The 57,437-nt window shown below is 73.7% G+C and carries 48 protein-coding genes and 1 pseudogene (1 of these 49 running past the window's edge); 23 read left to right on the forward strand and 26 right to left on the reverse strand.

Annotated elements, in window-relative coordinates; translation table 11 throughout:
- The 4 genes from FHS22_RS34205 to FHS22_RS34220 form a co-directional block, all read right to left on the reverse strand.
- Window positions 1-1,536 (reverse strand): PAS domain-containing protein (locus FHS22_RS34205; RefSeq protein WP_184948346.1); only part of this gene is annotated, 1,536 nt, incomplete at its 3' end.
- 87 nt (window positions 1,537-1,623) lie between these two features.
- A complete protein-coding gene (locus tag FHS22_RS34210) occupies window positions 1,624-2,430 on the reverse strand; it encodes a serine/threonine-protein kinase (protein WP_260408573.1) in 807 nt (268 codons plus the stop codon).
- Window positions 2,431-2,693: 263 nt separating this feature from the next.
- Window positions 2,694-3,488 carry a serine/threonine-protein kinase gene (locus tag FHS22_RS34215; RefSeq protein WP_184948348.1) on the reverse strand — a complete coding sequence of 265 codons (795 nt, stop codon included), beginning with the start codon at window positions 3,486-3,488 and terminating at the stop codon, window positions 2,694-2,696.
- A 98-nt stretch (window positions 3,489-3,586) separates the two neighbouring features.
- The gene (locus FHS22_RS34220; protein ID WP_184948349.1) at window positions 3,587-3,991 is read right to left on the reverse strand and encodes a hypothetical protein; all 405 of its coding nucleotides are present in this window, start codon (window positions 3,989-3,991) and stop codon (window positions 3,587-3,589) included.
- Between the two features lie 214 nt (window positions 3,992-4,205).
- Here FHS22_RS34220 and FHS22_RS34225 point away from each other — a divergent pair, with 214 nt between their 5' ends.
- Window positions 4,206-4,415 (forward strand): ubiquitin-like protein Pup, encoded by a 210-nt coding sequence (locus FHS22_RS34225; RefSeq protein ID WP_184948350.1) that lies wholly within the window; start codon window positions 4,206-4,208, stop codon window positions 4,413-4,415.
- A gap of 377 nt (window positions 4,416-4,792) precedes the next feature.
- On the opposite strand, the gene FHS22_RS39465 is transcribed toward FHS22_RS34225, so the two are convergent.
- The 7 genes from FHS22_RS39465 to FHS22_RS34260 all read right to left on the reverse strand — a co-directional run bounded on the left by FHS22_RS39465 (window position 4,793) and on the right by FHS22_RS34260 (window position 14,421).
- Window positions 4,793-7,636, reverse strand: coding sequence for a glycoside hydrolase family 38 N-terminal domain-containing protein (locus FHS22_RS39465; protein ID WP_338048076.1), 2,844 nt, complete (start codon window positions 7,634-7,636; stop codon window positions 4,793-4,795).
- Window positions 7,626-8,723 (reverse strand): Gfo/Idh/MocA family protein, encoded by a 1,098-nt coding sequence (locus FHS22_RS34235; RefSeq protein WP_338048077.1) that lies wholly within the window; start codon window positions 8,721-8,723, stop codon window positions 7,626-7,628. The genes FHS22_RS39465 and FHS22_RS34235 overlap by 11 nt, the downstream gene beginning before the upstream one ends.
- Complete coding sequence (locus FHS22_RS34240) at window positions 8,714-9,934, reverse strand: CehA/McbA family metallohydrolase (protein ID WP_184948351.1); 1,221 nt, start codon at window positions 9,932-9,934, stop codon at window positions 8,714-8,716. The genes FHS22_RS34235 and FHS22_RS34240 overlap by 10 nt, the downstream gene beginning before the upstream one ends.
- 64 nt (window positions 9,935-9,998) lie before the next feature.
- Entirely contained in the window at window positions 9,999-11,093 is a 1,095-nt protein-coding gene (locus FHS22_RS34245; protein ID WP_184948352.1) for an ABC transporter ATP-binding protein, read from the reverse strand.
- Window positions 11,090-11,914, reverse strand: a complete 825-nt coding sequence (locus FHS22_RS34250; RefSeq protein ID WP_338048078.1) for a carbohydrate ABC transporter permease — start codon at window positions 11,912-11,914, stop codon at window positions 11,090-11,092. Before FHS22_RS34250 ends, FHS22_RS34245 begins: the two co-directional genes overlap by 4 nt.
- Window positions 11,911-12,960, reverse strand: a complete 1,050-nt coding sequence (locus tag FHS22_RS34255) for a carbohydrate ABC transporter permease (RefSeq protein ID WP_184948353.1) — start codon at window positions 12,958-12,960, stop codon at window positions 11,911-11,913. The genes FHS22_RS34250 and FHS22_RS34255 overlap by 4 nt, the downstream gene beginning before the upstream one ends.
- A 66-nt stretch (window positions 12,961-13,026) precedes the next feature.
- Window positions 13,027-14,421: an extracellular solute-binding protein gene (locus tag FHS22_RS34260; RefSeq protein WP_338048079.1), complete on the reverse strand. Its 1,395-nt coding sequence runs from the start codon at window positions 14,419-14,421 to the stop codon at window positions 13,027-13,029.
- A 186-nt stretch (window positions 14,422-14,607) separates the two neighbouring features.
- On the opposite strand from FHS22_RS34260, the gene prcB reads away from it, so the two are divergent.
- From prcB to FHS22_RS38680, 7 genes and pseudogenes are all read left to right on the forward strand, one after another.
- Complete coding sequence (gene prcB, locus FHS22_RS34265) at window positions 14,608-15,456, forward strand: proteasome subunit beta (protein ID WP_338048080.1); 849 nt, start codon at window positions 14,608-14,610, stop codon at window positions 15,454-15,456.
- Window positions 15,457-15,483: 27 nt separating this feature from the next.
- Window positions 15,484-16,320, forward strand: coding sequence for a proteasome subunit alpha (gene prcA, locus FHS22_RS34270; protein ID WP_221474482.1), 837 nt, complete (start codon window positions 15,484-15,486; stop codon window positions 16,318-16,320).
- Between the two features lie 371 nt (window positions 16,321-16,691).
- Complete coding sequence (gene pafA, locus FHS22_RS34275; protein WP_184948355.1) at window positions 16,692-18,050, forward strand: Pup--protein ligase; 1,359 nt, start codon at window positions 16,692-16,694, stop codon at window positions 18,048-18,050.
- 161 nt (window positions 18,051-18,211) lie between these two features.
- Entirely contained in the window at window positions 18,212-19,168 is a 957-nt protein-coding gene (locus tag FHS22_RS34280) for an FKBP-type peptidyl-prolyl cis-trans isomerase (RefSeq protein WP_184948356.1), read from the forward strand.
- Window positions 19,169-19,425: 257 nt separating this feature from the next.
- Window positions 19,426-20,439, forward strand: coding sequence for an FKBP-type peptidyl-prolyl cis-trans isomerase (locus FHS22_RS34285; protein WP_184948357.1), 1,014 nt, complete (start codon window positions 19,426-19,428; stop codon window positions 20,437-20,439).
- Window positions 20,440-20,489: 50 nt separating this feature from the next.
- The gene (locus FHS22_RS34290; protein WP_184948358.1) at window positions 20,490-21,131 is read left to right on the forward strand and encodes a helix-turn-helix transcriptional regulator; all 642 of its coding nucleotides are present in this window, start codon (window positions 20,490-20,492) and stop codon (window positions 21,129-21,131) included.
- 32 nt (window positions 21,132-21,163) lie between these two features.
- Window positions 21,164-21,523, forward strand: a pseudogene (locus FHS22_RS38680) (DUF3291 domain-containing protein); the annotation flags it as partial.
- A gap of 62 nt (window positions 21,524-21,585) precedes the next feature.
- On the opposite strand, the gene FHS22_RS34295 reads toward FHS22_RS38680, so the two are convergent.
- Complete coding sequence (locus tag FHS22_RS34295; RefSeq protein WP_184948359.1) at window positions 21,586-22,737, reverse strand: DUF3866 family protein; 1,152 nt, start codon at window positions 22,735-22,737, stop codon at window positions 21,586-21,588.
- A gap of 41 nt (window positions 22,738-22,778) precedes the next feature.
- Here FHS22_RS34295 and FHS22_RS34300 point away from each other — a divergent pair, with 41 nt between their 5' ends.
- The 6 genes from FHS22_RS34300 (at window position 22,779) to FHS22_RS34325 (ending at window position 30,009) form a co-directional block, all read left to right on the forward strand.
- Entirely contained in the window at window positions 22,779-23,738 is a 960-nt protein-coding gene (locus FHS22_RS34300) for a helix-turn-helix transcriptional regulator (RefSeq protein ID WP_184948360.1), read from the forward strand.
- Between the two features lie 117 nt (window positions 23,739-23,855).
- Complete coding sequence (locus FHS22_RS34305) at window positions 23,856-24,812, forward strand: helix-turn-helix transcriptional regulator (protein ID WP_184948361.1); 957 nt, start codon at window positions 23,856-23,858, stop codon at window positions 24,810-24,812.
- A 208-nt stretch (window positions 24,813-25,020) separates the two neighbouring features.
- A complete protein-coding gene (gene tatA / locus FHS22_RS34310; RefSeq protein WP_184948362.1) occupies window positions 25,021-25,344 on the forward strand; it encodes a Sec-independent protein translocase subunit TatA in 324 nt (107 codons plus the stop codon).
- A gap of 49 nt (window positions 25,345-25,393) precedes the next feature.
- Complete coding sequence (gene tatC / locus FHS22_RS34315; protein WP_184948363.1) at window positions 25,394-26,326, forward strand: twin-arginine translocase subunit TatC; 933 nt, start codon at window positions 25,394-25,396, stop codon at window positions 26,324-26,326.
- A gap of 17 nt (window positions 26,327-26,343) precedes the next feature.
- Window positions 26,344-27,219: a diacylglycerol kinase gene (locus FHS22_RS34320; RefSeq protein WP_184948364.1), complete on the forward strand. Its 876-nt coding sequence runs from the start codon at window positions 26,344-26,346 to the stop codon at window positions 27,217-27,219.
- 60 nt (window positions 27,220-27,279) lie between these two features.
- A complete protein-coding gene (locus tag FHS22_RS34325; protein ID WP_184948365.1) occupies window positions 27,280-30,009 on the forward strand; it encodes a DEAD/DEAH box helicase in 2,730 nt (909 codons plus the stop codon).
- 472 nt (window positions 30,010-30,481) lie between these two features.
- Here the strand turns inward: FHS22_RS34325 and FHS22_RS34330 are convergent, their stop codons facing one another.
- Window positions 30,482-31,441, reverse strand: a complete 960-nt coding sequence (locus FHS22_RS34330; RefSeq protein WP_184948366.1) for a LysR family transcriptional regulator — start codon at window positions 31,439-31,441, stop codon at window positions 30,482-30,484.
- A gap of 72 nt (window positions 31,442-31,513) precedes the next feature.
- Between FHS22_RS34330 and FHS22_RS34335 the strand changes: the two genes are divergently transcribed.
- On the forward strand, window positions 31,514-31,903 hold the full coding sequence (locus tag FHS22_RS34335) for a RidA family protein (protein WP_184948367.1): 390 nt from the start codon (window positions 31,514-31,516) through the stop codon (window positions 31,901-31,903).
- A gap of 65 nt (window positions 31,904-31,968) precedes the next feature.
- Here the strand turns inward: FHS22_RS34335 and FHS22_RS34340 are convergent, their stop codons facing one another.
- Both FHS22_RS34340 and FHS22_RS34345 read right to left on the reverse strand, forming a co-directional pair.
- Window positions 31,969-33,081 carry an ABC transporter substrate-binding protein gene (locus tag FHS22_RS34340; protein ID WP_184948368.1) on the reverse strand — a complete coding sequence of 371 codons (1,113 nt, stop codon included), beginning with the start codon at window positions 33,079-33,081 and terminating at the stop codon, window positions 31,969-31,971.
- Window positions 33,082-33,196: 115 nt separating this feature from the next.
- Entirely contained in the window at window positions 33,197-34,093 is an 897-nt protein-coding gene (locus FHS22_RS34345) for a LysR family transcriptional regulator (RefSeq protein WP_184948369.1), read from the reverse strand.
- Between the two features lie 62 nt (window positions 34,094-34,155).
- On the opposite strand from FHS22_RS34345, the gene FHS22_RS34350 reads away from it, so the two are divergent.
- Window positions 34,156-35,136, forward strand: coding sequence for an aldo/keto reductase (locus tag FHS22_RS34350; RefSeq protein ID WP_221474483.1), 981 nt, complete (start codon window positions 34,156-34,158; stop codon window positions 35,134-35,136).
- Between the two features lie 94 nt (window positions 35,137-35,230).
- On the opposite strand, the gene FHS22_RS34355 is transcribed toward FHS22_RS34350, so the two are convergent.
- The gene (locus FHS22_RS34355) at window positions 35,231-36,658 is read right to left on the reverse strand and encodes an RNB domain-containing ribonuclease (RefSeq protein ID WP_338048081.1); all 1,428 of its coding nucleotides are present in this window, start codon (window positions 36,656-36,658) and stop codon (window positions 35,231-35,233) included.
- Between the two features lie 105 nt (window positions 36,659-36,763).
- On the opposite strand from FHS22_RS34355, the gene FHS22_RS34360 reads away from it, so the two are divergent.
- Window positions 36,764-37,732 (forward strand): S41 family peptidase, encoded by a 969-nt coding sequence (locus FHS22_RS34360; RefSeq protein ID WP_184948371.1) that lies wholly within the window; start codon window positions 36,764-36,766, stop codon window positions 37,730-37,732.
- A 56-nt stretch (window positions 37,733-37,788) separates the two neighbouring features.
- Here FHS22_RS34360 and FHS22_RS34365 read toward each other — a convergent pair whose 3' ends face one another.
- On the reverse strand, window positions 37,789-38,709 hold the full coding sequence (locus tag FHS22_RS34365) for a 5'-3' exonuclease (RefSeq protein WP_184948372.1): 921 nt from the start codon (window positions 38,707-38,709) through the stop codon (window positions 37,789-37,791).
- 130 nt (window positions 38,710-38,839) lie between these two features.
- Entirely contained in the window at window positions 38,840-39,727 is an 888-nt protein-coding gene (locus tag FHS22_RS38685; RefSeq protein ID WP_184948373.1) for a PP2C family protein-serine/threonine phosphatase, read from the reverse strand.
- A gap of 350 nt (window positions 39,728-40,077) precedes the next feature.
- On the opposite strand from FHS22_RS38685, the gene FHS22_RS34375 reads away from it, so the two are divergent.
- Both FHS22_RS34375 and FHS22_RS34380 read left to right on the forward strand, forming a co-directional pair.
- Window positions 40,078-41,193 carry a M24 family metallopeptidase gene (locus FHS22_RS34375; RefSeq protein ID WP_184948374.1) on the forward strand — a complete coding sequence of 372 codons (1,116 nt, stop codon included), beginning with the start codon at window positions 40,078-40,080 and terminating at the stop codon, window positions 41,191-41,193.
- Between the two features lie 163 nt (window positions 41,194-41,356).
- Window positions 41,357-42,520 (forward strand): acyl-CoA dehydrogenase family protein, encoded by a 1,164-nt coding sequence (locus FHS22_RS34380; RefSeq protein WP_184948375.1) that lies wholly within the window; start codon window positions 41,357-41,359, stop codon window positions 42,518-42,520.
- 27 nt (window positions 42,521-42,547) lie between these two features.
- On the opposite strand, the gene FHS22_RS34385 is transcribed toward FHS22_RS34380, so the two are convergent.
- The 3 genes from FHS22_RS34385 to FHS22_RS34395 all read right to left on the reverse strand — a co-directional run bounded on the left by FHS22_RS34385 (window position 42,548) and on the right by FHS22_RS34395 (window position 48,281).
- The gene (locus FHS22_RS34385; protein ID WP_184948376.1) at window positions 42,548-46,945 is read right to left on the reverse strand and encodes a caspase, EACC1-associated type; all 4,398 of its coding nucleotides are present in this window, start codon (window positions 46,943-46,945) and stop codon (window positions 42,548-42,550) included.
- Window positions 46,935-47,285 (reverse strand): effector-associated constant component EACC1, encoded by a 351-nt coding sequence (locus FHS22_RS34390; protein WP_184948377.1) that lies wholly within the window; start codon window positions 47,283-47,285, stop codon window positions 46,935-46,937. Before FHS22_RS34390 ends, FHS22_RS34385 begins: the two co-directional genes overlap by 11 nt.
- A gap of 195 nt (window positions 47,286-47,480) precedes the next feature.
- Window positions 47,481-48,281 (reverse strand): glutamate racemase, encoded by an 801-nt coding sequence (locus FHS22_RS34395; protein ID WP_184948378.1) that lies wholly within the window; start codon window positions 48,279-48,281, stop codon window positions 47,481-47,483.
- A 103-nt stretch (window positions 48,282-48,384) separates the two neighbouring features.
- On the opposite strand from FHS22_RS34395, the gene FHS22_RS34400 reads away from it, so the two are divergent.
- Window positions 48,385-48,834, forward strand: coding sequence for a nucleotide triphosphate diphosphatase NUDT15 (locus tag FHS22_RS34400; protein ID WP_184948379.1), 450 nt, complete (start codon window positions 48,385-48,387; stop codon window positions 48,832-48,834).
- 89 nt (window positions 48,835-48,923) lie between these two features.
- On the opposite strand, the gene FHS22_RS38690 is transcribed toward FHS22_RS34400, so the two are convergent.
- A complete protein-coding gene (locus FHS22_RS38690; protein ID WP_338048082.1) occupies window positions 48,924-49,241 on the reverse strand; it encodes an STAS domain-containing protein in 318 nt (105 codons plus the stop codon).
- A gap of 210 nt (window positions 49,242-49,451) precedes the next feature.
- On the opposite strand from FHS22_RS38690, the gene FHS22_RS39470 reads away from it, so the two are divergent.
- The gene (locus tag FHS22_RS39470) at window positions 49,452-49,922 is read left to right on the forward strand and encodes an Lrp/AsnC family transcriptional regulator (protein ID WP_184948381.1); all 471 of its coding nucleotides are present in this window, start codon (window positions 49,452-49,454) and stop codon (window positions 49,920-49,922) included.
- An 83-nt stretch (window positions 49,923-50,005) separates the two neighbouring features.
- Here the strand turns inward: FHS22_RS39470 and FHS22_RS34415 are convergent, their stop codons facing one another.
- From FHS22_RS34415 to FHS22_RS34430, 4 genes are all read right to left on the reverse strand, one after another.
- Entirely contained in the window at window positions 50,006-50,248 is a 243-nt protein-coding gene (locus FHS22_RS34415; protein ID WP_184948382.1) for a hypothetical protein, read from the reverse strand.
- Window positions 50,249-50,503: 255 nt separating this feature from the next.
- On the reverse strand, window positions 50,504-51,475 hold the full coding sequence (locus FHS22_RS34420; protein WP_184948383.1) for an N-acetylglucosamine kinase: 972 nt from the start codon (window positions 51,473-51,475) through the stop codon (window positions 50,504-50,506).
- The gene (locus FHS22_RS34425; RefSeq protein WP_184948384.1) at window positions 51,472-52,731 is read right to left on the reverse strand and encodes a 6-phospho-beta-glucosidase; all 1,260 of its coding nucleotides are present in this window, start codon (window positions 52,729-52,731) and stop codon (window positions 51,472-51,474) included. Before FHS22_RS34425 ends, FHS22_RS34420 begins: the two co-directional genes overlap by 4 nt.
- Before the next feature lie 69 nt (window positions 52,732-52,800).
- Window positions 52,801-54,030 (reverse strand): ROK family transcriptional regulator, encoded by a 1,230-nt coding sequence (locus FHS22_RS34430; RefSeq protein ID WP_184948385.1) that lies wholly within the window; start codon window positions 54,028-54,030, stop codon window positions 52,801-52,803.
- Between the two features lie 334 nt (window positions 54,031-54,364).
- On the opposite strand from FHS22_RS34430, the gene FHS22_RS34435 reads away from it, so the two are divergent.
- Both FHS22_RS34435 and lnt read left to right on the forward strand, forming a co-directional pair.
- Complete coding sequence (locus tag FHS22_RS34435; protein ID WP_338048083.1) at window positions 54,365-56,572, forward strand: HelD family protein; 2,208 nt, start codon at window positions 54,365-54,367, stop codon at window positions 56,570-56,572.
- Window positions 56,573-57,060: 488 nt separating this feature from the next.
- Window positions 57,061-57,437, forward strand: partial view of an apolipoprotein N-acyltransferase gene (gene lnt / locus FHS22_RS34440; RefSeq protein ID WP_338048084.1) — the start only. It continues 1,318 nt past the right edge of the window; only the first 377 of its 1,695 coding nucleotides appear in the window; the start codon lies at window positions 57,061-57,063; the stop codon falls past the right edge of the window.

Below are 57,437 nucleotides of genomic sequence, written 5' to 3' on the forward strand. Positions count from 1 at the left end.
GATCAGGGCGAGGGCGACCCCGCGGCCGGCGGTCTCGGTCAGGGCGCCCTCGGCCCGTTCGGTGAACAGGGCCCGGTTGGCCAGCCGGGTCAGCGCGTCGTGCGTCGCCTCATGGGCCAGCTGGTCCTGGAAGCGCCGGGTCTCGGTGATGTCACGCGTGTTGCTCACGATGCCGCGCACGCTGGGATCGTCCATCCGGTTGGTGGCGACGATCTCCGCCCAGCGCCAGCTCCCGTCGGCGTGGCGCATGCGGGCCTGGTAGGTCGCGGTGCTGCCGGGCGCCTGCCTGACCAGCTCGCCCATCTCCCGCACGGTCCCCATGTCGTCGGGGTGGACGAACGCGCTCACGTGCCGGCCGATCCAGCGGCCGGGCGGTATGCGGAGGATGCTCTCGACGCTCGGACTGATGTAGACGTACCTGCCGTCGGCGTCGGTGATCGTGATGACGTCGGAGGAGTTCTGCACGAGCGAACGGAACCGCTGTTCGTGCCTGCTCAGTTCCAGGATGCTCGTGTCCAGCCGGGCCAGCAGGTTCGCGTTGTCGTAGAAGGCCGCGATCTGGCGCACCGCCACCAGCCCGGTGAGAGTGATCGCGCCGACCACGATCACGCGGATCTCCGGGCCCGCCGCCCAGGTCGAGACCAGCAGCAGGACGTCCGTCGCCGCGATCGCGGTGTACGGCAGCAGGCTGAACGGCCGCCGCCGCCGGAGGCGCGGAGCGGGCCGGGTCGCGGCCCGCCGCTGCATCCCGGCCGAGACGGCGACGAGGAACGCGGCGATCGGGACACTGACATGGCCGACGTGGAGGTAGGGCTTGGACTGGACCAGGGGCATGAGCGCACCGCCCAGCGCGCCGACGAGACCCCCCAGGCCCAGCACCGAGAGAGCACCGCGATCCAGCGAGTCGCTTCCCGCCAGCGCCAGCTTGATCGCGGCGAGAAGGGTGACGAAACCCAGCGTGATGACCGTCAGAGCCCACCAGACCGAACCCGTGAGAGCGGACAGATCCGGTGAGCTGCTCACCGCGAAATAGCCCGCGAACAGCCCCGCGGCCAGCATGACGACGCCCGCGTCGAGCCCCAGGGTCAGCTGGGCCCTGCGCGAGCGCGGAGCCCCGGGCAGGCGCATCAGCGCCCAGAGCGCGACCAGGACGCCGCAGAGGTACAGCCCGATGGTCAGCGGCCCCACGTGCTGGGTCTGCGCGCCGGGCCCGGTCAGCGCGTCGTGCGCGTTGCAGGCCAGCGCCACCGTGATGAGACCCAGGCCGACGCTGAGACGCCGCCAGAACGACCGCGCGGACGCCGCCAGGGCGGTGGTCCGGGCGACACGTGCGGACATCAGCGTGGCGAGGGCGAAGGAGAGCGGCACCGGCACCCACGCCACCACGGGAGACGCCAGGGGGCGCGCGAAGTTGAGGGCGAACCACACCGCGGAGAACACCGTGAGCACGGCGAGCACGGACGACAGCGGATCCGCCAGGGTGCGGACCAGGACGCCGCGGGGCACCGCGACGTGCCGCCACTGCCTGACTCTCATGCCGCAGCTCCCCACACCGGCGCCGTCGTTTCTTCCTCGGATGTGTCCATCGGCGCGCGGGAGCCGCTCCTGAGGGGTTCTCCGGTCCTACACGATGAAGGTGCCCGGCGGGAGCCGGGTCGCCGGGAGCCGGGGCGGCGCGACCGCCACCCCTTCCAGCCGGAGGATCTCCGACAACATGCGCGAGGCGTGGTCGGCGGTGACGCGATCCGCCGGATCGCGCCGGAGCAGCCCTTTCAGGACCCTGCGGAGCGGGCCCGCCTTCGTCGGCGGAGCCGGATCCCCGGCCATCGCCCTGCCCAGCACCGCCAGCGCGTCCGGCCCCTCGTAGGGGGGACGGCCCTCCACCGCGAAGTACAGGCTCGCCCCGAACGACCACAGATCCGCCGCCGGGGTCGCCCGCTTGCCCCGCAGGCGCTCCGGGGCGACGTAGGACGGGGCGGCGCTGATCGGCACCGTCGTCGACGCGCTCGGATCCCCGTTCAGCGCCGCGATGCCGAAGTCCGACAGCACCACCCGGTCACCGGTCAGCAGGATGTTGCCGGGGTTGATGTCCCGGTGCAGGACCCCCGCGCCGTGCGCGTGCCGCAACCCCGCCAGCAGCTGGAATCCGATCCACGCCGTCCAGTGGATCGGCAGGTGGCCCAGATGCCCGACCGTCTCCTCGAGGGTGAGCGCCTCCAGCGACTCCATCACGATCCAGAGCCGCCCCCGCTCCTCCAGCAGATCGTGCACCGAGATCACCGCCGGATGGCTGAGCCGCCCCGCGGAACGGGCCTCCCGCAGCGCGCGGCGCCGTGCGTCCTTCAGATCCGCGCCCTCCGCGCGGAACGGCGGCTGGATCTCCTTGATCGATACGTTCCGGCGGAGCCGCAGATCATGTGCGCGCCACATGATGCCCACGCCGTCCCTGCCCTCAGGAGAAAGCAGCCGATAACGCCCCCCGAGCAGTTGTGGATTCTCCATCCCCGTCCCCATGAACCACCTGACACACCCGGAAACCGGGCCTCACGATCGATTCATATTTTCATCTGGAACGGTGCACGGCGCGAGGGCGCCGTGCATTATCCATAACAATTCAGTCGCATGCGCGGGCAGAGCATTATTTCACTTTCCCGTCCCGGCCGGGTGGTCGGAAGAGCGGTCCGGAAAACGCATTACGCGGCGCTATGCCGCCGCAGGTTCACGAGCATCGCATATGTCTGCTCCGAACTCAGCCGGGCCGCCGGGTCCTTGCGCAGCAGTCCCCGCAGCACGGGCTCCAGCGCCCCCGCCCGGCGCGGCTCCCGCGGCGGCTCCTGCAGCGCCTCTATCAGCGCGGCCATCGAGTTCACCGTGCGGAACGGGGTCCTGCCCTCCACCGCCATGTACAGCGTCGCCCCGAACGACCACATGTCCGCCTCGCGCGTCCCTCCCCGGCCCTGGAGGGTCTCCGGGGCGATGAACGCCGGGGTGCCCCGCATGGAGGTCGTCGCCGCGCCCTCGAACGCCGCGAAGCCGAAGTCGGCCAGCACCACCCGGTCGCCGGTCAGCATGATGTTGGCCGGCTTGATGTCCCGGTGGACCACCCCGCCGTCGTGCGCGTGCCGCAGCGCCTCCAGCAGGCGCCGCCCCAGCTTGGCCACCAGCTCGGCCGGGAGCGGGCCCGCCTGCACGAGCGTGTCGTGCAGCGTCAGCGCCTCCAGGAACTCCATCACGATCCAGAGCCGCTCGGCCTCCTCGACCAGGTTGTGCACCGTCACGATGCCCCGGTGGCTCAGCCGGGCCGCCATCCGGGCCTCCCTGACCACCTTCCGCCGCCGCTCGCGCATGCCCGAACCCGGAGGGAGCGCGATCTCCTTGAGCGCCACGTCGCGCTCCAGCAGCAGGTCGTAGGCGCGCCACACGACGCCTGTGGCGCCCTTTCCCACCGGGGCGATGAGCTGGTAGCGGCTGTCGATGATGGTGCTCACCAGGGCATGATCTCAGCAATCGGGGCCTAAGTCCTACTTGGAACGATCCTGGATCGGCATATCCGGCCGGCAGGAGTGAATCTACGTCGTAAAGGAAGTCAGACGAGACCGATCCCGAGCAGCAGCGTTCCCGCCGCCAGGGACGCGCCGCCCGCGGGGACCAGCCAGATCAGTTTGCTCGGCCTGGTGTCGGAGGGGCGCACCACGGACAGGAAGAAGCCGAGCGGCATCGCGATCGGCGCCGCCGTGATCAGAACCCGGGTGAGACCCTTCATCCCCTCGGACAGGTCGGTCTGGTCGAGGTAGAGCAGCGCGACCAGCGCGAAGAGCACCAGCACGCCCGCATGCGCGTGCCCGGCCCGCCACAGACTCCTGCGGACGGGGTTGTCCAGGTAGCCGGGGAGGTCGCGCAGGATGTGCGCGAGCAGCGACACCCCGCCGAAGGCGACGGCCGGCACGGTGATCAGGAGCACGCCGGCGGTGCTCAGGGACGACGGCGACATGGGAGGCCCTCCCGTTGGATAGTTATGCTAGCCAATTATTGGATAGTGAAACTATCCAGTCAAGTGGCGGGATTTGCCTCCGAGGTCCCGGGGGAGGTTGTCTGGCGGCAGGAACCCCGGGCGGCCGCCGAAGATCGTGGAGTGATCCGCGCGAAATGTCTGCCGGTTCGGGGAAGATATGAACTACAGACGTCCCCCAGGCGGAGGTGCCGAGATGGCGAGCAAGGACACCGGCGGGCAGAAGCAGACCGGCCGGAGCGACCGCGAGGTCGACGAGGCGGCGGTCGAGGAGACCACCGACGTCCAGGAGCGTCACGAGAAGCTCTCGGACGACGTGGATGCGATTCTCGATGAAATCGACGAAGTCCTCGAAGAGAACGCAGAGGAATTTGTGCGCTCTTACGTCCAAAAAGGCGGAGAGTAGGGCAAAGAGGACACGGGTGGGAGGGTGGAGCCGGCCGGCGGGCCGGCATTGCGCCGGAAACCGCGCCTCCGCGAGCGGAGCGTCGCGCCTTTCCGAGAGGGCGGGCGGAGACCGGCGAAGCGGCCGGTCCTCATCGGCCGGAGGCCCGGATTCCGGACGGGACGGAATCGTGTCCCGAGCGTCAGGAAACCGGACCGCTTGACGAGTCCGGCAAGAATCGCGCCACCGGGGACGGGCCGGAAAATCACTGCAGGCCGTCTCGCGCCTCGGCCGTGCGGACCGTCGAAGTGAAGAACTCCGGCGGCGAGCGCAGCCGTCCCCCGGAAACCCGCCCCGGCGTCACCCCCGCCGGGGCCGATCGGATGCCGGCCGGTCTGTCAGCGGACCGGGGTCAGGTGGACGGTCGCGATCTCGAAGGGACGCAGCGGTAGCCGTACGGCGCCGCCGGTGATCTCCAGCGGCTCGCCCGCCGCGCCGAGGATGTCGGCGCGGCGGGCGGCGGTGAAGGGGCCGCGGACGACGGCCTCGGTGGCGGCCGGGTGCTCGGCGACCAGGCGGAGTTCGAGGGTGCCGTCGCGTTCGCGCAGGGCGGTGAGGACCACGCCGGTGCCTGTGACTTCGAGGGAGGCGTCCTCGCCGAGGGTGGCGGGGGGAGCTCCGGTGCGAGGTGTGCCCCCGGGCTCTCCGGGGGCGGAGCCGGGGCCCGCGGGGCCGCGGCCGGAGCCGGGGACGGCGAGCAGTTCGTGGCGGTACTCCTCGGCCAGGCGCGGCAGGCCGGCCTCGTCCCAGGTCCCCGCGTGCGGGAGCACGGCGAAGCGCATGGCGGTGGGACCGGGGCACTGGGCGTCCGGCGTGGGGAGCTGGGGCCCCGCGGGTTCGTCGCGGTAGGCGTTGCGGTTCTTCGACAGGTGACCGACGGAGCGGAGCAGGGTGAGGGCGAGCTCCCCGCCGGTCAGCTCGTACTCGGTGACCTGGTCGAGCAGGACGGCCAGGCCTCCGGCGGAGACGAATCCCTCGGCGGGGAAGGTCGGCAGGGGCTCCTCGCCGCAGCCGCCCTCGCCGGTCAGGCCGCGCCGTACGACCGCCAGCTGCCCCTCGGCGAAGGACTCGGCGGCGGGCCGGGGCAGCGGCGCGTGCCAGCGGACGCGGTGGTCGCGGGTGCGGTTGTCGAAGGAGGTCTCCAGCCGCAGGTACGGCTCGCCCGCGCGGAGCTCGGCGCGGGTGGTGACGGTGACGGCCTCGGTAGTGGCGGCGCGGCCGTCCGCGGAGGACTCGGCGGGCCAGTCGTAGGTGCGGCGGATCTCCAGCACCGAGACGAGGGGACCGGCGTGGACGCTCTCGACCTCCACGGAGGAGGGCGCGTCGGCGAGGACGTCGTGGCGGGGCGGCGCGTGGTTGTAGGTGTCACCGGCGTCGCCGCCGTCGGCGATGCGGCCGACGCCGTGGACCTCGGCGCCCGCGGAGAAGAGGGAGAGCGTGCCGTCGGGGGCGACGGTGACGCGGAGCAGGCCGTTGTCGAGGGTGCCGTCGGCGGGGCGGGACAGGGCGGAGGAGGGAGCGGAGCAGGAGGCTGCGGTGCCGGTGCCGGTGCCGGTGGCGGTGGCGGGCGGAGGCGCGGAGGTGAGGACGGCGCGGCCGAGCGGGGGGACGGTGACGTGGGCGGCGACGGTGACGACGGGCTCGGCGAGGGTCCGGACGCGCCACGGGCCGGGGCGGGCGGCGGCCTCCAGGACGGTGCGGCGCAGGTCGGCGTAGTCGTAGCCGGTGGTGGCGTGGCGGCCCACCACGAGGGTGAAGACGTTCCCGGACCCGGCCGGGGCGCCTTCCGGGACGTCCGGGGCGTCTCCGGAGACGCCCCAGGAGACGATCTCCTGGCCGAAGAGCTCGCGCTCGTGGATCCGGCCGAGGAGCCGGGTGAGGTCGTCCATGACGGTCTCGTCGAGCAGGGTGGGGGCCAGTTCGAGGCGCTGCAGCGGGACCGGCTCGCCGCCCGGGCCGAGCAGCCGGGCCCGGCTCTCGGGAAGGTCGGCGAGGACCAGCGCGGTCCGGGTGAACGGCGAGGGGTTGACCACGACGAGGACGTCGCGGGCGGCCCCGTCGGCGAGGGAGGCGCTGACCATGTCGACGACGGCCTGGCCGATCTGCCCGGCCTCGGCGATGCGGGCGGCGACCTGCTGGGCGGTCTCGTCGGCGCCGCAGCCGGTGATGGAGTCGTGGCCGCTGCAGGTGATGAGGCGGCGCCAGGCCATGTCGAGGAGCTTGGCGGCGGCGGTGTCGCCGGGCATCCAGAGCGCGGCGAGGGGTTCGGCGTAGCGGGTGACCACGCGTTCGGCGTGGGCCATGGCGCGTTTGGCGGGGATGCGGGCGGAGATGACGCCGGGCAGGATGTTGGCGCGGGCGTGGGAGCGCAGTTCGCCGGTGACGGCGGGCAGGCCGTCGGTGGACGGATCGTGCGCGGTGACGTACTCGCCGAGGGTGGCCAGGCGGAGCCCGGCGGCGGTGATGTCCGCGGCCGGGGCGCTGTGGTCGGCGCCGTACATGGCCAGCAGCGGGCCTTCGGGGTGCCAGGGGCGCAGTTTCCCGGCGAAGGCGGCCAGCCGGTCGGGCAGGGCCTCGGCGGGGCCGCTGAACAGGGCGACGGCGTTGCCGTACCCGCCGGGAAGGTACTGGGTGCGGACGGCGGTGCCGTCGGCCCCGGTCCAGGCGAAGGCGTCACGGTCGACACGGGCGGGCACGCCGCGCCAGAGGCAGGCGTGCTCGAGCCCGGCCTGGCGGAGGATCTGCGGCATCTGGGCGCAGTGGCCGAACTGGTCGGGCAGGTAGCCGACGCGCATCGCGCCGCCGAGGGCCCCGGCGCCGCGCATGCCGTACTCCAGGTTGCGGATGAGGGTCTCCCCGGCGCACAGGAACTGGTCGGCGAGGATGAGCCACGGCCCTGCGGCGAGGCGGCCCTCGGCGACGAGGGCGCGGACCCGGGGGAGCCGCTCGGGCCGGATCTCCAGGTAGTCCTCCAGGGCGGCGAGCTGGCCGTCCATGGTGAAGCGGTAGCCGGGGTCGGCGGCCATGGTGTCGAGGACCTCGTCGAGCATGCGGACCAGGCCGAGGCGGAAGCGCTGGAACGGCAGGTACCACTCGCGGTCCCAGTGGGTGTGCGGGACGACGACGATGTCGGGGCCCACGGTGTCGGGGCCCACGGTGTCGGCGACAGGGTCAGGAGTCACGTGCCTCTCCTCCGATGGCGTCTCCGGCGGCCGCTGCGACGATCCGCTGCGCGGTCACGATATCGGCGAGGGCGCCGTCGCGTCCGGTGAGCGGCGGCGTCCCCTCGGTCACCAGGGCGTGGAAGGCCTCCAGCTGCAGCTCGAAGGCCTCGGTCACGTCGCGGTGGACGGCCCTGACCTCGGTCGTCCCGGACGGGGAGGTGGCGGTCAGGAGGGTGGGGGCGTTCATCAGGTAGGGGGAGGGGAAGACGAGTTCGAGTGAGCCGTCCTCGTGGTGGACGGTGACGGTCTCCCGGTAGGCGGGGTGGCCGGGCAGGTAGTGCCAGCGCAGGCCGTACCGGCCCCGGTCGAGCGCGCCGGAGACCTCGACGGAGGGGCCGTCCCAGACGGCGGCGTGCTCGACGGTGGCGGGCGGGCCGCTGAAGCTCCGCATGAGGGCCAGGTCGTGGCAGAGGCTGCCGAGGACGACGTTCGCGTAGAGGGAGCGCCACCGCTCGGGGGCGGCGGGCCCGAGGGCGGCGTCGAGCGCCCCGGAGTCGGCGCGCAGCCACGGCTCCAGGGCCTCGGGGGAGGGCCGGGAGGGGTGGACGCGGGCGAAGGCGAGCTGGGCCTCGCCGGTGGGGTGCAGCACGGTGACGTCGAGGTGGCGGACGGCGCGCCCGTCGAGGAGGGCGACGGCGCGCCGGACGGCCGGGTCGTACTGCTTCATGTAGCCGACCATCAGCCGCGCCTCGTTCTTCAGCGCGGCGGCCTCGGCGCGGCTGTAGGCGAGGGGCTTCTCGCACAGGACGGCGTGCCCGGCCTCCAGCGCGGCGGCGACGAGCGGGCCGTGGGACCCGGCGGTGAGCACGATGAGCGCGTCGAAGCCGCCGTGGCCGAGCATGACCTGGGGGTCGGAGAAGGGCAGCGCGCCGGTGTACCGGGCGATGCGCCCGGCCTGGGCGGGGTCGAGGTCGCAGACGGCGGTGACGCGGAACAGCTCGGGCCGCCTGGCCAGCAGCGGCAGGTACATCACCTGCGCGGCCACGCCCAGCCCGACGATCGCGGTGGTCACCGGGCTCGCGGTTCCGGCGGGGGTCACGTGCACAGGGCCATCACCTCGTTGCGGAAGGTCTCCAGCTGGTGGGGGCCCGGCCGGGCGGGAAGCACGACCCGGTCGCCGACGATCACCCGGTGGGTGCCGGGGCCGCGCAGGACGAGGCCGTCGGCGTCCAGGACGAGGAAGTCGCCGCCGTGGCGGAGCAGGAGCGGCCCGTCCGGGGCCGCGGAGACGGCGGTGGCGCCGGCGCGGAGCCCTTCGAGGAGCCCGCCGGGCGAGGCGCCGCCGAGGATCCAGGTGGTCGGCTCGCCCGGCGGGTGCCCCTCCTCTGGCCGGTGGTAGTCGCTGCCGCCGATCAGCACGGGGTGTTCCGTCCATGCCTGGGTCCAGGCCGCCGGCGCGCCCCAGGTGCGGTCGAGCCAGCTCCGGTGCCAGGCCTCGACGACCGGGGGCCGTTCGGCCATGGGGTGGCGCCAGGCGCAGTCCGCGGCGACGGGGTGGTTGATCGACATCACTCCGCCTCTTTCCCGTACGGCGGCCGCCCACGCGCCGGGCGGCTCGCGGAAGTCGATCCAGCCGAGGTCGCCGAAGGCGTTGGCGTGACCGGGGTCGGTGGTGATCTCCTGCCCCGGCAGGAGGGTGATGGCCGCGTAGGCCGCGGCGGCGGGCAGCTCGGCGTGGTGGCTGACGGTGTTGTGGTCGGTGACGGCCAGGAAGTCCAGGCCCCGGTCGGCGGCCAGGCAGGCCAGCTCGGCGACGGTGAGGGAGCCGTCGGAGTGCACGGTGTGGGCGTGCAGGTCCCCGGCGAGCCAGCGCAGGCCGCCGAGGCCGGGCAGCCCGCGCCGGGCCGCGGCGGGCGCGCGGGGCGGGGGAGGGGGCCGCAGCCCGCGCCGGAGCGGCGGCGGGACGGCGGGCGGGGACAGGTGGGGGATGATCCGGAGCCGGTACGGCAGGCCGTCCGGCGGGACGCGGTGCAGGCCGATCAGGACGTGCCAGGTCCCGGGTTCGGGCTCGCCGGACAGGTAGCCGGGGGTGGCCCAGGACGGGGCGATCGTGTACTCGGAGCGGGCCCCTCCGGACCAGCCGCGGAAGCCCTGCGGCCCGAGGCAGCCGAGGTCGAGCACGCCCGCCGCGCGGTCGTAGGCGAGGCGGACGGTGAAGGCGCGCGCGTCGGCGGGCAGCTCGAACGGGACGCCGCGGACCGGGCGGTCGACGCGGTCGGCGAGGGTCCAGCGGCCGGTCCGGCGCAGCGCTCTCATGCCGGCGCCCCCGTGCCGGACGGTCCCCCGCCACGCGTCCTCACGCGTCCTCCCGCCGGTCCCCTCATGCCGGCCCGCCCCGGGGGCCGACCAGCCGGTCGCCGCGGTAGACCAGCGCGCGCTCCGGCCGGGGCACGGCCCAGGCCGCGCCGCCGACCGGGGGTTCCTGTCCCTCGGGGACGACGACCTGGACGAGCCCGTCCCCGCCCTCCCGGGCGCTCTCCAGGGTGACGAGGGTCGAGGTGCCGAGGTTCTCCAGGACGGCGACGGTGCCGGGGAAGGCGTCCTCGCGCGGGGCGGCCGACAGGTCGGTGTACTCGGGGCGGATGCCGTACACGACCTCCTCGCCGTCCGGCAGGCCGGGCGGGGCGGGCAGTACGGCCCCCGCGACGTGGAGGGCGGGACCGGAGGCCCCGACGACGACCCTGCCGGGCAGCAGGTTCATCGGGGTGGAGCCGATGAACGAGGCGACGAAGGGGGTGGCGGGCCGGTGGAAGATCTCGGAGGGGGCGCCCACCTGCGTGATCCTCCCGGCGTCCATGACGGCGATCCGGTGGGCCAGGGCGAGGGCCTCGCCCTGGTCGTGGGTGACGAAGACGGTCGTGACGCCGAGCTCGTCCTGCAGCCGCTTGAGGAAGGTGCGGGCCTCCAGGCGCAGGCGGGCGTCGAGGTTGGACAGCGGCTCGTCGAAGAGGAACACCTTCGGGCGGCAGGCGATGGCGCGGGCCAGCGCGACGCGCTGCTGCTGGCCGCCGGAGAGCTGCCCGGGGCGGCGGCCGAGCAGCTCCGCCAGGCTGAGCCGCCCCGCGACCTCGGCGGCGGCGGCCTCGCGGCGGGCGCGCGGGACCTTCTTGATGCGCAGCGGGTAGGCGATGTTGGCGGTGACGTCCATGTGCGGGAAGAGGGCGTAGTCCTGGAAGACCATGGCGACGTCGCGGCGGCCCGGCGGCAGCGCGGTCACGTCGGCCCCGCCGATGGCGACCGCCCCGGAGGTGGGCGTCTCCAGCCCGGCGATGCTGCGCAGGAGCGTGGTCTTGCCGCAGCCGGAGGGCCCCAGCAGGGCGAAGAACTCGCCCTCGCCGATCTCCAGGTCGAGGGAGTCCAGCGCCCGGACCCCGCCGGGGAACACCTTGGTCAGGCCGCGCAGGGAGATCGTCACTGTTTGAGCCCTCCGTGGAGGCGGAAGCCGTACCGGCCGCTGACGAACAGGTACATCGCCACCACCGGCAGCGAGTAGAGCAGCGAGAACGTGGAGATGAGGTCCAGGTTGGGCTGGCCGCCCTCGGTGTAGAGGGTGTAGAGGATCACCGCGCTGGGGGACTTGGCCGGGTCGCGCAGGAGGATGTACTGCATCAGGAAGCCGCCCCAGACGCTGGCCACCGCCCAGACCGCGATGGTGGCCAGGCCGGGCCGCACCACCGGGACCACGATGTGCCGCAGGATCTGCAGCGGTGAGGCGCCGAACACCCGGGCGGACTCCTCGTAGGAGGTGGGGGTGGCGTCCATGAAGTCCTTCAGGATGAAGATCGCCGCGGGGAGCAGGCCGCCGGAGACGACGAGGACCACGCCGAGGTGGGTGTCGACCAGGCCGAGCCGGGTGGCCAGCTCGAAGATCGGCACCATCGCGGCGGTTCCGGTGACGACGGAGGAGAGCAGGAGCAGCACGTACAGCAGGGCGTCGCGGCCGGGCACCCGGACGCGGGACAGGGCGTAGGCGGCCAGCGAGGCCAGGACGACCACGATGGCCGCGGCGCCGCCGGCCTGGATGACGGAGTTGCCGATGGAGCCGAGCGCGTAGGGGTTGTCGAGGATGGCGCGGAAGTTGGCGAGGGTGAACTCCGGGACGGAGACGGTGATGGAGGGGCTGGCGTCGAAGGGGGCGGAGGCCAGCCAGAGCATCGGCAGGGCGAAGAAGGCGGCGGCGAGGGCGAGGAACGCGGCCGCGGCGATCCGGCCGAGGGCGTGGCGGACGGCGTTCACCCGGCGGCCTCCCGGGAGGCGGGAGCGCGCCCGGAGCCCGGAGCGGGCGGGGGCCCGGGAACGGCGGCGGGTCCGGGAACGGCGGCGGGTCCGGGGCCGGGGAGCGCGGCGTCTTCGTGGTCGCGGTCGCGGTCGCGGTCGTGGTCGTGGTCGTGGTCGCGGTTCCGGTTGCGGAGCAGGCGCAGGTACGCCAGGGCGAACACGAGGTTGATCAGGAGGATGAGGAAGGAGACGGCGGCGCCGAAGCCGAGCTGCCCGCCGCGCAGCGCGGTCGTGTAGACGTAGAACGGCAGGATCTCCGAGCGCCCCTCCGGGCCGCCCGCGGTGATGAGGAACGGGGTGAAGTCGTTGAAGGTCCACAGGCTGATCAGCAGCATGTTGGTCAGGATGTGGCCCTTGATCCGGGGCAGGACCACGTCGCGCAGCTGCTGGAGGGTCGAGGCCCCGGCCAGCCTGGCGGTCTCCAGGTGGGACGGCGGCACGCTCTCCAGCGCGGCGGCGTAGAGCATCATCGAGAACGCGGTGCCCCGCCAGGTGTTGAACACGATGATCGAGAGCATCGGGTGGTCGAGCAGCCAGGCGGCGCCGGGGGTGCCGAGCAGGGCGTTGAGGGTGCCGCCGTCGCGGTCCAGCAGGGCGATCCAGAGGAACGCCACGACCGAGCTCGGCAGGATCCACGAGAGCAGCACGAGCCCTTCGACGAGCCGCCGCACCGGTCCCCGCCGGCCGCGCAGCATCCACGCGATCGCGAACCCCAGCCCGGCCTGGCCGATCACGGCCGAGCCCAGCACGTACTGCACGCTCAGCCAGAGCGAGGTGCGGAACCGGTCGTCGCCGAGGGCGGTGGTGTAGTTCTCCGCCCCCACCACCCGGGGGTCGGCGGCGGCCAGCCCGGTCAGCCGGTAGTCGGTGATCCCCAGGTAGATCGTCCACAGTGCGGGGAAGACCAGGAACACCCCGATGAGCACGAGCGCGGGCAGCACGAACCCGACGGCCCGCGCCCTGCCCAGCCCCGCCGCGTCCGTGCCCGCCGCGGGGCCCGTCACGGGTCCGCTCCGCCGCCCGCCGCCGGGGCGGGCGGCGCCGTACGGTCTCCCGCGGCGGGCGGCGGGTCAGTCGGCGACGTTGCCGGGGCCACCGACGATCCCCTCCACCTTCGCCCGGTAGGCGTTCGCGGCCTCGTCCGGCGCGGTGCCGGAGACGACGGCCGCGGTGGCCTCCTGCAGCGCGGCCGAGACCTGCGGGTAGACGGCCAGGCCGGGGCGGTAGGCGGTGACGGGCAGGACCTCCTCGGAGATGAACGTCAGCATCGGGTCGCCCGCCAGGACCTCGGCGTTGACGTCGGTGCGGGAGGTGACGCGGGCCGCCCCGGCGAGCTCGGCCTTGACCGCCTCGGCCGAGTGCATGAACGACAGCAGCTCCCACGCCTGCCGCGGGTTCCGGGAGAAGGGGTTCAGCACCCGTACGGCCCCGCCGGACATGCTGACGAAGTCCTGGCCGCGGACCCCGGCGCCGGGCTCCCTGGCAGGGATCTTGGCGTAGCCGACGACCTCGTCCCGGTTCGCCATCGGCGCCACGCCCGCCTGCGGCTCGACGACGGCCCGCCAGAAGTAGTCGCCCTCGGCCAGGATGCCGATCCGCCCTTCGGCGAACTCGGCGAAGGACTTGTCGCGGCCCTTGGCCTCCTGCTGCAGCCTGGGGTCGCCCAGGCCGCCGCCGTAGACCTGCCGGTAGAACCCCAGCACGTCCTTGAGCCCCTGGGAGGCGCCGGTCCACTTGCCGCCCGAGTAGATCTCGGTGCCGGTCCCGGCCAGCAGCGGCAGCGCGCCCTGCATCGTGGTCGCCTCGCCCATAGCGGTGCCCGCGTTGATCTGGATCGGCGTGACGCCGGGCAGCCTCCTCAGCGCCGTGCCCGCGTCGATGATCTCCTGCCAGCTCGTCGGCTGCCAGGGGTCGGGCAGGCCGGCCTTGGCGAACAGCTGCCTGTTGTAGTAGAGGACCCGGCCGTCGGTGCCCTGCGGCAGGCCGTACTTCTTGCCGTCGAAGATCCCCAACCCCTGTACGGCCTGCGGGATCTGGCTCCAGCCCTCCCAGGCCTCCACCCCGGTCCCGCCCACCTCGGCGAGCGGCTTGATGTACCCGGCCTGGGCGAACTCGCCCACCCAGATCCCGTCGAGGTCGATCACGTCGGCGCCGGTCCTCGACTTCAGGTCCAGCGCGACCTTGGTCTTGTACTGCTCGTCGTCGACGCCGTTGGGCTGGAACAGCACCCGCACGTCGCGCCCGGCGGCCTTCTGCGCGGCCTCGAACCGGGGGATCACCCACTGCTTGATCCAGTCGGCGCTCGCCGAGTTCTTGCCGCCGGAGATCGCGTTGGCGGTGATGGTCAGGGTGACGGGGTCGTCCGCGGCCGGGGCGCCGGATCCGCAGGAGGCCAGGGCCAGGACGGCCGCGGCCAGGGCCGCGGTCAGGGTCGCGGCCGTCCCGGATCGGGGTGGGAGTCTCACGGTGGCCTCCCCAGGGAGGGTGCGGAATGTCACGACAACTCGACAATTACACGGGCGTATCCATGCGTAAAGATTCCGGGGCATGAACGGAGATGGTTCGCGCTGGGCTGATCGAGGGAAGTGCATGCAGCACAGCAACGTGAGTAGGGTCGGACCTTAAAGGAATGCACCTTTGGAGGGAGTCGCGTGGCATCGCACAGGGACCTGCCCGCCGGCATGGTGAGTCATATCTTCACGAACACCGGCAACTCCTCGTTCACCGAGTTCGTCGGGTCCTACGCGCCGGAGCTGCTGCCCGGCCGGAACGACACTCTGGCGGCCCCGGTCGGCGACCGGATTCCACACGCCACCACGATCGTCGCGGCGACCTGCGCCGGCGGCGTGGTGATGGCCGGTGACCGCCGGGCGACCTCCGGCAACATCATCTCCCAGCGGGACATCGAGAAGGTCTTCCGCACCGACGACCACTCCTGCATGGGCATCGCCGGGGCGGCGAGCACCGGCATCGAGATGGCCCGCCTCTACCGGGTGGAGCTGGAGCACTACGAGAAGATGGAGGGCCGCACGCTCTCCGTGGCCGGCAAGGCCAACCGGCTCGCCACGATGATCCGGGGCAACCTCGCGATGGCGATGCAGGGACTGGTCGTGGTGCCGCTGTTCGCGGCCTACGACCCCGAGATCGACGGAGGCCGGATCTTCGGCTACGACGTCGGGGGCGGCCCCTACGAGCAGTTCCAGCACCACGCGATCGGCTCCGGCTCGATCTTCGCGCGCGGCGCGCTGAAGAAGCTCTACCGGGAGGGCGCCTCCCCCGAGGACACCGTGCTCACGCTCATCCAGGCGCTCTACGACGCGGCCGACGACGACTCGGCGACCGGCGGGCCCGACGTGACCCGCAGGATCTGGCCGGTGGTCGCGGTGATCACCGCCGACGGCTTCCGCCGCCTGCCCGACGACGAGGTCGCCGGCTACGTGCGCACGACGGTGGACGCCCGGATGACCGACCCCGACGGCCCCGTCGCCCCGCTGCGCTAACACGAGAGGAAGACCACCCCGGTGTCCATGCCTTTTGGATATGCGTCCCCTGAGCAGATCATGCGGGACAAGGCCGACTACGCGCGCAAAGGCATCGCGCGAGGCCGCAGCGTGGTCGTGCTCCAGTACGAGCACGGCATCCTGTTCGTCGCGCCCAACCCCTCCCGGGCCCTGCACAAGATCAGTGAGATCTACGACCGGATCGGCTTCGCCGCGGTCGGCCGCTACAACGAGTTCGAGGCGCTGCGGCTGGGCGGCATCCGCTACGCCGACATCAACGGCTACACCTACGACCGCACGGACGTGACCGCGCGCGGCCTGGCCAACCTCTACGCGCAGAGCCTCGGGCAGATCTTCACCGAGTCGATCAAGTCGATGGAGGTGGAGGTGGTCGTCGCCGAGGTCGGCGACACCCCCGAGGGCGACGCGATCTACCGGCTGACCTTCGACGGCTCGGTCTTCGACGAGCACGGCCTGGCCGCGATGGGCGGCCAGGCCGAGGCCGTCTCGACCCGCCTCAAGGAGCGCTACCGCGACGGCATGGGGCTGGCCGAGGCCCTGGAGACGGCGCTGGTCGCGCTGACCGAGCCGGGCGGCGAGCGCCCCCCGGTCAACCAGCTGGAGGTCGCGGTGCTCGACCGCAACCGCCCGCACCGCAAGTTCCAGCGGATCGGCGCTCCGAGACTGGAGAGGCTCCTGGCCGAGGCCGCGTCCAGGTCCTCCGCTCCGGAGGAGGCTCCCGCGGCGGAGGAGGCGGCCCCGGGAGCGCCCGGAGCGGCTCCGGAGACGCCTTCCCCGGGGGCCGCGGGCTCCCCTCCGGCCACCGGGCCCGAGGGCGAGATCGACACCGGCTCCGGCGCCTGACGCGCCTGGCAGGGGTACGGCGGGCCCGCCGTACCCCTGCCGGGTCACGCGGTTCCGGTCGCGCCGCTCCCGCGCGGGTCACCTCGGCGGAGCGCCGGGCGAGGGAAATCTCCCTCGTGAACCCGCTTACACCACCGGTGGCAGGGGCATAAGATCCACGACCGAAAACCCCGATGATCGCTACCCACCCGAAGAGTCCGGCGAATAGTGTGAAGCGGTGACTCCTGCCGTTCCCCGAGCGGAAGCAGTCTCCCGCCTCCCTCCGCCGCGGTGGGCGACGGCCTGGCCCTGACCGTTTCGAACACAAGGATCACAACCGGGAAGCGATTCCTCCGCCGGGTGAACCCGGTGGTCCCCTCGCTAGGAGAATGATGGACCGTCGCATCTTCGGGCTTGAGAACGAGTACGGCGTCACCTGCACGTTCCGGGGGCAACGGAGGCTGTCTCCCGACGAGGTCGCACGCTACCTGTTCCGCCGGGTCGTCTCCTGGGGGCGCTCGAGCAACGTCTTCCTCCGCAACGGCGCCCGCCTCTACCTGGACGTGGGCAGCCATCCGGAGTACGCCACCCCCGAGTGCGACAACGTCGTGGAGCTCGTCACCCACGACAAGGCGGGCGAGCGCATCCTGGAGGGCCTCCTCGTGGACGCCGAGAAACGGCTCCGCGAGGAGGGCATCGCCGGGGACATCTACCTGTTCAAGAACAACACCGACTCCGCCGGCAACTCCTACGGCTGCCACGAGAACTACCTGGTGGGACGGCACGGCGAGTTCGGCCGCCTGGCCGACGTGCTGATCCCCTTCCTGGTCACCCGGCAGATCGTCTGCGGCGCGGGCAAGGTGCTGCAGACGCCGCGCGGAGCGGTCTACTGCGTCTCCCAGCGGGCCGAGCACATCTGGGAGGGCGTCTCCTCGGCCACCACCAGGTCCCGGCCGATCATCAACACGCGTGACGAGCCGCACGCCGACGCCGAGCGTTTCCGCCGCCTGCACGTCATCGTCGGCGACTCCAACATGAGCGAGACGACCATGCTGCTCAAGGTCGGCGCGACCGACCTGGTGCTGCGCATGATCGAGGCGGGCACCGTGATGCGCGACCTGTCGCTGGAGAACCCGATCCGGGCCATCCGCGAGGTCTCCCACGACATGACCGGCCGCCGCCGGGTGCGCCTGGCCAACGGGCGGGAGGCGTCCTCGCTGGAGATCCAGCAGGAGTACCTCGCCAAGGCCCGCGACTTCGTCGACCGGCGCGGCGGCGACGAGATCAGCAACCGGGTGCTGGAACTGTGGGAGCGCACGCTCAGGGCGGTGGAGACCGGCAACCTCGACCTGGTCGCCAGGGAGATCGACTGGGTGACCAAGTACCAGCTGATCGAGCGCTACCGCAGGAAGTACGACCTGCCGCTCTCCAGCCCGAGGGTCGCCCAGCTCGACCTGGCCTACCACGACGTGCACCGCCGCCGCGGCCTGTTCTACCTGCTGCAGAAGCGCGGCGCGGTGGAGCGGGTGGCCTCCGACCTGAAGATCTTCGAGGCCAAGTCGGTGCCGCCGCAGACGACCCGGGCGCGGCTGCGCGGGGAGTTCATCCGCAGGGCGCAGGAGAAGCGGCGCGACTTCACCGTCGACTGGGTGCACCTGAAGCTCAACGACCAGGCGCAGCGCACCGTGCTGTGCAAGGACCCCTTCCGCAGCGTGGACGAGCGGGTGGACAAGCTGATCGCGGGCATGTGACGGGCCGCCGTGGACCGGGTCCGGTCCACGGCGGGTGCCGGCCGCCGGATCGGGGCCGGTCCGGCGGCCGGGGAGCGGTGCGGCCGTGTTCTCCTTACCTCGCCCGTATGCCGGTGTCGGATAGGGTGGCGCGAACCTGACGTCTGCTTGAGGGATACCGAATGCGCCGCCGCAGCTTGGCCGTACTGGCCGCAGTGCCCCTGTTTTTCGCCGCAGCGTGCGGCACCGAGGCGCCCGACCAGGCCGCCGCCGGCGCCGGCGGCCTGAAGGTGACGGGTGACATCGGCAAGAAGCCGGCGGTGGTGTTCCCGTCGGGCAGTCCCGCCACGAAGTCCTCCGAGACGACGGTCAAGGACGGCTCCGGCGCGGAGTTCAAGGTCGGTGACAGCGTCGTCGTCAACTACACGGTCTTCACCTGGGACGGCAAGACCAACCCGGCCGTCGGCTCCACCTACGACGCGGGCAGCCCGGAGACCATCGCGGTCAGCGAGAAACTGCCGACCGTTCTGAAGGACGTGTTCGTCGGGGCCAAGCCCGGCGGCCGCCACCTCGCGGTGGTGGCTCCCGACAGCCTGAGCAAGGAGCAGCTCGAGACCGCCAAGCAGAACGGGCAGGACAAGCTGACCCAGGTCTTCGTGCTGGACATGGTCGGGCTGGAGCCGAAGGCGCCGGCGCCGGTGACCGTCGAGGGCAAGGCCGTCGATCCCGGCGTCAAGGGGGTCACGGTGAAGAACCCCGAGCCCGGCAAGGCCCCCACGCTGACGACGAAGACCGGCGAGAAGGCCCCCAAGGAGCTGGTCAGCAAGGTCGTCATCAAGGGCACCGGCCCGGTCGTGAAGTCCGGGCAGAAGCTCATGGCCCACTACATCGGCAAGATCTGGGGCACCGACAAGCAGTTCGACAGCAGCTGGGACCGGGGCGAGCCGGCGACCTTCCCGATCGGCGTCGGCCAGGTCGTCAAGGGCTGGGACGACACGCTGGTCGGCCTGCCGGTCGGGACCCGGGTGCTGGTGAGCATCCCGCCGGCCCTCGGCTACGGCGAGCAGGGCAACGCGCAGGCGGGAATCAAGGGCACCGACACCATCGTCTTCCTGGTGGACATCGTCGGCGCCTACTGACCGCCTGAAGGGCCCCGCCGGGCGTCAGGGCGCGTGCGGGGCGCGGTGCCTCCGGGCGTCCGCGGAGACCGCCGGAAGACCTCTTCCGGCGGGCCCCGGCCCGGAATCCGGCGGCGCCGGTCCGGGCGGCCCGGTCCCCAGGGCGGTTCGTGAGAGGCCCGGTCCCGCCTCCCGGCGGGACCGGGCCTCTCCGCGCTACTGACATTCCTCCCAATAGGGCGTTATGGTGATCGCACCCGTCGAACCAGGGGAGTCGGATGCGTATTCGGGCCCTGCTCACCGCGCTCTTCACCGGGCCTTCCGCCGGGACGCCCGCGGGGACGTCTGTCGGACCGGCCGCCGGGCGCTCCAGCGCGTCCTCCGCCCGGCCCCTCGCCGCCCCCGCGGCGGTTCTCCTGCTCGCGGCGGCCGCCGGATGCACCGCCGGGGACGGCGGGGCGGCCCAGAGCGTGCGGGCGGAGAGCTCCTTCGGGGCCAAGCCGACGATCACCTTCCCCGGCGGCGAGCCCCCGGCAGATCTGCAGGTCGGCGAGCAGATGACCGGAACCGGCAACGTGATCAAGGCGAACGACCTGGTCATCGCCCACTACACCGCGCACGTGTGGGACGGCGAGGACAACCGGCTGCTGGCCTCCAGCTTCAACCAGGGGGCTCCGGCCTCCTTCCCGCTGAACCAGTCGATCACCGGGGTGAGCAAGGCGCTCCGCGGTCACCGGGTGGGCAGCCGCGTCGTCGCCGCCATCCCGCCGGGGGAGGGGTACGGCCCCAACCCGCCCGGGGGGATGGGCGCCGGCGACGCGCTGTTCTACGTGATCGACGTGCTCGGCGCCTTCTCGCCCGGCGCCGCGGCCACCGGCACCGGCGGCCCCGGCGAGCTGGCCGGAGTCAAGATCACCGGCGGCCCCGGCGAGCGCCCGGCCCTCACCCTGCCGGACGACGAGCCCCCGGCCGGGCTCCGCACCGAGGTCCTGGTCCAGGGCAGGGGGGCGAAGGTCCAGCCCGGGCAGCTCATCGTCGCCCAGTACGAGGCCAGGGTCTGGGGATCGGAGAGCTCCGCGGAGTCCACCTGGGCGGCCGGGCAGCCCAGAGCCTTCACGATCGGCAACGGCAGCGTCATCAAGGGCTGGGACCGGGCGCTGACCGGCGTCCCGGTGGGCAGCCGCGTCGCCATGGTGGTCCCGCCGGGCCTCGGCTACGACAAGGGCCTGCCTCCCCTGATCAAGCCCGCCGACACCCTGGTCTTCGTCGTCGACGTCCTCGCGGCCTACTGAGCCGCAGGGGGAGTCCGGCGTGCCCGCCGGGCGGGCCTAGACTCCGGGCTGTGAGCAGCGACGATCTCGGCGCCGTGGCGGCCCTGCACGACCCCGTACGGCGGGCGGTCTACGAGTACGTGGTCTCCCGGGGGCGGGAGGTCGGGCGGAACGAGGCCGCCGAGGCGGTGGGGGTGCAGCGCACCCTCGCCGCGTTCCACCTGGACAAACTGGTCGAGGCCGGGCTGCTGGAGGCGGGCTTCAAGCGACTGGGCGAGAAGACGGGGCCGGGCAGCGGGCGGCCGGCGAAGGTCTACCGGCGGGCGGCCGGCGAGTGGCAGGTGAGCGTCCCGGCCCGGGACTACCGCACGCTCGCCCTGGTGCTGGCCGAGGTGGTGGACGTGCTCGGCGGGGACGAGCGGGCGGAGGAGGCCGCGCGGCGGGCGGGCGGCAGGCTCGCGGACCGCGGGGAGGACCTCGCCCAGGCGCTGCGGCGGCGCGGTTACGAGCCCTACGAGGAGGACGGCCGCCTGCGCCTGCGCAACTGCCCGTTCCACGTGCTGTCCCAGGAGCACCCGCTGCTGGTCTGCTCGATGAACCTGGCGCTCTGCCAGGGCCTGCTGGAGGGGATCGGGGACGATCCGGCGCGGGCCCGGCTGGATCCGAGGCCGGGGGAGTGCTGTGTGAGCCTCTCTATAAATAATGAAAATTGACATAGAAGGTCCCGGGATGGTCTGCTGAGCGCATGCATCTGGCACAGCTGAACGTCGCGCGCCTGCGGGCGCCCCTGGACTCCCCCGAGATCGCCGAGTTCGTGGACCTCCTCGGACCGGTGAACGAGGTCTCCGACGCCGCGCCCGGCTTCGTCTGGCGGCTCAAGGCGAGCGAGGACCCCCGGGAGACGGTCGAGCACGGCTACGGCGACGACCTGGTGATCAACTTCTCGGTCTGGGTGTCGCGCGAGGCCCTGTGGAACTTCGTCTACCGCAGCGTGCACCTGCCGGTGCTGCAGCGGCGCAGGGAGTGGTTCCTGCACATGGCGGAGCCGTACTCGGTGATGTGGTGGATCCCCGAAGGGCACGTCCCCTCCCTGGAGGAGGGCATGGAGCGGCTGGAGCTGCTCCGGCGTGAAGGCCCCACGCCGGAGGCCTTCACCTTCAAGGAGTTCTACGAGCCGGGAGGCGGGGGTGAGGCAGGGTCCGCCGGAGGCGGAGGTGAGACGGGGTCCGCCGGGTCTTCCGAAGGCCGGTCCGGGTCCAGCAGGGAGGCCGCCAGCCTGCCCGCCGCGGCCGAGGTCAGGAAGTAGGCCAGGTCCTCCTCCAGGCCCCGGCCCATGGTGGACAGCCGCACCGGCGAGCCCTTCAGCGCCTCGTGCAGCCCGTCGACGGAGACCGGGACCAGTTCGTGCCGCCCGCCCAGCGGCCGGGCCTGCTCGGCCACCCGGGCGCCGAAGTCGCCCGGCAGCTCCGGCACCGCCACCAGCGCCGGGGCCAGGGCGACCCGGCCGTAGGCGGTCAGCGAGTGGTGGGAGAGGCCCAGGTGCCGCTCGCGCCGGTCGCCCTCGCTGACCCGCAGCGCCGCGACCGGGCGGCCGGAGAGCACCGCGGCGGCGTTGACCGCCTCCCCGGCCGAGACGCCGGAGAACCCCCAGCGGGTGCCGCTGCCCAGGTTGCCCGGCCCCTGGGTGACGATCGCGACGTCGGCCTCCAGGACGTACCGGGCCGCCAGCAGCCCGGTGTGCACGGTGACCGCCTCCACGTCGCCGCCGAAGGCCTGGCCGACCGTCACCGTCCCGCCCAGCCAGCCCGCCTCCTTGAGCCGGGCGCACGACATGGAGAACCAGGCGGGCAGCGCGCCGCCGTCGAGCATCACGTAGGCGACGCGGGCGTGCGGGCGGGTGCCGTACAGGCCGCACAGGACCGCGGGGAGCGCCGAGTGCAGGTCGGCGACCACGACCGGCATGCCGCCGAGGGAGTCGGCCTCCCGCAGGAGCCCGTGGTGCGGGGAGTCCTGCTCGTCCGCGCCGAGCACGGTGGCCTGCAGAGGGGTGTAGCGTGCCTTCACCAGATGTCCGGGTCCGTCTGGATCTTCCGGCAATCGGTCGGGAATCGCCACCACCATGGCGTACCCTCCCGTACCGAGGCCCATCGCGAGCGCGGTCGTGTTCAGCAGGACCGTGTCGCCGGGCTCGGGGCGTCCCACCAGGGCGGGATAGGCGAGCGCACGCGCGCCGCCCTCCTCGGTGGCGACGTCGAGTTCCACCGCCCCGGGCCACTCGCGCCGGACCCGCACGACCTCGCCCCTGCGCCATCTGATCACGGGGGGCAGAGTAGCGTCATTTGAACAGGGAGGGAGGCCGGATGTCGCGCCGGAAGACCGAGCGGTTGCTGAATCTTGTGATCTGCCTGCTCGCCACGAGGCGGCCGCTGAGCGCCGAGCACATCCGCCAGGCCGTGCCCGGCTACGACTCGGCCAACGACGAGGCCTTCCAGCGGATGTTCGAGCGCGACAAGAACGAGCTGCGCGAGATCGGCATCCCGATCGAGGTCCAGAAGGACCCGTGGGAGGAGGACCCGGGCTACCGGATCGTCCGCCAGGCCTACGAGCTGCCGGAGATCACCCTGGAGCCCGACGAGGCCGCCGTGGTGGGCCTGGCCGCCCGGGTCTGGCAGCGGGCCAGCCTGGCCGAGGCGGCCAGCGGGGCGCTGCTGAAGCTGCGCGCCGGGGGAGTGGAGACCGACGAGACCGGCGGCATGCTCGGCGGCGCGCTGGAGCTGCGGGTCGACACCCAGGACCCGTCCTTCCCCGCGCTGTGGGAGGCGGTGCGCGACCGCCGCCCGGTCCGCTTCCCCTACCGCGTCGCGGCGGGGGAGAACGTGCTGACCCGCACGGTCGAGCCGTGGGGCGTGGTCAGCCGCCGCGGCCGGTGGTACGTGGTGGGCCACGACCGGGACCGCGACGCGCCCCGGGTCTTCCGGCTCAGCCGGATCAGCGGGCCGGTCGTCCCGGCGGGCCGCCCGGGGACCGTGACGGTGCCCGAGGACGTCGACGTCAAGGGGATGGTCGGCTACCGGGAGGAGGGCCCGCTGGTGGAGTGCACCGCGGTCATCCGGGTCCGCGAGGGCACCTGCCAGGGGCTGCGCCAGGTGGCGAAGGCCGTACGGCCGGCGGGTGGGGGCTGGGACGAGGTGGAGCTGACGTTCGCCGACCCCGAGCGGCTCGCCGGGTGGGTCGCCGGGTTCGCCGCCGACGCCGAGGTGGTCGGGCCGCCGGACGCCCGCGACGCGGTGATCCGCCGCCTGAAGGGAGTCCTGGCATGATCCGGTACGGCATGGCGGGCGACGGAGCGGTGAGCAGGAGCCGGCCCGGCGCGGTGAGCGGAGCGGGCCGCGAGGGACGAGCGGTCCGCGTGGCGGACGAGGAGCGGTGAGCGACCAATGAGCACGGCGGATCGGTTGCCGAGGCTGCTGGCCCTGGTGCCCTACCTGATGTCCCATCCGGGGGCGCAGGTGCCCGAGGTCGCGAAGATCTTCGGGCTGAGTGAGAAGCAGCTCATCGACGACCTGCAACTGGTGTGGATGTGCGGGCTGCCCGGACACACCCCCGGCGACCTCATCGACGTCTCCTGGGACGGCGGCGAGATCGTCATCGACAACGCCGACACGATCGCCCGTCCGCTCCGGCTGGGTGTGGACGAGGCCAGCGCGCTGCTGGTGGCGTTGCGGATGCTCGCCGAGATGCCGGAGTTCGGCGAGCGCGACGCGCTCTCCCGGGTCATCGCCAAGTTCGAGCAGGCCGCGGGGGAGGGCGCCGCGACGGTCAGCAGTCAGGTCGCGGTCGAGGTGGACGCCACCCCCGACGCGCTGCCCGCGGTCAACGAGGCGCTGCGGCGCGGCAGGCGGCTCTCGATCCGCTACTACGTGCCGGGCCGCGACGAGGTCACCCCGCGCGAGGTCGACCCGATGCGGCTGGTCGTGGTGGACGGGCGCTCCTACCTGTCGGGCTGGTGCTACCGGGCTGAGGCGGTGCGCCTGTTCCGGCTGGACCGGATGCTCTCGGTGGAGATGCTCGACGTGGCAGCGGCCCCGCCGGAGGACGCGGTGCCCGACGAGGTGACGCCCGGGGTGTTCCGGCCCTCGCCCACCGACGAGCTGGTCGAGCTGGAGCTGACCCCGGCGGGCCGCTGGGTGGCGGAGTACTACCCGTGCGAGCGCGTCGAGGAGCTCGGCGAGGGCCGGCTGCGGGTGGCGCTGCGCGCCCGGGACCAGGGCTGGCTGCTCCGGCTGGCGCTGCGCCTGGGCGACACCGGCAGGGTCGTCTCCCCCGCCTCGCTGGCCGGGACGGTGCGGGAGGCCGCGGCGGCGGCGCTGAGCCGCTACGAGTCGGTCTCCTGAGCCGCCGCGGGCCGGTCCTGCGGGCCGGCGCCGGTCCCCGGGGCGCTTTCCCGGGGCCGGGCCGAATCGTTACCGCCGGTTTCCCTGCTCTAGGAGAGGGGATCGTCCAGTGATAAGGGACAATTCAGGCGCGGAAGGGATGAGAGTGCGCTCCGGGCAGCGTACGATCGGCACAGAGATTGCACGTCGCTCGGCTTAAGGATGTGTCATGCCCAACCTGGGACCCACTGAGCTGATCATCATCGGGTTGATCCTGGTGCTGCTGTTCGGTGCCAAGAAGCTGCCGGAGGCCGCTCGCGGGCTCGGCCGTTCGCTGCGCATCTTCAAGGCGGAGACCTCCAAGCTCCGCGAGGACGACGAGGCGACCACCGCGACCGCCACGGTCGTGCAGGCGCAGCCCGCGGCCCCTGCCCCGCAGCAGATCGCGACCCCGGCGCCGGCGGCGGAGCCGTCCGCGGAGGAGCAGGCCCGCGTCCTGGAGGAGCAGGCCGCCAAGCTGCGCGCTCAGGCCGGTGCCCAGAAGCCGCAGTAGGCTCCGGTCCACCACCTGATCACTTCACTCCTCGGAGCGGGATTCGCGAATGGCACTGCTGAAATGGCCCAAGCCGGGCCGTAACGGGTCCGTGTCGTCCGAGGACGCGGCCGACGGCCGCATGCCGCTCATGGAGCACCTCCGCGAGCTGCGCAACCGGCTGGTCATCGCCCTGCTGGGCCTGCTCGCGGGCATCATCCTCGGGTTCGTGTTCTTCGACCCGATCTGGAGCTTCATCTCCGCGCCCTACTGCAGCCTCCAGCAGTCGCAGCAGCTGCGCGGGGAGTGCACGTTCCTCATCCTCGGCGTGTTCGAGTCGTTCTTCGTGAACCTCAAGGTCGCCGCGATGTTCGGCCTGGTCGCGACGTCGCCGCTCTGGCTCTACCAGATCTGGGCGTTCGTCACGCCGGGCCTGTACCGCAACGAGAAGCGCTACTCGCTGACGTTCCTCGCGATCGCCGTCCCGCTGTTCCTGGCCGGCGCGGCCCTGGCCTACTTCGTGATGGACACGGGCCTGGCCATCCTGCTCGGCTTCGCGCCGGACAACGCGATCCCTACCATCACGCTCGACGAGTACCTCGGCTACGCGCTGGTGCTGCTCATCGTGTTCGGCATCTCCTTCGAGCTGCCGCTGCTGATGGTCTTCCTCAACGTCATCGGCGTCCTGCCGCGCGCCACGGTGGCCAAGCACCGGCGCATGGTCATCTTCATCATGTTCGTCTTCGGCGCGATCGCCACGCCGGGCGGCGACCCGTTCACGATGATCGCGCTGGCGCTGCCGATGGTGATCCTGTTCGCCCTCGCCGAGGGGGTCATGCACCTGCGGGAGAAGCGGCGCTCCAAGGGCGAGGACTACTCCCACCTCTCCGACGACGAGGCCTCCGACCTTCCCGACGCCTCCGGCGTCCCGGAGGCGGCCGACCTCCCGGAAGATGACTCTCCTCTCGATTTGAACACGAACGGCACCGATCCGGCCCGGTAGGCGATAAGTTCCGATTTGTGCCCGGAGAGATCGCCGTCCTCGTCAATCCAGCCGCCCGGGGCGGCCGCTCGCGCGGCCTGCTGGCCCCGGTCCTGAACCGGCTCCGGCAGGGCGGGGCCGAGGTCTCGGTGCTCGTCGGAGAGTCCCCCCAGGACGCCCTGGAACGCGCCTGCACCGCCGTCGCCGAGCGCCCCGACGCGCTGGTGGCCTTCGGCGGCGACGGCCTGGTCCACCTCGCCGTCCAGGCGACCGCCGGCACCGACGTGCCGCTGGGCATCATCCCCGCCGGGACCGGCAACGACATCGCCGACGCCCTCGGCCTGCCGAAGAAGGACCCGCTGGCCGCCGCCGACGTCGTGCTGCGCGGCCGGTCCCGCACGGTCGACGCCGCCAGGATCGGCCGGGACGAGTGGTTCGCCAGCGTGCTGTGCTGCGGGTTCGACTCCCGCGTCAACGAGCGGGCCAACCGGCTGTCCTGGCCTCCCGGCATGGCCAAGTACCTCCTCGCGCTGGTGGAGGAGCTGCGGCACTTCACGCCGATCCCGTTCCGGATCGACCTCGACGGGGAGGTCGTGGAGCGCGAGGCGATGCTCGTCGCGGTCGGCAACACCCGCTCCTACGGCGCCGGGATGCGGGTCTGCCCGGACGCCCTGCCCGACGACGGGCTGCTCGACGTGATGATCCTCGGCGCGGTGCCCAAGGGCCGGTTCCTGCGCGCCTTCCCCAGCGTCTACAAGGGCACCCACGTCGGCCACCCCGCCGTCACGGTCACCAGGGCCCGCAGGGTGGCGCTGGAGGCCCCCGACGTGGTCGCCTACGCCGACGGCGAGCGGATCGGCCCCACCCCCCTGGTCTGCGAGGCCGTGCCCGGCGCGCTGAGGGTGCTGACCTGAGGCCCCGCAGGGGAGCGCACGGCGGACCGACCGGAATTGCGATATCGGTAGGCTGAAGGTATGACGACGCCCGCGGAACGCTATGCCGCCTTCCGTCAGAGCCAGGCCGAGAGCGGTCCGGCGCTGACCTCGTTCCGCGGCCTGTACGACTTCCAGCTGGACGAGTTCCAGCTCGACGCCTGCCGCGCGCTGGAGGCGGGCGACGGGGTCCTGGTGGCGGCCCCCACGGGGTCGGGCAAGACCGTCGTCGGGGAGTTCGCGGTCCACCTGGCGCTGGAGCAGGGCCGCAAGTGCTTCTACACCACCCCGATCAAGGCGCTCTCCAACCAGAAGTACAACGACCTGGTCAAACGGTACGGCGCCGCCAAGGTCGGCCTGCTCACCGGCGACAACAGCGTCAACGGCGACGCCCCGATCGTCATCATGACGACCGAGGTGCTGCGCAACATGCTCTACGCCGGGTCCACCACCCTGGCGGGGCTCGGCTTCGTGGTCATGGACGAGGTGCACTACCTGGCCGACCGGTTCCGCGGCGCGGTCTGGGAAGAGGTCATCATCCACCTGCCCGAGTCGGTGCGGCTGGTCGCCCTGTCGGCCACGGTCAGCAACGCCGAGGAGTTCGGCGAGTGGATCGGCACCGTCCGCGGCGACACCTCGGTCATCGTCGACGAGCACCGCCCGGTCCCGCTCTGGCAGCACATGCTCGTCGGCCACCGCATCTACGACCTGTTCGTCACCGACGAGCACGGCGAGCGGCCGCTGGTCAACCCCAACCTGCTCCGCCTGGCCCGCGACGAGGAGCGCCAGGCCTACGGCAGGGGCCGCCGAGGCTACTCCCGCCCGCGCCGCCCCGGCCCGCCCAACCGGGCCGAGGCCATCGAGCGGCTCGACGCGGAGGGGCTGCTCCCCGCGATCACCTTCATCTTCTCCCGGGCCGGCTGCGACGCCGCCGTCCTGCAGTGCGTCTACGCCGGGCTGCGGCTCACCACCGAAGCCGAGCGCCACGAGATCCGGCAGATCGTGGACGAGCGCACCGCCCACCTGCCCGACGAGGACCTGGCCGTGCTCGGCTACCTCGAATGGCGCGACTGCCTGGAGCGCGGCCTGGCCGCCCACCACGCGGGCATGCTCCCGACCTTCAAGGAGGTCGTCGAGGAGCTGTTCACCCGCGGCCTGGTCAAGGCGGTCTTCGCCACCGAGACCCTCGCGCTGGGCATCAACATGCCCGCCCGCTCCGTGGTGATCGAGAAGCTCGACAAGTGGAACGGCGAGACCCACGCCGACCTCACCCCCGGCGAGTACACCCAGCTCACCGGCCGGGCCGGACGGCGCGGCATCGACGTCGAGGGCCACGCGGTGGTCCACTGGCAGCCCGGCATGGACCCGCTGCACGTCGCCGGCCTGGCCAGCACCCGCACCTACCCGCTGCGCTCCAGCTTCCGCCCCTCCTACAACATGGCCGTCAACCTCGTCGGCCAGGTCGGCAGGGAGCGGGCCAGGACGCTGCTGGAGTCCTCCTTCGCGCAGTTCCAGGCCGACCGGGCGGTGGTCGGCATCGCCAAGCAGCTGCGCCGCCACGAGGAGGCGCTGGCGGGCTACCAGGAGGCGATGACCTGCCACCTGGGCGACTTCCCCGAGTACGCCGCGCTGCGCAGGGCCCTGTCGGACCGCGAGGCCGAGCTGTCGCGCCAGCGGGGCGCGGCCCGCAGGCTCCAGGCGCTGCGCTCGCTGGAGGCGCTGCGCCCCGGCGACATCATCCGCGTGCCCGGAGGCCGCCGCGCCGGTCTGGCGGTCGTGCTGGATCCCGGCCTCAACTCCCGCGGAGAGGGCCCGTCCCCGCTGGTGCTCACCATCGGCAAGCAGGTCAAGAAGCTCTCGCCGGCCGACTTCCCGGTCCCGGTGGAGCCGGTCGAGCACCTGCGCATCCCGAAGAACTTCAACGCCCGATCCCCGAAGGAACGGGCCAACCTGGTCTCCTCCATGCACGCCAAGATCGGCGACCGTGACTTCGGCAAGCCGCCGCGTGCCCGCGACCACGCCGCCGAGGACGAGGAGATCCTGCGCCTGCGCAAGGAGATCCGCCGGCACCCCTGCCACGGCTGCGACGAGCGGGAGGACCACGCCCGCTGGGCCGAGCGCTACTACAAGCTGCTGCGCGAGACCGAGGGCCTGCGCCGCAGGGTCGAGGGGCGCTCCCACGTCATCGCCCGCACCTTCGACAAGGTCTGCGGGGTGCTCGACCAGCTCGGCTACCTCGACGGCGAGACCGTCACCGCCGAGGGCCGCCGCCTGGCCCAGCTCTACACCGAGCTGGACCTGCTCACCGCCGAGTGCCTGCGCGCCGGGCTCTGGGACGATCTGGACCCGGCCGAGCTGGCCGCGTGCGTGTCCTCGCTCGTCTTCGAGTCCCGCCAGGCCGACGAGGCGCGCCAGCCGCGGATCCCGGCGGGCGGCGCCCAGCAGGCCCTGGCCGCGATGGTCCGCCTCTGGGGCGAGCTGGAGGCGATCGAGAGCGACCACGGGCTGGCGTTCATCCGGGAACCCGACTTCGGTTTCGCCTGGGCGGCCTTCCGCTGGGCCAAGGGCCACACCCTGGACGCCGTGCTCGGCGACGGGATCAACGGCTCCGAGCTGGCCGCGGGCGACTTCGTGCGCTGGGTCAAGCAGCTGCTGGACCTGCTCGGCCAGGTCTCCGACGCGGCCCCCCGCGACAGCAGGATCAGGAAGAACGCGGGCAAGGCGATGGAGGCCCTCCGCCGCGGCGTGGTGGCGTACTCCTCCGTCGGCTGACCGGCATGTCGTGCGCGGCCTCCCGAGGCGTCCGCGCCACTCCGCGTGACGGGTCCTCGCGCGTCGGCGTCCCGGCGGCGCTCTTTCGCGGATCGCCCGTGGAGCGCGCCGCGGTCACCGGAGCCGTCCGGGCGGAGGCTCCCGGGGGCCCCGGCTCTGGCCCGCCGGATGACATTTGGTGACTCAGAGTGAGCACAACGTAACCATCGGGTCTGTTTTCCGGTGGGCCGTCGCGGAAATCCCCTTGTCACGATCCTGTCGGCCCACTTCCCTCAGCACGATCAGCCCCGTCGGGCCGATCCGGACCTGCCCCGCCGGACCGGCCCCCGAGACCCACCCGTCGGATCCGCCTGCGAAAGGAGCACATCCGCCAGAAAGACCCGACCCCCGCTGAAGAGGCCGCGCCCGGAGCCCCGGGCGCGGCCTCGCCCGTCCGGGCCGGCCCTGATCGGGAGCCGGGGACGGCTCCGCCTCAGTCCGGGGCCGGCGGCCCGGTGCCGGGGAACCCGGGGAGGGGACCGTCCCCGGCGCTCGGCCCGTCCAGCGGGTTGACGGCCGCCAGCAGGTTCGCGACCAGAGGGGTCCGGTCGTTCCGGCGCCAGGCCACGGCGACCCGTGTGCGGGCGGTGCCGGGCTCGATCCCGCGGAAGGCGACGCCCCTGAGGCGGATGCGCCGGATGCTCGCCGGGGCCAGCGACACGCCCAGGCCGGCTCCCACCAGGGCGCACACGGTCTGCCACTCCACCGCGTGCTGGACGATCCGGGGCGTGAAACCGGACGCGACGCACAGGCCGGTGATCTGGTCGTGCAGCCGCGGGCCGGCGGCGCGGGGCAGCAGGACGAAGGGCGAGCCGGCCAGGTGCGCGACCGGTACGGCCCGCTGGGCGGCCAAGGGGTGCGCGGACGGCAGAACGGCCACGAAGGGCTCGCGGAGAACCGTCGCGAAGACGAGTTCCGCTTCGTCGGACGGGGGTTCGCGCAGCAGGCCGACGTCGATGCTCCCGTCGTGCAGGGCGGCGATCTGCGGCGCGGTGGTCATCTCGCGGATGTCCAGGTGCACGGCGGGGAACCGCTCCCGGAAGGTGTGCAGCAGGCCGGGCAGGACGGTCAGGGCGAGGGAGGCGGAGAACCCGATCCGCAGGCGGCCGGCCCGGCCGCCGCCGACGGCCCGGGCCGCCGCCAGGCCGTCCGCGAGACCGGTCAGGACGCGGAGGGCGGCGGGCAGCAGTTCCCGGCCGGCCGGGGTGAGGGCGACGCGTCCCGGTCCGCGGCTGAACAGCGGGTGGCCGACCCGGTCCTCCAGCCGGCGGATCTGCTGGCTCAGCGGGGGCTGCGCGACGCCCAGGCGGGCGGCTGCACGGCCGAAGTGGAGTTCCTCGGCGAGCACGACGAAGGCGTGCAGCTGCGGGAGAGGGAGTTCGGGGCGCTCCATACGCCTAGAGATATCAGACCATGCATGTGACCGTATTGGACGTATCTTCACTGCTCACCTAACGTTCGGCGCATGACAGAGCGACGCGCGATCCTCAGCGGCTCGACGTTCGAGGAGCAGATCGGCTACGCCCGTGCCGTGGTCGACGGCGACCGGGTCCACGTGTCCGGGACGACGGGGTTCGACTACGCCGCCATGACCATCTCCGACGACGTGGTGGAGCAGGCGGAGCAGTGCCTGCGCAACATCGGGAGCGCGCTGGCCGAGGCGGGGTGCACCTTCGCCGACGTGGTGCGGGTGCGGTACCTGCTGCCCGACCGGGCCGATTTCGAGCCCTGCTGGCCGGTCCTGCGCCGGTGCTTCGGCGAGGTGCGGCCCGCTGCCACGATGCTCGTGTGCGGCCTCTCCGACCCCCGCATGAAGATCGAGATCGAGGTGGACGCGCGGCGGGCCGCCGGGTGACGGCCTGCGCGATCTCTGCGGTGGGGCGCGGCGCCGGGAGGCGGGCGGGTCGGACCCCCGCGCTCTCAGCCGGAGTGGAGGATCCGGAAGCGATCGGGTTCCGCCGGATCCCGATCGACGACCTGGACCGGCGCCCAGGCCCACTGCCGGACGCCGATGCCCGGCATGCGGGAGAACCGGATCCGCCCGCGGGTGCCTTCGACTGCGACGAGCGGCCAGGATCCGGCGGTGCGCTCCCGGTCCGCGCCGTGGGAACGCAGCACATCGGCGAGGACGACGATCGTGTCGTAGCCCTCGAAGGCGACGAAAGAGGGCGCCTCGCCCAGCCGCTCGCGGAGGGCCGCCTCGACCCGCGCACCCAGTGGGCCGAGACGCCCGGGCAGGTAGCGCAGGAACGGGATCGCGGCGCCGTCGTCGCCCAGCAGCCTCGCCCATTCGGCGAACTCCGGCTGCCCGGCCGGAGCGCCGATCATGACGTCGGCGAGACGCCGGTCGCGGCGGACGGCCGTGACGATCGGCACCGCCGGTTCCGGGTGGCCGACCAGGAGGAGGAGGGCCGTCGCGCGGCTGCCGAGGAGCTCGCCGCACACGGCCGCCGGGGTGAGCGCCCGCATGTCGAGTTCGATGACGGTTCCGCCGCGGGGAGCGAGGTGGTCGCGCAGGATGCGGGTGCCGGACGCCCAGTAGACACTCGGGTCGGCTGCTACGGCGATCCGGCTGTGGCCCGCGCGGAGGAGGAAGTCCGCGTAGATCCGCCAGCCGTGGGACTGCGCCGGGGCGAGACGCGCGACCCACTCCGTCGGTTGCTCGGTGAGCGCGTCGAGAACCGCCGACGAGCAGAGGAACGGCAGGCCGAGGGCGTCGGCCCTGGCAGCGGCGGCGCGGGCGACGACGCTGTGGTACTCCCCCGCCACGGCGGCCACGCCCAGGCGGGCCAGTTCGTCCACGGCCGCCGCGGCCTTCTGCGGATCGGCCGCGGTGTCCCGGACCACCAGTTCGAGCGGTCTTCCGGCGATCCCGCCGGCGTCGTTGACCTCGCGGGCGGCCAGTTCGAGCCCGGCGAGCAGGTGCCGGCCCGCCTCGGCCCAGCCGGGCCGGGTGAGCGGGACGAGGGCGCCGATCCGGACGGCCGGCCCGTCGGCCCGCTCCGTCCCGGATGGCGATGGCGGCGCATGCATGTATCGGCGTCTCCCGTGTGACGATTCGGCGGCGGTTCGCCCGGATCGCAGCGTATTGCTTACCCGCGGCGGCGGCTCCGGCCGCCCCCGGCCGTCCGCTGCCCGTGGCCGCCGGTCATGGGGCGCCGGGGGAGGCCTGGGCCCGGGAGGGCCGGGGGAGGGCGTCGAGGAAGACCCGGACGTGGGGGCGGCGGTCGCCCTTGCGCCAGGCGACGGCCAGCTCGGCCGGGGCCAGCCCGCCCACCGGCCGGTACACCATGCCCGGCCGCTTGTAGAGCGAGGCGTTGCCCTCCGCGAGCAGCGCGACCCCGAGGCCGCTGGTGATCGCCTCGAACGTCTCGTCGGCGGTGCTCGCCGTCACCGCGACGACCGGGTCGTCTTCCCTGGCGTCCCGGGCCAGCCAGAAGTCCCGCAGGGGGCCCGCGGCCGCGGGCAGCGCGATGAAGGGCTCGTCCCGCAGCTCGGCGAAGGGGATCTCCGCTCTGGCGGCCAGCGGGTGGGAGTCCGGCAGGGCGATGACCCTGCGCTCGACGGACAGCACGCGGGTCTCCAGGCCCGGCGCCGCGGGCAGCCAGACGAAGGCCACGTCGGAGCTGCCGTCGGCCAGCCCCCCACTCGGGTCGGTCCAGTTGACCAGCCGCAGTGAGACCTCCCACCCCGGCATCGCCTCCCGGAACCTCCGCAGGGCCTCCTGCTGGATTCCCCTGCCGACGGCGGTCTGCATGCCGACGACCAGCGTGCCGCTGGGCGCCGCCGCCCGCGCGGCCCCGACCCCCTCGTCCCACCGCTCCAGCAGCTCGCGGGCGAACGGCAGCAGCGCCCGGCCCTGCCTGGTGAGCGTCACCCCGCTGTGCACCCGGTCGAACAGCGGGAAGCCGAGCCGCCCCTCCAACGCCCTGAGCTGCTTGGACAGCGCGGGCTGCGAGACGAACAGCCGCTGGGCGGCGCGGGTGACGTTGAGCTCCCCGGCCACGGCGACGAAGTAGCGGAGCTCACGCAGATGCACGTCCATAACCAGTGGTTATCGCAGAAGGTCTTGGACGGCAAGGAGGGGCGGATCCCATGATCGATGGCATGAGGACACGCGAACTCGGAAACCTGAAGGTGCCGGCGATCGGATTCGGCGCCATGGTGCTCTCCCCGGGCATGTACGGCGAGATCGACGACGACCGCGCGGAAAGGGCGATCAACACGGCGCTCGACGCGGGCGCGACCCATGTGGACACCAGTGACGCCTACGGCGCGGGCGGGCACAACGAGCGCCTGGTCGGCCGGGCCGTCAAGGGACGGCGCCAGGAGGTGGTCGTCGCCACGAAGTTCGGCCTGGCCGTACCGGAGGGAGAGGACAGCAGGACCTTCCCCGTCGGGTTCGCCTTCGGCGAGCTGAGGGTGAACGGCGAATCCCGGCTGGTACGCCGGTACGCGGAGCGGAGCCTGGCGAATCTGGGCATCGACGTGATCGACCTTTACTACCTGCACTACCCGGACCCCGCCGTGCCGATCGAGGAGACCGTCGGGGCGATGGCGGAGCTGGTCGGCGACGGTCTGGTGAGGAACCTCGGATTGTCCAACGTGACCGCCGAGCAGCTCAGGAGGGCGCACGCGGTGCACCCGATCGCGGCGGTGCAGAACGAGTGGTCGATGTGGCGGCCGGTCGACGCCGGCCTGCTCGCCGCGGCCCGCGAGCTGGGAGTGGGCGTCGTCGCCTGGAGCCCGCTGGGCAGCGGGTTCCTCACCGGCACCGTGGGAGGCCTCGGGGAGGGCGATTTCCGGCACAACGCGCCGCGCTTCTCCGCGGAGAACCTCGCCGTCAACAACGACCGGTACGCCCCGGTCCGCGATCTGGCGGTCGACCTGGGGATCACCCCGGCCCAGCTCGCCCTGGTCTGGCTGCTCCACCAGGACGAGCACGTCGTGGCCATCCCCGGCAGCCGCACCCCCGCCCACATCGAGGAGAACGCGGCGGCCGCCGGCCTCACCCTGCACCCGGACACCCTCGCCCGGATCGACCGGGCCCTCGCCGCGTTCGAGGCCGCCGGAGGGACGCTGCTGTGAGGGCGACCGCCTCCGCGGATCCGGAGGGCGTCCGGCGGCGGCGCCCGCAGCGCGATCGGCCTCCGGAACCGGTCCTGGACGGCCCCGGACGGTCCTAGACGGCGCTGAAGCGCACCTCCCGGGTGACGGGGTCGGCGCGCGTCAGCCGTACCCGCACCCGCTCGCCCAGGGGGAGCCGCTCGCCGTCGCAGCGGGCCACCACCGGCGGGTCGGCGACCTGCACCTGGCCCCCCGGCCGGCCCTCCTCGGTGTCGATCACCACCGCGTCGAACGTCTGGCCCACCCGCTCGCGCAGCACGAACGCCTCCACCAGGTCCACGCACGCCCGCTCCGCCGCGCCCGCCCGCCGCCCGGTGGCCCGCATCGTCTCCGGCAGGCCGACCATGACCCGCTGCACCTCGTCGGGGACCGGCTCACCCGCCGCGACCGCCAGGCAGACCTCGGTGGCGTAGCGGTCGGCCAGGCGGCGCAGCGGGGCGGTCACGTGCGCGTACGGCGCCGCCACCGCGGCGTGGCCCGCCTCGGAGGGGGGCTCGCCGTTGAACGCCACGTAGTCGGCTCCGCGCAGCAGCGCCGTCGACTCCTGCAGGAAAGCGGCGTGCGCGGGGACCGCCGGATCGAGGGCGTGCACGACCTCGCCGTAGGAGGCCTCCGCCGCCCAGGGCACGCCCAGAGCGTCGGCCATCCGGCGGATCCGGGCCACCTCGGACTCCGGGGCGGGCGGCAGCACCCGCAGCAGGCCGATCTCGGCGTCCAGCATCATGGCGGCGGCGGCCATGCCGGTCAGCAGGGAGATCTGCGCGTTCCAGGCCTCGGACTCCAGCGGCTTGCGGACCACCACCCGGTAGCCGCCGCCGTCCGGGACCACCTTGCGCTCGGGGGTGGGCAGCGCGACGCCGCCCCGGGCCCGCTCCAGGGCCAGCCGGAGCCTGCCGATCTCGGCCAGCAGCCGGAGCGTGCCGTCGGCGGTGCCGGTCTCCACGGCCGTCTGGACGTAGTCGTAGTCGAGCCGCTCGCGGCTGCGCACCAGCGCCCGCGTCACGTCGGCGCCCACGGTCCGGCCCTCGGCGTCCAGGTCCACGCACCACAGCGCGGCCGGGCGGGTCGCACCGGGCAGCAGGCTGGCCGCGCCCTCCGACAGGACCGGCGGGTGCAGCGGGATCCGCCCGTCGGGCAGGTAGGCGGTCTCGCCCCGGACGCGCGCCTCGCGGTCGACCGCCCCGTCCGGCCGGACGAACGCGCCGACGTCGGCGATGGCGTACCACACGCGGTAGCCGCCGGGCCGCTCCTCCAGGTGCAGGGCCTGGTCGAGGTCCATGGAGCCGGGCGGGTCGATCGTGATGAACGGCAGGTCGGTCCGGTCGAGCGCGGGCAGCCGGGGCACCTCGGCGACCCACTCGGCCTCGTCTGTCACGGCGCGGGGGAACTCCGCCGGCAGCTTCAGCTCCCGGCGGATCCGCTCGAAACCGTCGTCGAGTCGGGGACGGGACTCTCCGGACACCCGGAGGCTCGTGTACGGCACGGTGATCAACCTACCGTTCCCTGTCGTGCCACCCCTATCGGACACCCTGAGCGCCGGGGTAAACGGCTCGCCATCCCTCTCGGATGCGCCATAAGGTCATAGGTCATGCTCAAAGTTGATAGATCCCTCCATATCGACATAATCTCCGCCCAGCTGCTGGAGTACTACGTCTTCCCCGATGTCGCCCGCGAAATCGCCGACGTGCTCCGCGCCCGCCTGGCCGAGGGCCGCTACGCGGACCTGCCGGACGACGAGGCATTCGCCGCCGCGGTGACCGAGGACCTCCAGTCGGTCAACGGGGACAGGCACCTGCGCCTGCTCCACAACGTCGACCCGATCCCCGAGCAGGAGGCGGCCGAGTTCTTCGACGAGGCCCTCTACCGGGCCGAGGCAGAGCTCGGCGGGTACGGCTTCGCGCGTGCCGAGCGGCTCGACGGCAACGTCGGGTACCTCGACACCCGGGCGATGGTCGCGGCGGAACTCGCCGGGCACGCCGCGGTCGCCGCGATGAACCTGCTGGCCTCCACCGACGCGCTGATCGTCGACGTGCGCCGCAACGGCGGCGGCGATCCGAGGATGGTCGCACTGCTGTGCAGCTACCTGTTCGACGAGCCGACCCACCTCAACGACATCTACGACCGCCCGAGCGGTGAGACCGCCCAGTCCTGGACGCTGCCGTTCGTCCCCGGGCCGCGCTTCGGCGGGAGCAAACCGGTCTACGTGCTCACCAGCGGCACCACCTTCTCGGGGGCCGAGGAGTTCACCTACAACCTGCAGACCCGCGGGCGCGCCACCGTCGTCGGCGAGCGGACCAGGGGCGGGGCCCACCCCGGCGTGCGCTACCGGGTGGACGCCCACCTCAAGTCGGCCGTGCCCTCCGGCCGGGCGATCAACCCGGTCACCGGCACCAACTGGGAGGGCACCGGGATCGTCCCCGACATCGGCCTCCCCGCCGCGCAGGCCTTCGACCACGCCTACGGCCTGGCGCTCCGGCACGTCCTGGAGCTCGGAGACGGGGGCGCCCGGCGGGCGGTGGCCGCCGAGGCGCGTGCGGCGCTCGCCCGCCTGAGCTGAGCCGGGCGGGCACGCCGGGCCCGGAGGGCGGCCGGGCCCGGCGTGCCCGGAGAGGGTCACCCCTCCCAGGAGAGGGCGGCGGCCAGGCGCTTGAGCGGGCCGCCGAGGCCGTACCGGGCGCCGAGAGCCTCCAGCGCCTCCGGGTCCCGGGGCCCGGCGGGGAGCGCGAGGTCGGTCTCCGGGACCGGCGCGTCGCAGACCACCCGGACCACACCGGGGGCGACGGCGAGATAGTCGCCCGCGGCGGCGAGCCTGGCCTGCCGGCCCTTGGTCAGGCCCTCGGCCGCGCCCGCGGCGCCCTTCTCCACGGCCTCCAGCAGCGCCCCGAGCGAGCCGTACCTGGTGATCAGAGCCGCGGCGGTCTTCTCGCCGACCCCCGGCACGCCGGGCAGCCCGTCGCTGGGGTCGCCGCGCAGGACGGCGAAGTCGGCGTAGGAGCGGCCGGGGATGCCGTACCGCTCCGCGACGGCGGCCTCGTCGACGGGCTGGATGTTCTTGATCCCCCGTATGGTGTAGAGGACGCGGACCGGCCGGGAGTCGTCCACCAGCTGGAACAGGTCCCGGTCGCCGGTGACGATGTCCACCGGGCCGGAGGCGCGGGCGGTGAGCGTCCCGATGACGTCGTCGGCCTCGTATCCGGCCGTCTCCAGGCGGGCGATGCCCGCCGCGTCGAGGACCTGCTCGATCACCGGAACCTGCGGGGCGAGCGTGTCGGGGACCTCCTCCCCGCCGTCCGCCGCGACCCGGTGGGCCTTGTAGGACGGGATGGCCGCGACCCGGAACGCGGGCCGCCAGTCGGCGTCCATGCAGGCGGCCAGCGCGCCGGGGGAGTGGTCCCGGACCAGCATGGCGATCATGTCGACGAGGCCGCGGACCGCGTTGACCGGCATGCCGTCGGGGGCGGCCACCGACTCCGGCACCCCGTAGAAGGCGCGGAAGTAGAGGGAGGGCGTGTCAAGGATCATCAGTCCGGGCATGCCCCTCATTCAACCAACCCGCGCCGACATTCGGGGCTCCCCGGGAAGGCGCCCGGCGGCCCGCGCCCCCTCTGGCCGGCCGTCCGGCGGCCGGGGCGCCCCGGCCCGCGGACGCGGCGCCGTCCCGGCGCTATCCGAGCACGTCGACCGCGAGCAGGCAGACGTCGTCCTCGGGGGCGCTCCCGCAGGCCGTCTCGATCAGCCGGTCCAGCCCGGCGCCCAGGTCCCCGCGGGGGAGGCCCTCGGCCGCGTGCAGGACCAGCGCGAGGCCCTCGTCGATGTCGCGGGCGCGCCGCTCGACCAGCCCGTCGGTGAACAGCAGCAGCCGGTCCCCCTCGCGCAGCCGCACCTCGGCCGGTTCGTACGGCAGGCCGCAGCCGCTGCCGAGCAGCACCCCCGCGGGCGGGTCGAGCTGGACGGCGGCGCCGTCGCGCACCAGGATCGGCGCCGGGTGCCCGGCCTGCCCCCAGGTGAACGCGCCGGTGGCCGGGTCGAGGTGGCCGACGACCGCGGTGGCCGTCGTCTCGGGCATGCGGTGCAGGACCAGGCCGTCGAGCCAGGACAGCAGCCGCCCCGGAGACGCGCCGGTCATGGCCAGGCCGGTCAGGGCGTGGCGGAGCCGGGCCATCCGGCCGATCGCCGGCAGCCCGTGCCCCGCCACGTCTCCGATGGCCAGCACCGCCCGCCCGTCGGGCAGGAGGCCGGCGTCGTACCAGTCGCCGCCGAGCCCCGTCCGGACGCTCGCCGGGACGTAGCGTGCGGTGACGCGGGCGTGCGGGAGATCGATCGTGGCGCCGGGGCCGGGCATGACCGCCTCGCGCAGGGCGGTGCTCACGTACCGCTCCTCGGCCGCCTGCTCGCTGATCTCCAGCAGGCGTCGCCGGGAGTCCGACGCGGCCTGCTCGGCGCAGGCCAGCCGGGCGGCCAGCAGCCCGCTCTCGGCGGCCGCGCGCGCGTCCGGCGCGCCGCCGGGCCGCTCCACGGCCGGGACGACGGCCGGGGACGCCGGACCGGTCACCTGATCACCGCCGGGAACGCGCGGGTCTCCGGACCGGGGAGGGCCGGGCGTACGGTCTGCATGGTTCGTCCTTGCTCGTGCCGAGGGTGTGGCCGCCTGCTCGCGGGAGTGGGCGGAGACACCGGCGGATGCTTCCGGGACCGCCCTGCGGGGGTGGTGCCCCGCCCTCGCGGCCCGGAGCCTTCGGGGCCTTCGGGCGGAGAGGGTGACGCGGACGCTCCGTCGGCGAAACGTGAACGTCATTGCACGGAGTGTAGTGACGGGCCCGTACCAGCGCCAACCTTTCGGGATTTCAGCCGTGGCGCCGGGGCCGGTGCGCCGCCGATCGCCGCCGGATTAGATTGGTCCACGTGACAAAGGAGTCCTCTGACCTGTACCCCGTCGCCCGCCTGGCCGCCGCGCAGGAGGCGACCGCCGCCGCCGGGCTCGGCGCCCTGCTGCTCACCCCCGGGCCCGACCTGCGCTACGTGACCGGCTACGAGGCGCTGCCGCTGGAGCGGCTCACCTGCCTGGTGCTGCCCGCCCGGGGCGACGCCTTCCTGATGGTGCCGCGCCTGGAGCTGGCCGCGGCCGAGCACTCCCCGGCGTCCCGGCTCGGCATCGAGTTCGTGCCCTGGGAGGAGACCGACGACCCCTACACGGCCGTGGCCGCCCGGCTGGGCGCGGTCGCCAGGGTCGGGCTGGCCGACCGGATGTGGGCCATGCAGTCGCTGCGCTTCCGTGACGCGCTCCCCGGCGCCGAGCAGGTGCTCGCCGGGACCGTCCTGCGGGGCCTGCGCATGCGCAAGAGCGCGGCCGAGGTCGCCGCGCTGCGCGAGGCCGGCGCCGCGATCGACGCCGTCCACGCGCAGGTGCCCGCCTTCCTGAAGGAGGGGCGGACCGAGCGCGAGGTGGGCAGGGACATCGCCGAGGCGATCATCGCCGCCGGGCACGCGACCGTCGACTTCGTCATCGTCGGATCGGGGCCCAACGGCGCCAGCCCGCACCACGAGCTGTCCGACCGGGTCATCCGGGCCGGTGAGCCGGTCGTGGTCGACATCGGCGGCCGGATGCCCAGCGGCTACTGCTCCGACTCCACCCGCGTCTACTCGGTCGGGGAGCCCCCGGCCGGCTTCGTGAAGTACTACGAGGTGCTGCAGCGCGCCCAGGAGGCCGCCTGCGCCGCCGTACGGCCCGGCGTGCCCTGCGAGGAGATCGACGCCGCCGCCCGCGAGGTGATCGCCGCCGAGGGCTACGGCGAGTACTTCATCCACCGCACCGGCCACGGCATCGGCCTGGAGACCCACGAGGAGCCCTACATCGTGACGGGCAACGCCGAGCCGCTGGCGCCCGGCTTCGCCTTCTCCGTCGAGCCGGGCATCTACCTGCCCGGCGCGCACGGCGCCCGCATCGAGGACATCCTCGTCTGCACCGAGGACGGCGGCGAGCGGGTCAACCACCGCCCCCGCGAGCTCGTCGTCGTGTAGGAGGCGCGACCGGCCCCGGGATCCGGCGGGCGGGGACCCCGGGCCCGGCGGTCCGGGGAGCGGGCGCCCGGTGCCAGAATCGGGGTGACCGGCGATCCCGGTCGCCCCGTCTTCATCGTGTTCCACGCCCACGACCTGGGCCCGTGATCTGGAGTGTGCGGAGATGTCCGTTGACCGTGTCCTGCCGACCCCCGAGGCCCACGACCTGCTGGACCTGGTCCGCGACCTGATCGGCAAGGAGGTCGCGCCCCGCGCGGCGGCCGACGAGTCCGCCCGGCGCTTCCCCCGCGAGGTGTTCACCACCCTCGGCGCGGCCGGGCTGCTGGGCCTGCCCTACCCCGAGGAGCACGGCGGGGCCGCGCAGCCGTACGAGGTGTACCTCCAGGTGATCGAGGAGCTCGCCGCGGGCTGGCTCGCGGTCGGCCTGGGCCTGTCGGTGCACACCCTGTCGTGCTTCCCGGTCGCCGCCTACGGCACGGACGCCCAGCGCGAGAGCCTCCTGCCGGAGATGCTCGGCGGCGGGCTGCTGGGCGCCTACTGCCTGTCGGAGCCGCACTCCGGCTCCGACGCCGCCGCCCTGACCACCAAGGCCGTCCGCGACGACGGCGGCTACGCCGTGGACGGCGTCAAGGCCTGGATCACGCACGGCGGCGTCGCCGACTTCTACACGCTCATGGCCCGCACCTCCCCCGACGGGGCGCGCGGCATCTCCTGCTTCCACGTGCCCGCCTCCGCCGCGAACCTGTCCGGGGGGCTGTCGTTCGGCGAGCCCGAGCGGAAGATGGGCATGAAGTCCTCGCCGACCGCCCAGGTCCGCTTCGACGGCCTGCGCCTCGCGCCGGACGCGCTGGTCGGCGCCGAGGGGGAGGGCTTCCGCATCGCCATGGCGGCCCTGGACGGCGGCCGGCTCGGCATCGCCGCCTGCGCGGTCGGCCTGGCCCAGGCCGCCTTCGACGCCGCCGTCTCGTACGCCGGGGAGCGCCGCCAGTTCGGCTCCCGCATCGTCGACTTCCAGGGCGTCTCCTTCATGCTGGCCGACATGGCCACCCAGATCGCCGCGGCCCGCGCCCTCTACCTCGACGCCGCCCGCGCCCGCGACGCCGGCCGGCCGTACGGCACGCAGGCGGCGATGGCCAAGCTGTTCGCCACCGACATGTGCATGAAGGTCACCACCGACGCGGTCCAGGTGCTCGGCGGCTACGGCTACGTGGAGGACTTCCCGGTCGAGCGCTACATGCGCGAGGCCAAGGTCCTGCAGATCGTCGAGGGCACCAACCAGGTCCAGCGCCTGGTCATCGGCCGCGCCCTCGCCGGCCCCCGCCCCTGACCGGCCCGTCCCCGACCGGCGCGGCGATCATCCGCACGGCGGGGTGTAGGGCAGGTCCGGCACGTATTGCGCCCATTCCCGCCGGCTGACGGGGGCGCCCCCGACCCCGCAGATGTAGCGGGCCGCCTGGTCGGCATCCGTCGTCCACGTCTGCACCTTGCCGTTCATCGCCCCTGTCAGGAGCGTGTCCTCCGGACCAGCGAAGATGACGGCGGTCATCGCCTCCTCCGCCCTGCGCATGATCGTTTCCACACGGGGGCGGGAGGGGTCGGTGATGTCCCACAGCCGGAGCGTCTCATCCTTGCCCACTGTCGCGAGCGTCCGGCCGTCACGGCTGACGGCGAGCCCGGTAACGGGCGCCGTGTGCCCGGTGAGCACGGCGAGCGCGCGGGGACGGGTCCGATCGGAGACGTCCCAGAGCCGGGCGGTGTTGTCGCTCGACGCTGTGGCGAGGCGGCCGCCGGGAGCGAACACCACCCGGTCGAGTCCATTGGCGTGGCCGGTGAGTGCGGCGAACCTGACCGGCCGCCGCATGTCCCGCACGTCGTAGAGGTAGGCCCGGTTGTCCGTCGTCGCCATGGCGAGTGTCCCGCCGTCGGGGCTCACCGCCATGTCGGTCACTCTCTCCGGCAGCTCGGTCAGAGTCGCAACGTTCTTGGGGCGTGCGGGATCGCCGATGTCCCACACGTGGACCGCGGGGTCCTGAACGCCGGTCACGAGGAAGCGCCCGTCCTTGCTGAAGGTGACGGAGGAGGCGTTCTGCGCGCCGGGCCGGAGCGTGGCCAGGAGAGAGGGACGGCGTGGGTCGGTCACGTCCCACAGTTTCACGGTGGTGTCCCAGGAAGCCGTGGCGAGCAGCCGGCTGTCCGGGCTGAACGCCACCCGGGCCACGATGTCGCGATGCCCTTCCACCCTCCCCAGGGGCCGGGGGCGCGAGATGTCGCGCACGTCCCACAGCCGGGCGGTGTTGTCGTCGGCCGCGTCGGCGAGGGTGCGGCCGTCCGGGCTGAGCGCGAGGTCCTCCACGGCCGCGGTGTGCGAGATCAGCCGGGGGAGGCGGGGCACGCCGCCGGACGCGCCGATCCGCCACAGGCGCACGCCCTGGTCCGCCGAGGCGGTCGCGACGAGCCCGTCTGCGCGGATCGTGACCGCGAAGACGGAGTTGGTGTGGCCCGCCAGGCCGCTGACCAGGAACGGCGGCCCGGTGTCCGGGACGTGCCATACCCAGGTGTGCTTGTCGTACGACGACCCCAGCATGGTGCGGCCGTCACCGCTGAAGGCGATGTCGAAGACGCCCGCGTCGGTGAGCGTCGCCGTCCTCTTGGGACGTGCCGGGTCGAGCAGGTCCCACATCATGATCTTCCCGTCGGTCGCCCCGGTGGCGAGCGTGCGCCCGCCGGGGGCGAAGGCGATCGCCTCCAGCGGCTTCAGATGGCCGGACAGGACGGACAGCGGCTTCGGACGGCCGGGTTCGGAGACATCCCACACCCGGGCCGTGAGGTCGAGGGAGGCGGTGGCGAGGGTCCGCCCGTCCGGGCCGAAGGCCACGTCGCTCACCTGGTCGGTATGGCCGCGCAGAACGGCCAGGGGGCGCGGGCGCGCGGCGTCGCCCACGTCCCAGACGGCGGCCGTGTGGTCTTTCGACGACAGGGCGAGCAGCCTGCCGTCGGGGCTGAAGGCGACGGACCAGAGGATCCGCTCCCCCTGCCGGAACGACGAGAGTTCGCGCGGCGGGCGTGCGCCTCCGGACTCCCACAGTTTCACCGTCCCGTCGGCGGCGCAGGTCGCGATCACCGCGCCGTCCGGGCGGAAGGCGACACCGCGGATGCCGGCCGCGTGACCGGTCAGGGCATGGAGCTGCCGGGGACGCGCCGCGTCGCGCACGTCCCAGACGCGGACCGTGTGGTCGTCGGACACGGACGCCAGCCGCCGGCCGTCCGGGCTGAAGGCGACGTCCCAAACGAAACCCGTATGGCCGGGCACCCGTGCGCCGAGCTGCCAGGTCCTGGCGCTGAGCACGGCGCCCCGGGTCTCGGGCAGCGGGGCGAGGCGGTAGGCGGCGAGGGCGAGGGACCCGCTCAGCGTCTTGTCCGGCATCGTCGTCGCCACGTCGGCGAGCTGGCGCGCCACCGCGCGGTTGCGCTGCTGGAGCGCCTCCCGGCCCTGCTGGAGGGCGTACACACCGGCCGAGGCCGCTGCGAGGAGGAGAACGGTCAGGGCGGCGATGACACCGGTCGCGACCCGCCTCCGGCGGCGGGCCCGGCGGGCCGACGCCTCCAGGAACGCCCGCTCGCCCGCGGCCGGGCCGCCGTCCCGCTCCACCGCGGCCCGGGCGGCCGCCAGGCGGCTGTCGGGATAGAGGTAGGCCGGGTCGCGCGCGTTCCGCAACCAGGTATCGGCGTCCTCCGCGAGGCGCTGGCGCACGAGCAGGTTCGCCCGGTCCGTGTCGATCCAGCCCTTGAGCCTGGGCCAGGCCCGGATGAGCGCCTCGTGCGTGATCTCCGCGCTCTCCTCGTCGACGGTGACGAGACGGGCCCGCACGAACTCCCCCAGGACGGCGCGCGCGGCGTTCCGCTCCTCGGGGGCCTCCTGGAGAAGAGACGCGATCGGTATCCGCCTCCGGGTGTCGTCCGTCCGGTCGTCGAGGCGCACCAGCCGGAGCAGCAGGTGCTGCGCGATGCGCTCCGCGCCCGGCCCGATCGCGTGGAAGGTCTCCTCCGCGCTCAGGGCGAGTGAGCGCGCGATGCCTCCGGAGGCCCGGTAACCGGCCAGGGTGAGCATGCCGCCCGTACGGCGCTGCCAGGTCGCCAGCAGCGCGTGCGAGAGCAGGGGGAGGGCGCCGCCGGTCCGGCCTCCGGTCACCTCGTCGGCGCCGAGATCGTCCAGCAGGAGTTCGGTCAGCCCGCTCTCCAGCGCCAGCCCCGACCGGGCGGCCGGCTGCTCGATGACGGCACGCAGTTGCCCGGCCGTCATGGGGCCGACGATCTCGGGACGCTGCAGGGCCGGCAGCAGGGCGGGGTAGGCCGCGCAGTGGCCGAAGAAGTCGGCGCGGACGGCCAGCACCACCGCGGCGGGCGGTGACCGGTCGTCCTCCCGCCGCCACAGCTCGGAGAGCACCTCGAGGAACCGGCGGCGCTCGGACTCCCGGCAGGCGGTGAAGACCTCTTCGAACTGGTCCACCACGATCAGGGCGCGGCCCGGGAGCCCTGGCAGCAGGCGGCGGACGGCGCGCGGGTCGTCCTCGGCCGACGCGCGCAGGCGGGCGTGGTCCGCGCCGCTCCCGCCGGCGAGCCTGCGGACGAGCTCGCCCAGCGGGTCGGAACCCGGCGAGAGGACGAAGCAGCACGTCTCGCCGGCGCTGCCGTACCGCAGCGCGGGGATCACACCGGCCCGCAGCAGCGAGGACTTCCCCGACCCGGACGGACCGGTGACGACGAGGGGGCCGCCGGTCCGGAACCGCCGCGTCACCCGTTCCAGCAGGGAGCGCGTCAGCTCGTCCCGCCCGAAGAACAGGTCCGCGTCCTCGGGCCCGAACGCGGCCAGGCCGCGGTAGGGGCTCTCCTCGTCCCGGGAGCCCGCGAGCGGCGGGGCGGGAGGCGGGACGGGGGTCAGGTAGGCCGGGTTGACGGCGAAGGCGCGGTGGTCGCCGAGGTCGGTGGCCTGCCGCCGGGGAGGGGGGAAGCCCTTCTCCGGCAGCGTGCGGGCGAGACTCCGGTAGACGTGGTCGAGGGTGAGGATCCGCGGGCCCGACGGGTCGCCCTCGTCGAGCAGCCGGATCAGCTCGCCCGTGAAGGCGGTGTACCGGGCCTCCGGAAGCGCCCACGACGTCTGGTTCCCGCTGGAGGAGGTGAGGAGGCAGGCCCCCGAGCCCGTGCGGTCGAAGACCTGGTCCACGGCGCGTGACGCCGCGCCCTGCGCCCGGCCGGAGAAACAGCAGTCGAGGACCACGATGACGAGCCCGGCGGGCGAACGCGCCAGCACCTGGCGCACGGAGGAGTAGGGGAGCGCCTGGTAGCCGGGGATGCCCCGGGTGAGGTCGGCCGTCGCCCGGGTCGCCAGGTGCAGTTCGTTCTCGGAGCCGACCAGGCCGTGGCCCACGTAGTAGAACATCAGGGTGGACGTGGCGTCCTGCGCGGCCTCGGCCAGGGCCTCCCCGAGGTCGGCGGGGGTCGGCGGGTCGAGGCGGACGGTCAGCGCCCCGGGCGCGAGGCCGGCCCGTTCCACCAGGCACCGGCCGAGGTCCCGCAGGGTCGCCGGAACGGCGGGGACGGGCGGCAGCCGCGACCCGGTCCGGTGCAGCGCGGTCCCGGCCAGGAGCACCCTGGTGCCGGCAGAGGCCAGGGCGAGGTCGGGAACGTCCCGCAGCGTGGGCGGAGGAGGCGCACGGTCCTCCCGCCCGGCGGGCGCGGGGGCCTCACCGGTCATCCGGATCCTCCAGGACCTTGGCGATCTCCGCGGTGAGGTCCACCAGTTTCCCGGCGTCGAGCGATCGGACCCGTCCGGCGCTGACCTCGATCTGGTCCTCTCCCCGGACGAGCTTCACGGTGACGTCGCCGGGGCGGGAGCCGAGCCAGGCGACCACCACCCCGGACAGGGCCGCGACCGCTCCTCCCGACCCCAGCGCGATCTGCAGGGCCTCGGTCACCGGCCCCAGCGTTCCGGGGGCCGGGTCGCGTTCGACCGCGCCTACCCGGCCGCGCAGCTCGGGCTCCGGTTCGAGCCACGAGGAGAGGCTTCTGAGCTGGTCCGAATCATCCGTGCTCACGCTCACGATGGCGTCCATCCCGGTGCCGTCCCGTCCAGAGAGAACCGGTGGTCTTCGCCGCCGGGCCCCTCGGGACGTCCTGCCGCAGGTCGGCGGTGCCCGAGGGTCTCGGCAGGTGCTCGCTTACATTGTCGCAGGGGGCGGAGCCGCAAATACGGGAGGAAGGAGTAAGGCGGATGATTTTTCGAGCATTTTTTACGGTGAGGAGAGGGCGGCGCCCGCCGGGCCCGGCGCCCGGCATGACGCGAGCAGCCGCCCTTCGGCGTAGGCCAGCGCCTGCGGCGGGAGTTCCGCGGGGCGGCCGCCGGCCAGGACGGTGAGCGTGCCGGTGGCCGGGGCCTCGGGCTCGGGTCCGGCGCCGATCCGCGCCAGGGTCTGCCGGGCCACCGCCGGCGCCGACGTGTGCAACCGCACCGGACGGCCGAAGGCGGCCAGGATGTGCTCGGCGACCAGGTCGTAGTGGGTGCAGCCGAGCACGATCCCGGACACCTCCGGCGGGGTGGCGGCGACGGCGAGGGCCACCGCGCGGCCGATCCCGTCGCCGGAGGCGGCTTCGACGGCGTCGGCCAGGCCGGGGCAGGCCACGGCGGTGGTGTCGACGCCGGCGGCGAAGCGGCCGATGAGGTCGCGCTGGTAGGCGCTGGCGGTGGTGGCGGGCGTGGCCCAGACGGCGATCGGCCCGCCGGCGGCCACCGCCGATTTGATCGCGGGAACGGTGCCGACGACGGGGACGCCCGGCTCGTACTCCTCCCGTACGCGGGTCAGCGCCGTCACCGAGGCGGTGTTGCAGGCCAGCGTGACGACGTCCGGGCGGTGCAGGGCCGCCGCGCGGACCCCGGCCAGCACCCGCTCCGTCACGTCCTCGGGCGTGCGCGGCCCCCACGGCATGCCGCCGGGATCCGTCGAGAGGATCAGGTCGGCGTCCGGCCGTGCCGCGCGCAGCGCCGCGGCGGTCGCCAGCAGTCCGAGTCCGGAGTCGATCAGTGCGATGCGCATGACGGACCAGCGTATCGGTACGGACCGCACCGGCACGGTTCAGACCGGGCCGGTGGCGGGGGCCGCAGGAGCGCGCCGGGCGGGAATGCGGGAGGATCCGGGGATGGACGGAACCTCGATGACGGATGACCGGATCGTCGGTGTCGGTGTCGTGCTCACCGCGCCGGACGGGCGGATCCTGCTCGGCGAGCGGATCAAGGACGGTGAGGACCCGTCGTGGTGCCTGCCCGGCGGCGCGGTCGAGGCGGGGGAGGGCTTCGAGGCGGCGGCCGTACGGGAACTGGGCGAGGAGACCGGCATCCGCGACGCCGGGCCGCCGCGGACCGTGGCGGTCGTGCTGGACCACCCCGGCGGCGCGGTACGGGTCACGGCGGCGGTGGCCATGGCGCTGGGCGCGACGGAGCCGGTCGTCACCGAGCCGCGGGTCTTCCGGTCATGGCGGTGGTTCGCGCCCGGGGCGCTGCCCTCCCCGCTGTTCCCGGCCACCGCGCACCTGCTGGCCGCTCCCGGCGGTCCCCCGGCCGCCCGCTACCCGGTCGCGGACGGCGCCTGAAACGTGCGTCGAACCCGGGAGGGGTCAGCAGCCCGTCCGGCGGAAGTGGCGCGACCGCCGGCGTCCGGACCCGCCAGGCCCCGGACCCCTCAGGCGCAGAGCAGGGCGGGCTCCGGGCTGGACAGGCCGTTCAGGCCGGTCAGCCGGAGGAGGCGGCGGACGGCGGCGGGCACCCCGACGAGGTGGACGGCGCCGCCGAGCTCGCGGGCCCTGTTGTTGACGGCGACCAGCGCGCTGAGGCCGCGGGCGTCCATGAACGTGACGCCGGACAGGTCGACGAGGAGCCTGCCGCCGGCGGTCAGCGCGTTCTGCAGGCGGGCGCGGAGCGCGGGCGCGGTGGCGATGTCGATCTCTCCGCTCACCCGGTGGACGGCGGAGCCCTTGTGGCGGATCACGGACAGGTCCACGCGGGACCTCCAATCGGGACGAACACCGGGTGCCCTTCCCCGGGCACCGCATCCTGCGGTGAGGGCCGCCGGGACGGCGTCGCCCGCGCGGCCATCCCTATAGACGCATCCGGGGCCGGAGTTGTTCCCACCGGAACGGGAACGGTCTTCGTTCGCAATCGTGACCATGGGCCGGTCACGGGCTGTCCGGGTTCACGCTACCTTGGGCGGGTGGAGGAGATCGACCGCCGGATCGTGACACTGCTGGCCAAGGACGGCCGGATGAGCTTCACCGACCTCGCCCGGGAGACCGGGCTGTCGGTGTCGGCGGTGCATCAGCGGGTGCGCCGGCTGGAGAAGCGCGGGGTGCTGCGCGGATACGCGGCGCTGGTGGACCACGAGGCGGTCGGGCTCCCCCTCACCGCGTTCGTCTCCATCAAGCCGATCGACCCCGCGGCCGCGGACGACGCCCCCGAGCGGCTGGCGCACCTGGGCGCCATCGAGGCCTGCCACAGCGTCGCGGGGGACGAGAGCTACATCCTCAAGGTGCGGGTGGCCTCGCCCGGTGCGCTGGAGGAACTGCTCAGCCAGATCCGCGTCGCGGCCAACGTCTCCACCCGGACCACGGTGGTCCTCAGCACGCCGTACGAGCACCGGGCCCCCGAGCTGATCGAGGCCGGCGTGGAGGACGAGAAGACGTAGCCGCCCGTCTCCGGGGGCCGATCGCGCCGGGGCCGGGGCGGGACGTGCCGCCGGGGGGAGACCGTGCAGGGGTCCCGGCCGGGCTATGCGCGGGTCTTGGAGGCGTTCTTGGTCTTGTGCTTCTCGATGACTTCCTTCTCGGTCAGCTGCAGCAGGTCCTCGACGGTCAGCAGGGCCGCCGCCTCGACCTGGCCCTGCGGGTGGGTCGTGAACGACCGCTCGCCCGCCACGTCGCCGAACGCCATGACCGCTGCGGCGGCCAGCGGGAGGCCGAGGGCGACGGTCAGGATGCGGAAGACGGTGGCGAGGGTGGCGATGGCGGTCATTTCGGTGGTCCTTTGCGAGCTTTCCGGGCGCCCCTTGGCTGGAAGAGCGGTGGCCGCGGTTCGGCCGTTCCCCTTCAGTAAGCCCGCCGGAAGTGGCGGGAGAAGTGCGCAAAAGGTGCAGGAAAGTTGCTGCCGCGAGAAAGCCCTCAGCTTCCTCGGCACGGGGCCGATAACCGCCCGCTCCGCCGGGCGCCGGGGATGCCGGACCGGAGCCCGGCATCCCCGGCGCGGGCTCACGCCGCGGTCACGCCACGGTCACGCCATGGTGCGGAAACCGGCCCGCAGGCGGGCCTCGGCCTCCCCGCCCGCGCCCAGGGCGTCCAGGCCGAGGAGGGCCGCGCCCACGATCGGCGGGACGTCGGCGACGACCAGCTTGGCCTGCGGGGCCCGCTCGGCGAAGCGCTCCTCGATCATCCCGGTGAGCAGCGGGTCGCGGGCGGTCAGCACGCCGCCGCCCAGGACCACCTCGATCGGGCTGCCGAGCAGGTCCAGGCGGCGCAGGGCGACCACCGCGAGCACCGTGACCTCCTCGGCCATGCGCGCCACCAGGGAGCGCGCCACCTCGTCGCCCGCGGCGGCGGCCGACATCAGCACCGGCACCAGTTCGTGCAGCCGGGCGTAGGGCAGGTCACCGAAGTGCAGGCCGAGGGAGACCTCCTCGACGGTGCGGGCGCCGAAGTGCTCGCGCACCGCGGCCTCCAGCGCGGTGGCCTGGCCGCGGCCGTCCTCGGCGCGCACGGCGTGCCAGAGCGCCTCCTCGCCCAGGCCCATGCCGCCGCCCCAGTCGCCGGTGATCTTCCCGAGCGCGGGGAAGCGGGCGACCTCGCCGGTGGGGGAGACCCCGACCGCGTTGATCCCCGCCCCGCAGACCACGGCGATCCCGGACGGGCCGGACGCCCCGGAGCGCAGCAGCGCGAAGGTGTCGTTGCCGACGACCGCCTCCCGGCCGTAGCGCCGGTCGAGGATCTCGTCGCGGAGCGTCTCCTCCTCGACCGGCAGGTCCGCCCCGGCCACGTAGGCGGCCACGTGGTCGGCGTACGGCGCGGCCGCCTCCGGGCCGAGCATCCGCCGCACGGTCTCGCCGATCACGTCGACCGCGGCGCCCGCGCCCGTGCTCTGCGGCTGGAAGGCCGCGCCCCGGCCGGTGGCGAGGACGGAACCGTCCTCGCCGACCAGCGCGACGTCGGTCTTGCTGTTGCCGCCGTCGACGGCCAGGACCGTCCTCACTCGCCGGCCCAGGGCAGGTGCCTGCGGTTGGCCTCGATCAGGCGCCCGGCCAGGTCGCCGGCGAGGGCGGCCTGCCCGACGAGCGGGTGGGCCAGCAGCGCGTCGGCGACCCGGTCCGCGCCGCCGTGCAGCGCGGCGCGGAGCGCCAGCGTCTCGTAGGCGGTGACGTGCGCGATGAGCCCGGCGTACAGCGGCTCGACCTCGGGAACGGCCAGCGGCACGGCCCCGGCGGCGGTGATCCGCGCGGGCACCTCGACGACCGCGTCGTCGGCCAGGAACGGCAGGGCGCCGCCGTTGCGGAGGTTGACCACCTGGGTGTCGCCCCGGTCGCCGAGCAGCGAGGCGATCAGCGCCACCGCGGCCTCGGAGTAGAACGCGCCGCCGCGCTTCTCCAGGAGCGCGGGCTTGGTGTTCACCGACGGGTCGGCGTACAGCTCCAGGAGCTCGGCCTCCATCGCCGCGACCTCGGCCGCCCGCGACGGCTTGGCCCTCTGCTCCTCCACCACGAGGTCGTGGGCGTAGAAGTAGCGCAGGTAGTAGGAGGGGACCGCGCCCAGGCGGCGGATCAGGTCCGCCGGCAGGCCGATGTCGTCGGCGATCTCCCCGCCGTGCGACTCCAGCAGCGCGGGCAGCACGTCCTCGCCGTCGAGATAGACGGCCCGCTCCCAGGTCAGGTGGTTGAGCCCGACGTGGCCCAGCGAGATCCGCTCGGGCGCGACGCCCAGCTTGGCGGCGAAGCGGCGCTGGAAGCCGATCGCCACGTTGCACAGGCCGATGGCCCGGTGCCCGGCGTCCAGCAGCGCCCTGGTGACGATGCCCACCGGGTTGGTGAAGTCGACGATCCACGCGCCGGGCGCGTGCTCGCGGACCTTCTCGGCGATGTCCAGCACCACCGGGACCGTGCGCAGCGCCTTGGCCAGGCCGCCCGCGCCGGTCGTCTCCTGGCCGACGCAGCCGCACTCCAGCGGGAGCGTCTCGTCGACGTCGCGGGCCGCCTGGCCGCCGACGCGCAACTGCAGCAGCACGGCCCGCGCCCCGGCGACCCCCTCTTCCACCGAGGCGGTCGCGACGACCTTCGCCGGGTGCCCGGCGTGCGCCAGCATCCGGCGGGCCATGCCCGCGACCAGGTCGAGCCGGCGGGCGTCCGGGTCGACCAGCGCGATCTCGGTGAGCGGCAGCTCGTCCCGGAGCCGCGCGAACCCGTCGATCAGCTCGGGTGTGTACGTCGAGCCGCCCCCGACAACGGTGAGTTTCAACTTCTCGCTCCTGTGAGCCTCTGGGCCTCGAAGGGCCGGTATCTGCTTCCGCGCGGGAGACCGGGAGGGTCAGACGGGAAGGGTGGAGCCGAAGACCTCGTCCCGGGTGGTGCGCAGGGCGAGGTCCAGCGCGCCGGCGAGGACGGGGTTGCCCTCGACGGCCGAGAGCAGCAGCGGCGGCCGCGGGATGGTGAGCGCGTGCAGTTCCTCCTCGACGAGGGCGCGCAGGGTCTCGCCGCCGGCCAGGAAGGTCCCCCCGGTCAGCACGACGATCTCGGGGTCGACGACCGCGGTGACGGCGGCCAGCCCGACGGCCAGCCGGGCGGCGACGTCGCGGAGCCCGGCCCCGGCCTCGGCGGCCCGTTCGCCGCCGCCCTCCGCGGTCCGCACGGCCTCGCGCACGGCCTGCGGGAGGGTGCCGGCGCGCACGCCGTACGACCTGAGGACCCGGAGCACGGCACGGCCGCCGGTGAGGGCCTGGTAGCCGTGGTCGGCGTAGCGCCCGGTCTCGCGGGCGGTGGGCGCGCCCGGGGCGGGCATGTAGCCGATCTCGCCCGCGCCGCCGGTCGCGCCCCGGTGCAGCCGGCCGCCGAGCACCAGCGCCGAGCCGAGGCCCTCGCCTGCCCAGAGCAGCACGAAGTCCTGCCGGCCCCGGGCCACGCCGTGCACCTGCTCGGCCTGGGCGACCAGGTTGACGTTGTTCTCCACGGCGACCGGCACGCCCAGGCGGTCACCGAGCCGGGCCACCAGGCCGGGGCCGAGCCAGCCGGGCAGTTCTGCGGCGGTGGCGTAGCCGATCCGGCCGGTGCCGGGGTCCATCGCCCCCTGCACGCCGATGACCACGCGCCGCAGGCCGGCGGGGGCGCCTGCGCCGTCGAGGGCGGCGCGGACCTGCCCCGCCACGTCCTCCGCCACGTCCTCCGCCGCGGCTCCGGCCGCGCCGCCGGAGGGCGCGGCCAGGGGCAGCCGGTACTCACCGGTGACCGCGCCGGTGATGTCGGCGACCCGGGCGTCGATGTGCGACGGGGTGACGTCCAGCGCCGCGACGTAGGCGACGGCCGGGTTGAGCCGGTAAACCTCGGCCGTACGGCCCGGCAGTCCCTCGCGGACGCCGTCCAGCACGACGAGGCCCGCCTCCTGGAGGCGGGTGAGGAGCTGGGAGGCGGTGGGTTTGGACAGGCCGGTCAGGCTGCCGATCTCGGGGCGGGTCAGCGGCCCGCGCTCCAGGAAGGCCTGGAGCGCGGCGCGGTCGTTGATCGCGCGGAGCAGGCTGGGGGTGCCCGGTGTCGGCTGTGTCACAGCCCCTCCTGATCCGTCCGTCCTTACAGTTAGGAAAGTTTCCTAATTCACGACGAATCTAGGGATCCCGGGACGATGCCGTCAAGCGGGGAAGGGGCGCCGCAACCAACCTGTGATGGCGGGACGGGGAGGAGGGGAATGCGGACGGCTCAACGGACCTGCTAGGGTGATGGTTTGTCACAACAACCAGCACAATCAGCCAGCTCAGCACATTAGCTAATTTAGCCCGGAGTACCCCATTACTATCAACGATAATGGAACGACGGCACCCCGTCAAATCGAGCTCGCCAGGGAGCAGGAGTACGTCACCTCCCTCTACGAGCGGCTCGACCTGTTGCGTGACCGCACCCAGCGACAGCTCGACGGAGTGCTGGCCCAGGGCGGGGGCGGCACCCACCAGAACCGCTCGGAGCGCGACACCTTCGCCGGAATGTACGCCGAGCGGCTGGCCCGGCTCTGGGCGGTGGAGAACAGCCTGTGCTTCGGGCGACTCGACAACGCCGACCACACCTCTCTCTACATCGGGCGCATCGGCCTGGCCGACGACGAGCAGCGGCGGCTGCTGATCGACTGGCGGGCCCCGGTGGCGCAGCCCTTCTACCGCGCCACCCCCGCCGCCCCGATGGGCGTCACCCGCCGCCGCCACCTGCAGACCAAGGGCCGCACCGTGATCGGCGTCGACGACGACCTGCTCGACCTCGACGGCCTCACCGACGAGGACGTGGCCACGCTCAACGGCGAGGCCGCCCTGCTGGCCTCCATCGGCGCCCGCCGCACCGGCAGGATGCGCGACATCGTGGCCACCATCCAGGCCGAGCAGGACCGCATCATCCGCTCCGACCTGTCCGGCGTGCTGGTCGTGCAGGGCGGTCCCGGCACCGGCAAGACCGTGGTCGCCCTGCACCGGGCCGCCTACCTGCTCTACACCCACCGCGAGAAGCTGGCCCGCCGGGGCGTGCTCATCCTCGGCCCCAACCTGACCTTCCTGCGCTACATCGAGCAGGTCCTGCCCTCCCTGGGCGAGACCGACGTGCTGCTGTCCACCGTCGGCGAGCTGTACCCGGGCGTCACCCCCGCGGTCAGGGAGCGGCCCGAGACGGCCGCGCTCAAGGGCGACGAGCGGATGGCCCAGGTGGTGGCGCGGGCCGTGCGGGAGCGCCAGCGCGTGCCCCGCAAGCCCATCGACATCAAACTGGACCGTTACACCCTCCGCCTCGACGGGCGCACCCTGGACGCCGCGCGCAACCGGGCCGCCCGCTCGCGCAGGACCCACAACGAGGCCCGCGCGGTCTTCGTCCGGCACCTGCTCAACGCGCTCGCCCGGCAGGCCGCCAAGCAGCTCGGCAAGGGCATGATCGACGACGACGAGCTGGCCGACCTCCGCGAGGACCTGCGCACCGAGCAGCCGGTCAAGGCCGCGCTGAACCGCCTCTGGCCCTACACCACGCCCCAGCAGCTGCTCATCGGGCTGTTCACCTCCCGCGAGCGGCTCGACTACGCCGCCGCGGAGCTGAGCGCGGCCGAGCGCGAACTGCTGCTGCGCGAGCCGCCCCGCAAGGGCGGGGACTGGTGGGCCGAGTCCGACGTGCCGCTGCTGGACGAGGCCGCCGAACTGCTCGGAGACATCGACCCCGCGGTGCTGCGGGCCGGGGCGTGGATGGCCGAGGAGGAGCAGGCCGCCGCCCGCGCCGCCGAGCAGGAGGAGGGGCGGGCCCAGCTCGCCTACGCCAAGGAGGTGCTGGAGCTGACCGGCCTGTCCGACATCATGGACGCCGAGAAGTTCGCCGCGCGCCATCTGGGCGACGAGTTCTACCTCACCACCGCCGAGCGGGCCGCCGGCGACCGCACCTGGGCCTTCGGCCACGTCATCGTGGACGAGGCGCAGGAGCTCTCGCCGATGGACTGGCGGATGGTCATGCGCCGCTGCCCCACCCGGTCGATGACGATCGTCGGCGACCTGGCGCAGACCGCGGCCCCGGCCGGGGCGCGCTCCTGGGGCCAGGTGCTCGACCCCTACGTGGCCGGGCGCTGGCGCGCCGAGAGCCTCACCGTCAACTACCGCACCCCCGCCGAGCTGATGGCCGTGGCCGCCGCGGTCCTCCCGCTGGTCGGCCCCGGGCTGAGCGCGCCGTCCTCGGTCCGGGAGACCGGCGAGCGCCCCTGGTCCGCCTCCCCGGTCGAGGCGCTCGTGCCCGCGGTGCGGGCCGGGGTCGCCGAGGGCGGGCGCCTGGCCGTGCTCGTCCCCGAGTCCTTCAAGGACGAGCTGGGCGCGGCGGTGGCCGCCGCGGTCCCCGGGGCGGTCTCCGGGCCCGGTACGGCCGCGCTGGACGCCTCCGCGGCGGTCCTGAGCGTCGCCGACGCCAAGGGGCTGGAGTTCGACACGGTCATCGTGGTGGAACCGGCCCTGATCCTGGACGAGTCCCCACGGGGGGCGAGCGACCTTTACGTCGCCCTGACCCGCGCCACCCAGCGCCTCGGTGTGATCCACACCACGGCTTTGCCCGAACCGCTCGCCCGGCTTGAGCGACGCCGGATCGCATGAGAGCATTGGAAGCTCTCGTCGATCATGTCCTAGCTGCGGAAACCCGGCGTTTCCGCAGGTGGTGACGGGGTTGACATCTGGACCGGTGTCGGTAGTTTGCTGCCCAGTCCAGCACGGGACTGCCGGCTGGCCGTCCCCGGCATCGCCGGTTCCTGCGTCCGCGGCGGAGCACCGCTCCGCCCGTACAGCCAGGTGCAGAACCGGAGGTCCGCCGGGTCGGGGCACCCCAGCCGGGCGGGGGATTGGACCCAGGAGGGGTCTGGACACCCAGTAGACAACGGCACTCCGCGCCCGCCGCCGACGGGACGGAAGCCGGTCCGAAGGGTTCGTCCGGACCCTTTTCCCGTTCCCGTGCCGCGCCGCAGGTGCCGGGGTGGTCTCCAGGGCATCCGTCCGCTCTGGAGACCACCCCGTTGCCGTTTTCGGTGCGGGTCCGCGGGGCGGTAGCGTTCGGGTGAGCCCGCCCGCCATCGCAAGGAGCCCCGCCCGTGGTCCAGGAGAAGACGGCTCCCCCCATGGGGGACGGACCGGTGGGGAACGGACCGGCGGCGGAGCCCGCGGGCGTCTCCGGGCCGGGCGGCGCCCCCCGGCGCGACGCCCTCGTCAGGGCGGCGGCCGCCGCGGCCGGAGGTCTGCTGCTCTATCTCGCCTTCCCCCCGCTCGGCCTGTGGTTCCTCGCCCCGCCCGGCGCGGCCCTCGCCCTCCTGGCGGTGTACGGCTCCCGCCCCCGCCGCGCCGCCTGGCTCGGCGCCGTCACCGGGCTCGGCCTCCTCCTGCCCGGCCTGCACTGGGTCAGCCCGATCGGCACGGACGCCTGGCTGGGCCTGGTCGCCATCGAGAGCCTCTTCTACGCGGCGTGGGCCGC

Source organism: Thiemannella venezuelensis (genome assembly GCF_014203605.1).
Lineage (GTDB): Bacteria > Actinomycetota > Actinomycetes > Streptosporangiales > Streptosporangiaceae > Planomonospora_A > Planomonospora_A venezuelensis.

What these genes read in the sequence shown, in the direction of transcription:
- FHS22_RS34210 (WP_260408573.1), bottom strand. Translation starts at nt 2,430, where the DNA reads ATGTGGCGCGCACATGATCTGCGGCTCCGCCGGAACGTATCGATCAAG.
- FHS22_RS34220 (WP_184948349.1), bottom strand. Translation starts at nt 3,991, where the DNA reads ATGTCGCCGTCGTCCCTGAGCACCGCCGGCGTGCTCCTGATCACCGTG.
- FHS22_RS34225 (WP_184948350.1), top strand. Translation starts at nt 4,206, where the DNA reads ATGGCGAGCAAGGACACCGGCGGGCAGAAGCAGACCGGCCGGAGCGAC.
- FHS22_RS34240 (WP_184948351.1), bottom strand. Translation starts at nt 9,934, where the DNA reads ATGAGAGCGCTGCGCCGGACCGGCCGCTGGACCCTCGCCGACCGCGTC.
- prcA (WP_221474482.1), top strand. Translation starts at nt 15,484, where the DNA reads ATGCCTTTTGGATATGCGTCCCCTGAGCAGATCATGCGGGACAAGGCC.
- pafA (WP_184948355.1), top strand. Translation starts at nt 16,692, where the DNA reads ATGGACCGTCGCATCTTCGGGCTTGAGAACGAGTACGGCGTCACCTGC.
- FHS22_RS34280 (WP_184948356.1), top strand. Translation starts at nt 18,212, where the DNA reads ATGCGCCGCCGCAGCTTGGCCGTACTGGCCGCAGTGCCCCTGTTTTTC.
- FHS22_RS34285 (WP_184948357.1), top strand. Translation starts at nt 19,426, where the DNA reads ATGCGTATTCGGGCCCTGCTCACCGCGCTCTTCACCGGGCCTTCCGCC.
- FHS22_RS34300 (WP_184948360.1), top strand. Translation starts at nt 22,779, where the DNA reads ATGTCGCGCCGGAAGACCGAGCGGTTGCTGAATCTTGTGATCTGCCTG.
- FHS22_RS34305 (WP_184948361.1), top strand. Translation starts at nt 23,856, where the DNA reads ATGAGCACGGCGGATCGGTTGCCGAGGCTGCTGGCCCTGGTGCCCTAC.
- tatA (WP_184948362.1), top strand. Translation starts at nt 25,021, where the DNA reads ATGCCCAACCTGGGACCCACTGAGCTGATCATCATCGGGTTGATCCTG.
- tatC (WP_184948363.1), top strand. Translation starts at nt 25,394, where the DNA reads ATGGCACTGCTGAAATGGCCCAAGCCGGGCCGTAACGGGTCCGTGTCG.
- FHS22_RS34325 (WP_184948365.1), top strand. Translation starts at nt 27,280, where the DNA reads ATGACGACGCCCGCGGAACGCTATGCCGCCTTCCGTCAGAGCCAGGCC.
- FHS22_RS34330 (WP_184948366.1), bottom strand. Translation starts at nt 31,441, where the DNA reads ATGGAGCGCCCCGAACTCCCTCTCCCGCAGCTGCACGCCTTCGTCGTG.
- FHS22_RS34335 (WP_184948367.1), top strand. Translation starts at nt 31,514, where the DNA reads ATGACAGAGCGACGCGCGATCCTCAGCGGCTCGACGTTCGAGGAGCAG.
- FHS22_RS34340 (WP_184948368.1), bottom strand. Translation starts at nt 33,081, where the DNA reads ATGCATGCGCCGCCATCGCCATCCGGGACGGAGCGGGCCGACGGGCCG.
- FHS22_RS34345 (WP_184948369.1), bottom strand. Translation starts at nt 34,093, where the DNA reads ATGGACGTGCATCTGCGTGAGCTCCGCTACTTCGTCGCCGTGGCCGGG.
- FHS22_RS34350 (WP_221474483.1), top strand. Translation starts at nt 34,156, where the DNA reads ATGAGGACACGCGAACTCGGAAACCTGAAGGTGCCGGCGATCGGATTC.
- FHS22_RS34360 (WP_184948371.1), top strand. Translation starts at nt 36,764, where the DNA reads ATGCTCAAAGTTGATAGATCCCTCCATATCGACATAATCTCCGCCCAG.
- FHS22_RS34365 (WP_184948372.1), bottom strand. Translation starts at nt 38,709, where the DNA reads ATGCCCGGACTGATGATCCTTGACACGCCCTCCCTCTACTTCCGCGCC.
- FHS22_RS34380 (WP_184948375.1), top strand. Translation starts at nt 41,357, where the DNA reads ATGTCCGTTGACCGTGTCCTGCCGACCCCCGAGGCCCACGACCTGCTG.
- FHS22_RS34385 (WP_184948376.1), bottom strand. Translation starts at nt 46,945, where the DNA reads ATGACCGGTGAGGCCCCCGCGCCCGCCGGGCGGGAGGACCGTGCGCCT.
- FHS22_RS34395 (WP_184948378.1), bottom strand. Translation starts at nt 48,281, where the DNA reads ATGCGCATCGCACTGATCGACTCCGGACTCGGACTGCTGGCGACCGCC.
- FHS22_RS34400 (WP_184948379.1), top strand. Translation starts at nt 48,385, where the DNA reads ATGGACGGAACCTCGATGACGGATGACCGGATCGTCGGTGTCGGTGTC.
- FHS22_RS34415 (WP_184948382.1), bottom strand. Translation starts at nt 50,248, where the DNA reads ATGACCGCCATCGCCACCCTCGCCACCGTCTTCCGCATCCTGACCGTC.